This window comes from Nocardioides sp. NPDC092400, from assembly GCF_040684155.1.
Lineage (GTDB): Bacteria > Actinomycetota > Actinomycetes > Propionibacteriales > Nocardioidaceae > Nocardioides.
Genome location: NZ_JBFBFJ010000001.1, coordinates 248,569 through 305,920 on the forward strand (window position 1 = coordinate 248,569; position 57,352 = coordinate 305,920).

51 protein-coding genes (1 of these 51 cut by a window edge) are annotated in these 57,352 nt (G+C 73.7%); 34 read left to right on the forward strand and 17 right to left on the reverse strand.

All coding sequences use genetic code 11. The features are described from left to right. Positions 1–83 precede the first annotated feature (83 nt). Complete coding sequence (locus AB0N29_RS01220) at positions 84–1,703, reverse strand: hypothetical protein (RefSeq protein WP_364863445.1); 1,620 nt, start codon at positions 1,701–1,703, stop codon at positions 84–86. A gap of 236 nt (positions 1,704–1,939) precedes the next feature. Between AB0N29_RS01220 and AB0N29_RS01225 the strand changes: the two genes are divergently transcribed. Beyond that, on the forward strand, positions 1,940–4,528 hold the full coding sequence (locus AB0N29_RS01225) for an Ig-like domain-containing protein (RefSeq protein ID WP_364863447.1): 2,589 nt from the start codon (positions 1,940–1,942) through the stop codon (positions 4,526–4,528). Between the two features lie 418 nt (positions 4,529–4,946). Next, the gene (locus AB0N29_RS01230) at positions 4,947–8,147 is read left to right on the forward strand and encodes a hypothetical protein (protein WP_364863449.1); all 3,201 of its coding nucleotides are present in this window, start codon (positions 4,947–4,949) and stop codon (positions 8,145–8,147) included. A gap of 59 nt (positions 8,148–8,206) precedes the next feature. On the opposite strand, the gene AB0N29_RS01235 is transcribed toward AB0N29_RS01230, so the two are convergent. Beyond that, positions 8,207–9,256, reverse strand: a complete 1,050-nt coding sequence (locus tag AB0N29_RS01235; protein ID WP_364863451.1) for a hypothetical protein — start codon at positions 9,254–9,256, stop codon at positions 8,207–8,209. A 23-nt stretch (positions 9,257–9,279) separates the two neighbouring features. On the opposite strand from AB0N29_RS01235, the gene AB0N29_RS01240 reads away from it, so the two are divergent. From AB0N29_RS01240 to AB0N29_RS01260, 5 genes are read left to right on the forward strand one after another with little or no spacing between them, the layout of a single operon-like run. After that, a complete protein-coding gene (locus tag AB0N29_RS01240; protein WP_364863453.1) occupies positions 9,280–9,972 on the forward strand; it encodes an NUDIX domain-containing protein in 693 nt (230 codons plus the stop codon). A 23-nt stretch (positions 9,973–9,995) separates the two neighbouring features. Further along, complete coding sequence (gene mshB / locus AB0N29_RS01245; RefSeq protein WP_302270050.1) at positions 9,996–10,931, forward strand: N-acetyl-1-D-myo-inositol-2-amino-2-deoxy-alpha-D-glucopyranoside deacetylase; 936 nt, start codon at positions 9,996–9,998, stop codon at positions 10,929–10,931. A gap of 7 nt (positions 10,932–10,938) precedes the next feature. Further along, on the forward strand, positions 10,939–11,301 hold the full coding sequence (locus AB0N29_RS01250) for a hypothetical protein (RefSeq protein WP_302270051.1): 363 nt from the start codon (positions 10,939–10,941) through the stop codon (positions 11,299–11,301). Positions 11,302–11,310: 9 nt separating this feature from the next. Then, positions 11,311–13,035 carry a VanW family protein gene (locus AB0N29_RS01255; protein ID WP_364863456.1) on the forward strand — a complete coding sequence of 575 codons (1,725 nt, stop codon included), beginning with the start codon at positions 11,311–11,313 and terminating at the stop codon, positions 13,033–13,035. A gap of 30 nt (positions 13,036–13,065) precedes the next feature. Next, a complete protein-coding gene (locus tag AB0N29_RS01260) occupies positions 13,066–13,926 on the forward strand; it encodes an alpha/beta fold hydrolase (RefSeq protein ID WP_364863458.1) in 861 nt (286 codons plus the stop codon). On the opposite strand, the gene AB0N29_RS01265 is transcribed toward AB0N29_RS01260, so the two are convergent. Beyond that, on the reverse strand, positions 13,910–14,857 hold the full coding sequence (locus AB0N29_RS01265) for a GNAT family N-acetyltransferase (RefSeq protein WP_364863460.1): 948 nt from the start codon (positions 14,855–14,857) through the stop codon (positions 13,910–13,912). The genes AB0N29_RS01260 and AB0N29_RS01265 overlap by 17 nt on opposite strands. An 89-nt stretch (positions 14,858–14,946) precedes the next feature. Between AB0N29_RS01265 and fdxA the strand changes: the two genes are divergently transcribed. The 3 genes from fdxA (at position 14,947) to AB0N29_RS01280 (ending at position 17,360) form a co-directional block, all read left to right on the forward strand. Then, positions 14,947–15,273 (forward strand): ferredoxin, encoded by a 327-nt coding sequence (fdxA, locus tag AB0N29_RS01270; RefSeq protein WP_187811229.1) that lies wholly within the window; start codon positions 14,947–14,949, stop codon positions 15,271–15,273. A 14-nt stretch (positions 15,274–15,287) separates the two neighbouring features. After that, the gene (gene dapC, locus AB0N29_RS01275) at positions 15,288–16,367 is read left to right on the forward strand and encodes a succinyldiaminopimelate transaminase (RefSeq protein ID WP_364865415.1); all 1,080 of its coding nucleotides are present in this window, start codon (positions 15,288–15,290) and stop codon (positions 16,365–16,367) included. Between the two features lie 222 nt (positions 16,368–16,589). Next, positions 16,590–17,360 (forward strand): hypothetical protein, encoded by a 771-nt coding sequence (locus tag AB0N29_RS01280; protein ID WP_364863461.1) that lies wholly within the window; start codon positions 16,590–16,592, stop codon positions 17,358–17,360. A 137-nt stretch (positions 17,361–17,497) separates the two neighbouring features. Here the strand turns inward: AB0N29_RS01280 and AB0N29_RS01285 are convergent, their stop codons facing one another. The 4 genes from AB0N29_RS01285 to dapD form a co-directional block, all read right to left on the reverse strand. Beyond that, positions 17,498–18,709: an AI-2E family transporter gene (locus AB0N29_RS01285; protein WP_364863462.1), complete on the reverse strand. Its 1,212-nt coding sequence runs from the start codon at positions 18,707–18,709 to the stop codon at positions 17,498–17,500. A 46-nt stretch (positions 18,710–18,755) separates the two neighbouring features. Beyond that, a complete protein-coding gene (locus tag AB0N29_RS01290) occupies positions 18,756–18,935 on the reverse strand; it encodes a DUF5999 family protein (RefSeq protein WP_302270063.1) in 180 nt (59 codons plus the stop codon). Between the two features lie 165 nt (positions 18,936–19,100). Beyond that, positions 19,101–20,063 (reverse strand): hypothetical protein, encoded by a 963-nt coding sequence (locus AB0N29_RS01295; protein WP_364863464.1) that lies wholly within the window; start codon positions 20,061–20,063, stop codon positions 19,101–19,103. 85 nt (positions 20,064–20,148) lie between these two features. Beyond that, complete coding sequence (gene dapD, locus AB0N29_RS01300) at positions 20,149–21,111, reverse strand: 2,3,4,5-tetrahydropyridine-2,6-dicarboxylate N-succinyltransferase (protein WP_302270068.1); 963 nt, start codon at positions 21,109–21,111, stop codon at positions 20,149–20,151. Between the two features lie 58 nt (positions 21,112–21,169). On the opposite strand from dapD, the gene AB0N29_RS01305 reads away from it, so the two are divergent. From AB0N29_RS01305 to ileS, 4 genes are all read left to right on the forward strand, one after another. After that, complete coding sequence (locus AB0N29_RS01305) at positions 21,170–22,126, forward strand: patatin-like phospholipase family protein (protein WP_364863467.1); 957 nt, start codon at positions 21,170–21,172, stop codon at positions 22,124–22,126. Between the two features lie 85 nt (positions 22,127–22,211). Continuing rightward, positions 22,212–24,326, forward strand: a complete 2,115-nt coding sequence (locus AB0N29_RS01310) for an FAD-dependent oxidoreductase (RefSeq protein ID WP_364863469.1) — start codon at positions 22,212–22,214, stop codon at positions 24,324–24,326. A 51-nt stretch (positions 24,327–24,377) separates the two neighbouring features. Then, positions 24,378–25,256, forward strand: coding sequence for a DUF559 domain-containing protein (locus AB0N29_RS01315; RefSeq protein ID WP_364863471.1), 879 nt, complete (start codon positions 24,378–24,380; stop codon positions 25,254–25,256). Positions 25,257–25,547: 291 nt separating this feature from the next. After that, on the forward strand, positions 25,548–28,802 hold the full coding sequence (gene ileS, locus AB0N29_RS01320; protein WP_364863473.1) for an isoleucine--tRNA ligase: 3,255 nt from the start codon (positions 25,548–25,550) through the stop codon (positions 28,800–28,802). Here the strand turns inward: ileS and AB0N29_RS01325 are convergent, their stop codons facing one another. Then, positions 28,803–29,654 carry an LLM class F420-dependent oxidoreductase gene (locus AB0N29_RS01325; RefSeq protein ID WP_302270074.1) on the reverse strand — a complete coding sequence of 284 codons (852 nt, stop codon included), beginning with the start codon at positions 29,652–29,654 and terminating at the stop codon, positions 28,803–28,805. A 95-nt stretch (positions 29,655–29,749) separates the two neighbouring features. Here AB0N29_RS01325 and dapE point away from each other — a divergent pair, with 95 nt between their 5' ends. From dapE to AB0N29_RS01350, 5 genes are read left to right on the forward strand one after another with little or no spacing between them, the layout of a single operon-like run. Next, positions 29,750–30,862, forward strand: a complete 1,113-nt coding sequence (dapE, locus tag AB0N29_RS01330; protein ID WP_364863476.1) for a succinyl-diaminopimelate desuccinylase — start codon at positions 29,750–29,752, stop codon at positions 30,860–30,862. Beyond that, positions 30,859–31,590 (forward strand): TIGR00730 family Rossman fold protein, encoded by a 732-nt coding sequence (locus AB0N29_RS01335; RefSeq protein WP_302270079.1) that lies wholly within the window; start codon positions 30,859–30,861, stop codon positions 31,588–31,590. The genes dapE and AB0N29_RS01335 overlap by 4 nt, the downstream gene beginning before the upstream one ends. Then, positions 31,587–31,883, forward strand: a complete 297-nt coding sequence (locus AB0N29_RS01340) for a DivIVA domain-containing protein (protein WP_364863478.1) — start codon at positions 31,587–31,589, stop codon at positions 31,881–31,883. Before AB0N29_RS01335 ends, AB0N29_RS01340 begins: the two co-directional genes overlap by 4 nt. Before the next feature lie 15 nt (positions 31,884–31,898). Next, positions 31,899–32,324 carry a hypothetical protein gene (locus AB0N29_RS01345; RefSeq protein WP_364863480.1) on the forward strand — a complete coding sequence of 142 codons (426 nt, stop codon included), beginning with the start codon at positions 31,899–31,901 and terminating at the stop codon, positions 32,322–32,324. Between the two features lie 43 nt (positions 32,325–32,367). Continuing rightward, on the forward strand, positions 32,368–33,162 hold the full coding sequence (locus tag AB0N29_RS01350) for a M14 family zinc carboxypeptidase (RefSeq protein WP_364863482.1): 795 nt from the start codon (positions 32,368–32,370) through the stop codon (positions 33,160–33,162). A gap of 9 nt (positions 33,163–33,171) precedes the next feature. On the opposite strand, the gene AB0N29_RS01355 is transcribed toward AB0N29_RS01350, so the two are convergent. Together AB0N29_RS01355 and AB0N29_RS01360 are read right to left on the reverse strand one after the other, a co-directional pair. Further along, the gene (locus tag AB0N29_RS01355; RefSeq protein WP_364863484.1) at positions 33,172–33,993 is read right to left on the reverse strand and encodes an enoyl-CoA hydratase-related protein; all 822 of its coding nucleotides are present in this window, start codon (positions 33,991–33,993) and stop codon (positions 33,172–33,174) included. Positions 33,994–34,010: 17 nt separating this feature from the next. Beyond that, complete coding sequence (locus AB0N29_RS01360) at positions 34,011–34,784, reverse strand: PaaX family transcriptional regulator C-terminal domain-containing protein (RefSeq protein WP_364863486.1); 774 nt, start codon at positions 34,782–34,784, stop codon at positions 34,011–34,013. 183 nt (positions 34,785–34,967) lie between these two features. Between AB0N29_RS01360 and AB0N29_RS01365 the strand changes: the two genes are divergently transcribed. The 3 genes from AB0N29_RS01365 to AB0N29_RS01375 are packed head-to-tail and all read left to right on the forward strand — an operon-like array spanning position 34,968 to position 37,089. Then, a complete protein-coding gene (locus AB0N29_RS01365) occupies positions 34,968–35,135 on the forward strand; it encodes a DUF3117 domain-containing protein (RefSeq protein WP_302270092.1) in 168 nt (55 codons plus the stop codon). Between the two features lie 28 nt (positions 35,136–35,163). Further along, a complete protein-coding gene (locus tag AB0N29_RS01370) occupies positions 35,164–36,741 on the forward strand; it encodes a leucyl aminopeptidase family protein (protein ID WP_364863489.1) in 1,578 nt (525 codons plus the stop codon). 9 nt (positions 36,742–36,750) lie between these two features. Next, positions 36,751–37,089: a hypothetical protein gene (locus tag AB0N29_RS01375; protein ID WP_302270094.1), complete on the forward strand. Its 339-nt coding sequence runs from the start codon at positions 36,751–36,753 to the stop codon at positions 37,087–37,089. Here AB0N29_RS01375 and AB0N29_RS01380 read toward each other — a convergent pair. Then, positions 37,019–37,507, reverse strand: coding sequence for a MarR family transcriptional regulator (locus AB0N29_RS01380; protein ID WP_302270095.1), 489 nt, complete (start codon positions 37,505–37,507; stop codon positions 37,019–37,021). The two genes, AB0N29_RS01375 and AB0N29_RS01380, sit on opposite strands and share 71 nt — an antisense overlap. A 64-nt stretch (positions 37,508–37,571) precedes the next feature. Between AB0N29_RS01380 and AB0N29_RS01385 the strand changes: the two genes are divergently transcribed. Further along, on the forward strand, positions 37,572–39,626 hold the full coding sequence (locus AB0N29_RS01385; RefSeq protein WP_364863491.1) for an MMPL family transporter: 2,055 nt from the start codon (positions 37,572–37,574) through the stop codon (positions 39,624–39,626). A 266-nt stretch (positions 39,627–39,892) separates the two neighbouring features. Here AB0N29_RS01385 and AB0N29_RS01390 read toward each other — a convergent pair whose 3' ends face one another. Continuing rightward, entirely contained in the window at positions 39,893–40,549 is a 657-nt protein-coding gene (locus AB0N29_RS01390) for an O-methyltransferase (protein WP_302270097.1), read from the reverse strand. A 157-nt stretch (positions 40,550–40,706) separates the two neighbouring features. On the opposite strand from AB0N29_RS01390, the gene sigE reads away from it, so the two are divergent. From sigE to AB0N29_RS01405, 3 genes are read left to right on the forward strand one after another with little or no spacing between them, the layout of a single operon-like run. Beyond that, positions 40,707–41,324 (forward strand): RNA polymerase sigma factor SigE, encoded by a 618-nt coding sequence (sigE, locus tag AB0N29_RS01395; protein ID WP_302270099.1) that lies wholly within the window; start codon positions 40,707–40,709, stop codon positions 41,322–41,324. A gap of 20 nt (positions 41,325–41,344) precedes the next feature. Further along, positions 41,345–41,806, forward strand: coding sequence for a hypothetical protein (locus AB0N29_RS01400; protein WP_302270100.1), 462 nt, complete (start codon positions 41,345–41,347; stop codon positions 41,804–41,806). Positions 41,807–41,849: 43 nt separating this feature from the next. Continuing rightward, complete coding sequence (locus AB0N29_RS01405; protein WP_302270102.1) at positions 41,850–43,238, forward strand: trypsin-like peptidase domain-containing protein; 1,389 nt, start codon at positions 41,850–41,852, stop codon at positions 43,236–43,238. 39 nt (positions 43,239–43,277) lie between these two features. Here the strand turns inward: AB0N29_RS01405 and AB0N29_RS01410 are convergent, their stop codons facing one another. Then, a complete protein-coding gene (locus AB0N29_RS01410; RefSeq protein WP_302270103.1) occupies positions 43,278–43,517 on the reverse strand; it encodes a helix-turn-helix domain-containing protein in 240 nt (79 codons plus the stop codon). A 99-nt stretch (positions 43,518–43,616) separates the two neighbouring features. On the opposite strand from AB0N29_RS01410, the gene AB0N29_RS01415 reads away from it, so the two are divergent. Continuing rightward, positions 43,617–44,264: a hypothetical protein gene (locus AB0N29_RS01415; protein ID WP_364863495.1), complete on the forward strand. Its 648-nt coding sequence runs from the start codon at positions 43,617–43,619 to the stop codon at positions 44,262–44,264. Then, positions 44,261–45,589, forward strand: coding sequence for a hypothetical protein (locus AB0N29_RS01420; protein WP_364863497.1), 1,329 nt, complete (start codon positions 44,261–44,263; stop codon positions 45,587–45,589). The genes AB0N29_RS01415 and AB0N29_RS01420 overlap by 4 nt, the downstream gene beginning before the upstream one ends. Here the strand turns inward: AB0N29_RS01420 and AB0N29_RS01425 are convergent. Beyond that, the gene (locus AB0N29_RS01425; protein ID WP_364863499.1) at positions 45,552–46,877 is read right to left on the reverse strand and encodes a hypothetical protein; all 1,326 of its coding nucleotides are present in this window, start codon (positions 46,875–46,877) and stop codon (positions 45,552–45,554) included. The genes AB0N29_RS01420 and AB0N29_RS01425 overlap by 38 nt on opposite strands. After that, on the reverse strand, positions 46,874–47,233 hold the full coding sequence (locus tag AB0N29_RS01430; RefSeq protein ID WP_364863501.1) for a hypothetical protein: 360 nt from the start codon (positions 47,231–47,233) through the stop codon (positions 46,874–46,876). The genes AB0N29_RS01425 and AB0N29_RS01430 overlap by 4 nt, the downstream gene beginning before the upstream one ends. Positions 47,234–47,390: 157 nt before the next feature. On the opposite strand from AB0N29_RS01430, the gene AB0N29_RS01435 reads away from it, so the two are divergent. From AB0N29_RS01435 to AB0N29_RS01450, 4 genes are read left to right on the forward strand one after another with little or no spacing between them, the layout of a single operon-like run. Next, entirely contained in the window at positions 47,391–48,884 is a 1,494-nt protein-coding gene (locus AB0N29_RS01435) for a wax ester/triacylglycerol synthase family O-acyltransferase (protein WP_364863503.1), read from the forward strand. Continuing rightward, entirely contained in the window at positions 48,881–49,228 is a 348-nt protein-coding gene (locus tag AB0N29_RS01440; protein ID WP_364863505.1) for a hypothetical protein, read from the forward strand. Before AB0N29_RS01435 ends, AB0N29_RS01440 begins: the two co-directional genes overlap by 4 nt. A 19-nt stretch (positions 49,229–49,247) precedes the next feature. Continuing rightward, positions 49,248–50,876: an L-glutamate gamma-semialdehyde dehydrogenase gene (gene pruA / locus AB0N29_RS01445; protein ID WP_364863507.1), complete on the forward strand. Its 1,629-nt coding sequence runs from the start codon at positions 49,248–49,250 to the stop codon at positions 50,874–50,876. A gap of 2 nt (positions 50,877–50,878) precedes the next feature. Next, on the forward strand, positions 50,879–51,010 hold the full coding sequence (locus AB0N29_RS01450; protein WP_302270114.1) for a hypothetical protein: 132 nt from the start codon (positions 50,879–50,881) through the stop codon (positions 51,008–51,010). A gap of 74 nt (positions 51,011–51,084) precedes the next feature. On the opposite strand, the gene AB0N29_RS01455 is transcribed toward AB0N29_RS01450, so the two are convergent. Together AB0N29_RS01455 and AB0N29_RS01460 are read right to left on the reverse strand one after the other, a co-directional pair. Further along, positions 51,085–51,579: a DUF2505 domain-containing protein gene (locus AB0N29_RS01455; RefSeq protein WP_302270115.1), complete on the reverse strand. Its 495-nt coding sequence runs from the start codon at positions 51,577–51,579 to the stop codon at positions 51,085–51,087. Then, on the reverse strand, positions 51,579–52,058 hold the full coding sequence (locus tag AB0N29_RS01460; protein ID WP_302270116.1) for a DUF2505 domain-containing protein: 480 nt from the start codon (positions 52,056–52,058) through the stop codon (positions 51,579–51,581). Before AB0N29_RS01460 ends, AB0N29_RS01455 begins: the two co-directional genes overlap by 1 nt. A 72-nt stretch (positions 52,059–52,130) precedes the next feature. Between AB0N29_RS01460 and AB0N29_RS01465 the strand changes: the two genes are divergently transcribed. Then, positions 52,131–57,029 (forward strand): NAD-glutamate dehydrogenase, encoded by a 4,899-nt coding sequence (locus AB0N29_RS01465; RefSeq protein ID WP_364865417.1) that lies wholly within the window; start codon positions 52,131–52,133, stop codon positions 57,027–57,029. Between the two features lie 125 nt (positions 57,030–57,154). After that, positions 57,155–57,352: the 5' portion of a SigE family RNA polymerase sigma factor gene (locus tag AB0N29_RS01470; RefSeq protein ID WP_364863510.1), read on the forward strand. Its footprint extends 321 nt past the window's final position; 198 of the gene's 519 nt are visible here — the first part of the coding sequence; its start codon is at positions 57,155–57,157; the stop codon falls past the right edge of the window.

Here is a 57,352-nt window from a genome sequence, read left to right on the forward strand (position 1 = left end):
ACCAGCGAGCGCCAGCGAGCGTCGTCGAGACCCCGTGACGGACGCAGGGCCTCGGGCACAGGGCAGGGCGCAGGGCCGAGGAGCTACCCGACCCGCTCGACGTCGGAGTCGTGGATCGCGGGCCCGCGCTCGAGCCACCACGCGGCGGCGCGGCGCACGTCGTCGGCGTCGTGGTCGGCGAGCTCCTTGACCTCCGGCGCGCCCTGCATGCCGAGCGCGAAGAGCATCGCGTGCCGCTCGGCCGGCCGCTGCTGGCCGGCGACGGAGTCGGCGAGGGTCGCGGCGTCCGCGGGGTCCAGCGCGGAGCGCGCCATCCCCATGTTCAGCAGCGCACGGGTGCGGATGGTCGGCCGCTCCTCGGAGTGGATCCGCCGCACCACCTTGTCGTGCCGGTCGCCGTGCCCCACGCGCATCAGCACCGTCCACGCCCGCGCGGAGAGCAGGTCGTTGGGGTGCGCGGTCAGCCGCAGGCACTGCTCGGCGACGGCCGGCGCGTACGGGCTGGCGGCGATCACCAGCGCCGCGTGGTGCCGCCGCGCCTTGTGCACGTGCAGCAGCGCCTCGCGCAGCAGCCGCCGCAGCATGGGGTCCGGCTCGCGCGAGTGCTGGGTGGGCGTCTGGGCCTGGGCGGTCGCAGCCAGCTCGGCGACGATCGCGACGGTCTGGGTGTGGGGGACCAGCTCGGACGTCGTGCGCGCCTGGGTCACCATGCCGAACGCCCGCCTCGTCCGCAGCCCGCCGCTCACCCGCTCCCAGGAGCTGTCCGGCAGGTGCACCGCGAGGTCGAAGAAGTCGAGCCGCCCGTCGAGCGGGTCGTGCCGCCGCAGCGCACCGACCACGGCGCTCTCGAGCTGAGCGAGCGCATCGGCCTTGAGGTGCCCGCGCGCGATCTTGTACGCCGCCACCGACGCGGCGGCGCGCCGCAGGTTGCCGTCGTCGCTGCCGAGCAGGCGCAGGACCAGGTCACCGGCGGGCGCGTCGGGCAGCTCGGTCAGCAGGTTCAGGACCGGCGCGACGACCTGTGCGTCCGGGTGCACCACGAACCCGCCGATCGCCCGCAGCATCGGCCGCTGCGCCGCGTTGTGGCGCAGCATCGTCGCCGCCGCCTCGTACCGGCGCACGTACGCCGGCCCCACCGCCACGCCGAGCTCCTCGACCAGCCGGCCGCACAGCCGCGTCCACTCCTCCTTGCGCAGGAAGACCCGGTCGAACCGGTGCAGCTGCTCGGCCAGCCGCAGCCACAGCGCGCCCCCGGCGTCGCCCCGCTCGGCCGCGTCCAGCATCCCCTCGAACGACCCGGGCGTCACCGTCTCGTCCTCGCGCAGCGCCGTCTCGCGCGGCGGGGGACCGCTGCCGAAGGCGCGACGCAGGCCGCTGGCCACCGACACCAAGGCACCCTCGGGCAGCCCGAGGACCTGCTCGTACGTCGCCACGACCCGCCCCGGCACCGGCTGCAGCCCGGACTCCCACCGCGACACGCGCGTGTTGTCGACCTGGACCCCGCGCTCCTTGAGGACTTTCAGGAAGCCGTCGCGCCGGGCCAGCTCGGGGTCCGGTCCCAGCAGCCGGTTGGTGCTGAGCAGCCACGCGACCCGCTGGTCGACGCCCACACCGAGCTCGGTGATCGGGGTGCTGTCGACCGGGAGCTTCTGCGGGCGACCGCGTCGGCGGGCGGCGCCCGAGCCCTCGCCCGTGCCTGTCATGCGGTCCTCTCCGGGCGGATGGGTCGAAGTGACTCCATGACCCGGTTCACGTCGTCGGGACCCATTTATTGCAGAAGTAAAGAGCGACTGCAACAAGTACGAGGTGGTCCAAGCCACCTCCCTAATGTTCACCTCGGCTCAGGGATCCGTGTCCAGAGCCACGGGGGCCTAATCGGTGGCCCCTATCGGCGTGCTCTTGCTCGCCACACTTAATCATTCCGGAAGGAAACACACGCATGAACAGCAGCGGCATCAAGCGGGGTCTCGCGGTTTCCGCGATCTCCGCTCTCGCGGTGGCCGGTATCCCGGCCCTCGCCACCTCGGCTTCGGCCGCCCCCGGTGACGTCATCACCGTCGGCTCCACCGGCCCGGCTCGTAACGCCGGCGCCGAGGGTGCGGTCGTCGTCCTCAACACCCGCGGCATTGACCCCGCCGACCTCGACGTCATCGGTGCGAACCTGACCGACTCCGAGGACAACGCGAACCAGGACGTCGCGATCGTCGGTACGCCGACCATCGTCACGACCGGCGCGCCGGGCGACACCACCCCGAATGACGGTCTCGACCAGATCACCGTTCGCGTCGCCGTCACCACGCCGGCCGCGGGCGCCACCGCGAACTTCGCGATCTTCGAGGACGAGGACGGCGCCGGTGCCGTCGACGCCACCGAGGCTCGCGCCCAGGTCTCGATCCAGACCGCCGGTGCCCCGACCTCTCTTGAGGTCACCCCGGGCAGCCAGACCGCCCCCGCCGGCACCCCGAGCGCCCCCTACTCGGTGACCGTCCGCGACGCCGCGGGCCGCGCCACCCAGCTGGCCACGGGCGAGACGATCGACCTCACCTCCACCCCGGGTGGCGTGACCTTCTACCGCCCGGTCGCCGGTGGCGCCCCGGTCGTGGACGCGTCCATCACCGCCGAGGAGGCCCGCACCGGCACCGCGTCGTTCCTGGCGAGCGCCGCTTCTGGTCAGTTCCTGATCAACCTCAACGGCCCCGGTTCGGCTGACAGCACCGCGACCCTCGACGTCGTGACCGCTGCCGCTGGCATCACCCCGGCCGAGTTCGACGTCGTCTCCGAGGCCGACAGCTACGCCGGCTTCGGCGACCGCGGCGACGCGGTGTCGACCCCGAACGCTGTCGACGTGCGCGTCGACCAGACCTCGGTCCGGATCGACATCCGCTCGGCCGTGCCGGTCTCGGACGCCCGCAAGGGTGCGACCGTCCTGCTGAACCTCACCGGCACCGGTGTCACCTTCGGTGGCCGCCCCGCGGGCACGGTCAGCACCGTCCTCGACCAGAACGGTGTGGGCTCGCTCACCATCACCCCCGACGCCGGCACCATCCAGGTCGGCGACACCATCCGCGTGCAGGGTTCGGGCATCGACACCACCCTGACCTTCGCTCGTGCCGCCCTGACGTCGGCTGCCCCCGAGGCGCAGACCTACGTCGCCAAGGCCGGCGGCTCGGTGGACATCACGGTCACCGCCCGCGACCAGTTCAACCTGCCGATCGCCGGCGCCGCGATCAGCGCGCAGCGTGCGGGTGCGAACAACGACGCGCAGCCGACCCCGCGCAAGGTGACCGACGCCAACGGCAAGGCCACCTTCACGTTCACCGACGCCCGCACCACGCCGGTCGCGAACACGCAGGACACGGTCACCTTCCGTGCCTACGCCGACGCGTTCGTCCCGGAGACCGCGCCGTCGATCAACAGCACCGCCACCATCCGCTACACCGCTGAGGGCCTGGGTCAGGACTTCACGCTCAGCCTCGACGGCGTCTCGGCGAACGGCACGGCCTACAACCCGGCCAACACCGTCATCGTCCCGCTGACCGACGGTGTCGTGGACACGGGTGACGGCGGTGCCAGCCCGGCTGGCGACGAGGTCCTCGCGCTCGGCGTGCTCGGCGGCGACGCGGGCGCTCCGGCGACCGTGACCGTCGACAACGGCGGCATCCTGCTGCGCCAGGGTGAGACCACCCTGCCGCAGGGCTCGGCCTCCGAGTCGATCGTCCTTCCGGCCAGCGCCCTCAACTCGATCCGCGTCGCGGGCACGAAGTCGGGTCTCACCACGGTCACCGTCACCTCGGGTGGCCGCACCAAGACGGCTCAGTTCACCGTCGCTGCGCAGAACAACCCCAACGCGGCGCGCAACGTCTCGGTGAGCGGCCCCGCCGAGGTTCCGGCCGGGACCCAGCAGATCACCTACACCGCGGTCGTCACTGACGCCTTCGGCAACGGTGTCGCCGGTGTCCCGATCGAGGGCCTCAACGTCCAGGTCTCCGGCCCGGGCGAGCTGCAGGACAGCGAGGCCGTCACCGACGCTCAGGGTCAGATCAACCTGAACGTCCGGACCGACGACAACGCGCAGGGTGCCATCACCATCGACGTTCAGGGTCGCCCGGGTGCGGCGCAGTTCGGCGCGGCGGCCAACCAGCTGACCTCGACGAGCACCGCCGGCGGCGCGCAGGGTCTCCCCGCCTCGTCCGACCGAGCCTCCGCCACCACCACGGTGCTTGCTCCGACCGACACCGGCACCGGGGGCGGCGTCAAGATCAACCCGGGCATCGATGGTGAGAGCAAGGGCAAGTACGACTTCGTCACCATCACGGTCGCCCGCGCCGGCGCCGACGCCACCGTCAAGCTCTTCCGCGTGAAGAACGGCGTGGCCAAGCGCGTCAAGCAGAAGGTGCTGGGCGCTGACGGTGTGGCTCGCTTCAAGCGCGCCGACCTCAACGGCTCGAAGGCGACCCGCTACTACGCGGTGGTCGGCAAGACCGTTGCCAACCAGAAGGGCAAGACGCGCACCATCGGCGTCAAGTGACTTCTTGATCCACCACGGGTGACTCCCCGGGCCTTCGGGCCCGGGGAGGAGCTCCCACCGGGGGCCTAGCTCCCGCAGCCCCCGGGGCTGCAGTACCACCGATAGTCGGGACACACAGACGCGGTCCGGGCCATTCTCTGTTTGCCGCTGCGCGAGAATGGTCCGGACCGCCTGTCTCACCCTAGGGCACGCGATGTGCGAGACCCTGACAAGGACGCCGTGCGACGCACGGCGTCCTTTGCATTTCACCGAGTGGACCAGACCGGACGACACGCATGTCCTCCATCCGAATGGTCACGGGCAACGTCGGTGCGCGCTGCCAGCATCGGCGTGCAACCACATGGGGAACCAGCAGCGGAGCCCTGTGAACGTCGCCGAGAGCCTCTCGGCGAACCGCTCACTCGGAGGTGCACACAGCATGCGCAGAACCATCACGCGCGGTCTCGCGACCGCTTCCGTCACCGCCCTCGCCGTCACCGGCGTACCGGTGGCCGCCTGGGCGACCACCGTCGCCGAGCAGGTCGGCGCCGGCGAGGTCGTCCTGTACAGCCAGTTCGGCTCCGGCAACGAGGCGAGCTCGCGTGCCGACGGCACGGACTCCACGATCCGGCTCGCCGCGGGCGCCGGGAACGACGTGTCGGCGGTGACCTTCTCCTACTCGGTCGGCGGCGGCTACGAGACCATCACGACGGTCAGCCAGCGCAACGACGACGGCCTGTTCACCTTCGAGTGGACGCCGCCCGCCTCGGTGCAGGGCACGACCGTGACCCTGCGCGCCAGCGCGAGCGTCGGCGGCACCACGGTGAACGCCGACCGCGCCGGCGTGGAGGTCTCCGCGCCGGGCGGCACCGCGAACACCGTCAACCTCGCCCAGGGCACGCGGCTCGGCGTGTTCCAGCAGCCGTACGGCCTCACCCAGGACAGCCAGCTCGTCCGGGTCAGTGGCACCACGTCCGCCACCTCCGGGAACGTCGCCGTCTCCCGCCTCGACGGGGAGGGCGCCGCCGAGGGCACGACGAACGCACCGGTGACCGCCGCGCAGGGCGCGACGACCGGGACCTTCGAGGGCTCCCTCGACATCACCGGCTACCCGTACGGCGAGGGCGCCGGCGCGGTCGACCAGCTCGTGCTCGGCGCCGACCGCGACACCGACGACGTCGAGGGCTACACCCTCTACCGGCAGACCATCACCACCGTCACCGCCGCGGCCGACCGCACCCAGGTGCCGGCCGGCCAGGACGCCGCCGTCACCGTCACCGTCAAGGACCAGGACGGGCAGCCGATCGTCGGCGCCGAGGTCCGCTCCTCCGAGAGCGGGCTGCTCGCCCAGCCGGAGTACACCGACGCCGACGGCCAGGCGACCTTCCAGCAGGGCTCGGGCACCGCGTACTACTACGCCAACGCGACCGGCGGCAACGCCTACGAGGAGTCGCTCGGCGACAAGCGGTCCGCCGACGTCACCGTCACCCAGTACAACGCGAGCCCGGCGAAGCTGGCCGGCAGCTCGGCCGACGGCCCGGCGTTCGACGTCGACGAGTCCGCCACCGGTGACATCGCGGTCCAGGTGCAGGACCAGAACGGCAACGACCAGGCGGTGCCGCTGCGCACGGTCCGCTACTACTGGCAGATCACCCCGTTCGACGGCTCGCCGGCCACCGTCCGGTCGCCCGCGACCGGGACCTCGACCGCCACCACGAACCAGGACGGCCGCGCGAGCATCCCGTTGCCGACCGGCCAGGAGTCCGGCACCTACGAGCTCTTCGCCGAGCTCGCCCCCGCGCCCCTGACCGGTACGGGCGCCATCCCGAGCAGCAAGGTGCTGACGGTCAAGGCCGGCGAGGCGTCGGTCGAGTACGACGCCGCGAGCCCCGAGCAGGCGGTCGCCGGCGGGTCCGAGGTCGTCGACGGCTCCCTCGAGCTCGAGGACGGCACCGGCCTGGGCGGCCGGAGCATCGCGCTGACCTACCAGCGCGGCACCGAGTCCGGCACGGGCGCCGGTCAGGCCGGGGACGCCGGCTTCACCGACGCCTCCGGCGCGATCGCGACCAGCCGGACGGTCACCACGGCCGCCGACGGGGGCTTCTCGGTCACGGTCAAGGACCCGACGGAGAACCCGCAGCCGGAGGAGAAGGGCGGCAACATCGACGCCGCCCCGGCCGGGAACGCCGACGCCGCGACCAACGACCACGGCGTGGACTTCCTCAAGTCCGTCACCGCCGGCAAGGTGGAGATCGCCCCGGAGACCGCGCTCAGCAGCGGCGGCAAGACGCCCGGCCGACCGGTCAGCTCCCGGGTGACGGTCACCAGCGCCGAGGGCACCGCGCTGGCCAACCAGACGGTCACCCTCACCACCGACAAGGGCTTCTTCACGCCGTACGCCGCGACCTCGGCGGCGCTGACGCCCGACCCGGCCCCCGCCGCGGGTGCCGACGCCGGCGAGGTCAAGGACAGCGGCAAGTCGATCACCGTCCGCACCAACGAGCAGGGCGTCGCGACGTTCACGCTCGCCATCGAGCGCGACGCCGGCTTCGACGACGACGGCAAGGTCGACGCGACCGTGACCGCGACCGTCGGCGGGTCGAGCGACACCGAGGTCGTCGACTGGACCTCGGCCAACCCGGTCAACGGCGGCAAGGTCCGCGTCGAGTTCGCGCCCGACGCCGTCCAGGAGTCGGGCGTGCTCCCGAAGGCGCCGACCAGCGACGAGGTCTTCTTCGACCTCTTCACCGAGGACCAGTTCGGCAACCTCGTCGGCGGGGAGACGGTCAACCTGTCCGAGGACGCCCCGGGCGCGCAGCTCTCGGCGACGACGGCGCAGTCGGACTTCGCCAAGGACGGCGACTTCTCGGCGACGGCCCGGTCGGCCGGCGACGCGGTCGTCACGGCCAGCTGGCAGACCGAGTCCAACCGGTACAGCTCGGCCACCCCGCCGGTCGCCACGGCCGGCACCGAGACGGTCACCGGCTCGCGGACGGTCGGCTTCTACGCGGTCGACCCCGCGGCCTCGACCTTCCGTCTCGACCACTCCGGCGCCGACAGCCAGCGGGTCGGCTCCACGGTGACCTCGACGTACACCGCGGTGGACCAGAACGGCGAGCCGATCTCGGACCTGTTCGTCCAGTTCTTCCGCAGCGGGCCGGACCGCAACGGCAACGGCGAGGGCAGCCAGACCAGCGGCCTGCTCGGCCAGGACGGCAAGCTGGAGTACGTCTTCCAGGGCGGCCGGGCCGGCACCGCCACCATCACCGTGGTCGCCCGCGAAGGCTCCGCGACCGCCGACACGGTCCCGGCCGCGCAGCGCACCGACCGGATCACCTTCACCGGCGGCAGCACCCTGCAGGCGGTCGTCGCCAAGCTCACCGGCGGCAACGCCGCCGGCGGCAAGGACCGGCTGACGGTCAAGGCGCCGGCGAAGGCCAAGGGCGCGAAGGTCACGCTCTACAAGGTCAAGGCCAACGGCAAGCGGGTCGTCGTGACGACCGGCAGGCTCAGCGCCAAGGGCGCCACGACCTTCACGGTCAAGGACACCAACGGCGGCGCGCGGACGACGTACGTCGCCAAGGTCGCCAAGACCGCCCGCACCAAGGCCGACACCACGGGCAAGACCTCCGTGAAGTGACGACCGGCTAGCAGCACCGCGACGCCCCCGGACCGGACGGTCCGGGGGCGTCGTGCGTCTCAGGCCGGGACCGAGGACCGGGGCACCGCGACCACCCACCGACGGCGCGGGTGCTCGGTGACGGTCCACAGCAGGTCGTCCTGGGGCCACCAGCAGATGTCCTCGGGCCCCATCGGCAGCGCCCGCCGGTGGCGGCGGAACGAGCCGGGGGCGCCGACGTGCAGCGAGCCGGACGTCCAGGGGCCGTGCGAGGCGGTCACGTGGTAGCCGCCGCCGGCCGTCACCGCGCCCTGCATGCCGGCGAGCCCGGTGTCGTCGAGCGCGGCCGGGCGGGCGTACCCGGACTCGTCGAGCACCGGCAGCCCGGTGTCGGCGTCCAGCGGGTAGTGGGCGAACCGACGGGTCTGCTTCCGGCGGGCGTACTCACCGGCGAGCAGGCCGGGCGGGGTGGTGGACCGGTCCAGGGAGAGGAAGGAGTACCGCAGCCGCTCGACCCCCTCGTCGGCGGCGGCCCGGTGGGTGAAGCGCACGGGCAGGACGTAGCGGTAGCCGAACAGCGAGTCGCCCTCGACCGGCGCCCACATCAGGTCCTCCAGGCGCACCGACACGAAGCCGCGGGCCGTGGCGGCCACGTGGACGTACGGCCCGCGCCACACGATCCCCCCGGCGTGGACGCGCAGCGGCTCGAGGTGCACCGCGCCGTCGGCGACCTTCGGCACGACCAGCAGCACGTGCCGGTAGCGCAGCGTGTCGAGGTCGACGAACGTCAGCCGCGAGCCCTGGTCGGCCTTGGCGTACCAGGAGACCACCAGCACCCGGCGGCCCTCGACCAGGTCGGTGGAGTCCGAGGCGTCCGCGGAGGAGGAGATGCCCTGCGGCCACCACAGCGGGTCGCGCCGGTCGGCGGCGTCCCAGGTGAAGGCCCGCCGCACCTTCCGCCCCAGCAGCCGGCCCAGCGGCGCCCGGCGGCCGCGGCGGCCGGAGGCGCGGAGGTCCTCGAGGAACCGGCCGACGGGCACCCGCCCGCCGCCGGAGGGTTCCAGGCGGGCGGCGAGCGCCTCGATCTCGTCGACGTTCTCCGTGGTCCGGGTCAGGTGCACTCCGTGCATGCCCCGACCCTAGAGTTCGGCAGGTGAGGCAACAGGTCGTCGCCGCCGCGGTCCTCCGCGGCGGCCGGGTGCTGGCGGCGCGCCGTACCCGTCCTCCGGAGGCAGCCGGACGGTGGGAGCTGCCCGGCGGCAAGGTCGAGCCGGGGGAGCGGCCCGAGAGCGCCCTCGAGCGCGAGCTGGCCGAGGAGCTCGGCGTCGAGGTGGACGTCGTCCGCTGGCTCGCCGGCGTCGTGCCCATCAGCGACACCCACGAGCTCACCGCCGCCCTGGTCCGGATCGGCGGCGACGTCGAGGAGCCCGAGCCGCGCGACGACACCCACGACCGGCTCCGCTGGCTCGGGCCCGACGAGCTCAACGAGGTGGACTGGCTCGAGCCGGACCGCGCGTTCCTCGCCGAGGTCGCCCACGAGCTGCGGTCGACGGGGCCGAGCCTGCGGGCGGTGTTCTTCGAGGAGGACGACGCCGTGCAGGTCGCCCGCAGGCTCCGCCACGACGGGTACGACGCCCACGTCGAGCGCGAGCGGCTCGCCGGCGAGGACGACGACGAGGACCACCCCTGGGCGGTGCTCGCCGACGCCCCGGTCGTCGCGCTGGAGCTCCTGGTCGACGAGCACGACGGCTGGCTGGACCACGAGGACGGCGCGGAACAGACCAGGCCGGCGGCGGGTTCCCCCCTCGACCTGCCGACCGCACCTCGTCGGATCAAGCGCCCCTGATCACCGGACCTAGGATCATCCTCATGCCCGAACGCCCCGAGCACCGCCTCCTCCTCGTCCACGCCCACCCCGACGACGAGACGATCGGCCAGGGCGCGACCATGGCGAAGTACGTCGCCGAGGGCCGCGGCGTCACGCTCGTGACCTGCACGGCCGGCGAGATGGGCGAGATCCTGGTGCCCGAGCTGGAGCACCTCGCGGCCGACAAGGAGGACCGCCTCGGCGAGCACCGCCGTGGCGAGATCGCCGACGCGATGAGCGAGCTGGGCGTCACCGACCACCGGTGGCTCGGCGGCTTCGGCACCTACCGCGACTCCGGCATGGCCTGGCACCCCGACGGCCACGCGATCGGCGACCCCGAGGTGATCGCCAAGCACCCCAACGCCTTCTGGAACGCCGACCTCACCGAGGCCGCCGACCACCTCGTCACGATCATCCGCGAGGTCCGGCCGCAGGTCCTGGTCACCTACGACCAGTTCGGCGGCTACGGCCACCCCGACCACATCCAGGCCCACCGGGTCGCGATGTACGCCGCGCAGCTCGCCGCCGTGCCGTCGTACAAGGCCGAGCTCGGCGAGCCGTGGGAGGTCGCCAAGATCTACTGGGGCGCGATGTCGGAGAGCCGGATGCGCCAGGGCCTGCGGATGCTCCGCGAGGCCGGCGACACCACGTCGTTCGAGGGGATGGACCCCGACGGCCCGCTCCCGCACTTCGTCACCCCCGACGAGAACCTCGCCGCGGGCATCGACGCGACCGACTTCGTGGACCGCAAGATGGCCGCGCTCAAGGCCTACCCGACCCAGGTCACCACCGACGGGCCGTTCTTCGCGCTCAGCAACAACGTCGGCGCGACGGCCTGGGGCCTGGAGTTCTACCGGATCGCCAAGGGGCAGCAGGGCCCGGTCGGCGAGGACGGCCTCGAGAGCGACCTCTTCGCCGGGCTCCCTGCCGGCAGCTGACGCGCCGGTGAGGGTGCTGGCCGCGATCGGCCTGCTCGTCGCCTGCGCGGTGACCGGCGTGGCCGTGGCGGTGGCGACGGTCGCCCTCCACCAGCTGTGGTGGGGGCTGCTCCTCGGCGCGCTCGCGGGCGTCGCCGCCCTGGTCGCGCTGCCCGCGCGCTGGTGCACGCGCCCGCCGTACGCCGGGGGATGGGCCGCCGTGCTGGCCGCCGCGCTGCAGGAGCGTCCCGAGGGCGACTACCTGGTGCCGGCGGGCGGGGGCGGCTACCTGCTCCTCGGCCTGGCGCTCGTGCTGCTCGTGGCGGCGTTCGCCACGCTCCCGCGCCCCGCCCGGGCCGCCGACCGGCCCGGCCAGGCACCCCCTTCCTAGGATGGCGGCGTGAACGAGCAGCAGGCGGCCCCGTCCCGCGACAAGGCCGGCGGCCGCGCCGTCCTGTTCGTCCTGCTGGGACTGGTGGCGCTCGTCGGCGTCGGGTGGGTCGTCGCCTACGCGATGGCCGGTGACCGCGTGCCCCGTGGGACGACCGTGTCCGGCGTGGCGATCGGCGGGAAGCAGCCCGACGCGGCGGTCCGCGCGCTGCGCGACGGGCTCGCCGAGCGCGCCGACGTGCCGTTCACCCTGACCGCCGGTGGCCGGACGTGGGACGTCGACCCCGCGGCCGCCGGCGTCGCCGTCGACCACCGGGCCTCGGTCGCCGAGGCCGGCGGCGGACGGTCCTGGGACCCGCGGCGGCTGTGGGCCTACTACACCGACGGCGAGGACCTCGACGCCGTGGTCGTCGTCGACGAGGAGGCCCTCGCCGAGGCGCTGGCGCCGGTCGAGGAGGACGTCGTCCGGCCCGCCCGCGACGGCGCGATCCGGTTCGAGGGCAGCCGGGTCGTCACGACCGACCCGCGCCCGGGCGAGGAGGTCGACCGGGACGCGCTGCGCGACGAGCTCGCGGCGGCGTACCTCTCCGAGGAGCCGGCGATCGAGGTGCCCCTGGTCGAGACCGAGCCCGAGATCGACGAGGCCGACCTGCGCGAGGCCGTCGAGGGCTTCGCCAACCCGGCGGTCTCGGCCCCGGTCACCCTCGTCTTCGACGACTCGCCGGTGCGGCTGTCCCCGCGTCAGTTCGCGCCGCTCGTCACCATGACCGCCGAGGGCGGCGAGCTGGTGCCGGAGGTCGACGAGCCGGCGCTGGAGGACCTCGTCGGCGACGTGGTCGGCGACGACGGCGCCCCGGTCGACGCGACCGTGGCCCTCGTGGGCGGCAAGCCGAAGGTCGTGCCGGCCAAGCCCGGGGTGACCTACGACCCCGAGCAGGTCACCGAGACCTTCCTCGACCTGGTCACCCGCACCGGGGAGGACCGCAGGCTGGAGGTCCGGGCGAAGGTCGCCGAGCCGGAGTTCACCACCGCCGACGCCCGCAAGCTCCAGATCACCGAGCAGGTCTCGACGTTCACGACGTACTACCCCCACGCCGACTACCGCAACACCAACATCGGCCGGGCCGCCGAGCTCGTCGACGGCACCGTGCTCAAGCCGGGGGAGACCTTCTCGCTCAACGGCACGGTCGGGGAGCGCACCGAGGAGAACGGCTTCACCGACGGCTTCGTCATCAACGACGGCATCCTGGTCGAGGACCTCGGCGGCGGCGTCTCGCAGATGGCCACGACGCTGTTCAACGCGATGTTCTTCGCCGGCCTCGAAGACGTCGAGCACAAGCCGCACTCCTTCTACATCGACCGCTACCCGGTCGGTCGCGAGGCCACCGTCGCCTGGGGAGCGGTCGACCTGCGGTTCCGCAACGACACGCCGTACGGCGTGCTGATCGACGCGAAGGTCACCCCGAGCAGCAGCAGCGGTGGCCAGGGCGTGGTCACGGTCTCGATGTGGTCGACCAAGGTCTGGGACATCACCACCACCACCTCGGACCGGTACGCCTACACGCCGCCGAAGACGCGGACGCTCGACACCCCGGACTGCTACCCCAACACCGGGTACTCCGGCTTCCAGGTCGACGTGGTGCGCTACTTCCGCAAGGCCGGCCAGGACGAGCTGGACCACCGCGAGACCTTCCACACGACGTACACCCCCAGCGACACGGTCGTCTGCAAGTAACCGCCGGCGGTCCCCGTCGTTGGTCCGGACGTGCGCGCACCCCTCGCGGCCGTCGTCTCGGCCCTCCTGCTCCTGCTCGCCCCGCTCGCGATCGTCGGATCGGCAGGCCCGGCCGGTGCAGCGCCGTCGGGGTTCCCCCTGCCGCTGCCGGGCGGGCCCGGCGACCCGGTCGGCGCCAACGACTGGGACTGCCGCCCGACCGCGGAGCGACCCACCCCGGTGGTCCTCGTCCACGGCACGATCGGCGACCGCCGGAGCCTGCTCGACCCGCTGTCGGCCGCGGTCAAGGCGAAGGGGTTCTGCGTCTACTCCCTCGACTACGGCAACCGCGGCACCGGCGACATCGCCACCTCCGCCCAGCAGCTGAAGCGGTTCACGAAGCGCGTGCTGGCCGCGACCGGCGCCGCGAAGGTCTCGATGGTCGGCCACTCCCAGGGCGGGATGATGCCCCGCCACTACATCAAGTTCCTCGGCGGGGCGAAGGTCGTCGACGACCTCGTCGGCCTCGCGCCGTCCAACCACGGCACCGTCCTCAGCGGCGGGACCGCGCTCGCCCTGCTCACCAACCCCGTCCTCGACCTGGTCTGCCGGTCGTGCAACCAGCAGGCGGTCGGCTCGCCGTTCCTCACCCGCCTCAACGCCGGCGACGAGACGCCCGGGCGGGTCAGCTACACGCAGGTGACCACGGCGTACGACGAGGTCGTCGTGCCGCACCTGTCCGGGTACCTCGAGCCCGGTCCGCGCACGACCAACACCACGATCCAGGACTCCTGCCCCGGCGACCTCGCCGAGCACCTGCTGATCCCGACCAGCCGCACCGCGATCGCCTGGACCCTCGAGGCGCTGACCCGGCCGGGCCCGGCGCGCAAGGGATTCAGGCCGGCGTGCTGAGCTCCAGCGCCAGGTAGCGGTACCGGTGGTGCTCGACGAACCCGAGCCGGTCGTAGAGCGCCACCGCCGGCTCGTTGTCGGCGAGCACCTGCAGGTACGCCGTCGTCGCCCCCTGCTCCGCGCCCCAGCCCAGCAGCGCGGCCATCACCCGCAGCCCGAGGCCCTGCCGCCGTCGCTCGGGGTCGACCTCGATGCCGCGGAACCCCACCCAGTCCCGGTCGTACGCCGCCACGCCGGTCGCCCCGGGCAGCTGTGCCCGCACCACCCCGGGAGTCTGCTCGACCAGCTCGACCTCGTCGTCGGTGGTGCCGGCTCCCCGCAGCGCGCGGCGGGCGGCGGCGGCGACCCCGGCCACGGAGAACACCGTGTCGGCGTCGCCGCTCTCGGCGACCCACCCGCGCGCGCGGAAGGACGCCTCCTCGGCGCCGTCGGCCAGCACCGCGGCGACCGGCCGCCCGGTCGTGGCGGCGTAGAAGCCCACCACCTGCTCGTGGGCCCGGTCGACCGGGTCGACCCCGGCGGGGCCGAAGGCCAGCACGGAGTTGGCGCGCCGGGCCGTCGAGGTGGGGGAGCGGCGCAGCAGCCAGTCGCCCACCGGCTCGGTCACCAGGTCCGGCCACAGCGCGAGCGCCCGCAGCTGCGCCTCGCGGGGGTCCACGCGGAGCCGGTGGCTGGGGCGGGGCGGCACCGGCTTGCCCGAGACGATGTCGGCCAGGGCGATCCGGACGGGCGCGGCCGCGGGGTCGTCGGGCTGCAGCAGGCAGCTGCCGCCAGGACCGCCGGTCCAGGCCAGGCAGGTGCCGAGCTGGTCGGTGAGCGCCGGTCCGCCGCTCGGACCGGTCCCGCCGCGCAGCACGCGGCGCACCACCACGCGGCGGCCCACGACGTGCGGTCCGAGCAGGTGCTGTCCCACCGCTGCCGGAGTGCCCACGCCCACATCCTGGGGTTCTGACGGAACGACCACGACCGGATACTAGGGTTGAGCCCGTACGTGCATCCCTTTGCGCCCAGGAGGAACCGGTGACCTACGTCATCTCCCAGCCGTGTGTCGACCTGAAGGACCGCGCGTGCGTCGACGAGTGCCCGGTCGACTGCATCTACGAGGGCAAGCGGATGCTGTACATCCACCCCGACGAGTGCGTCGACTGCGGTGCCTGCGAGCCGGTCTGCCCGGTCGAGGCCATCTTCTACGAGGACGACGTGCCGGAGCAGTGGAAGGACTACTACACCGCGAACGTCGGCTTCTTCGACGACCTCGGCTCGCCCGGTGGCGCGGCCAAGATGGGTGAGATCGACAAGGACCACCCGTTCATCGCCGGGCTCGAGCCGCAGAACCAGGACCACTGAGCGTCTCCTCGCGGCTGCCTGACTTCCCCTGGGACCACCTGGTCAGGTACGCCGAGCAGGCCCGTCGGCACCCCGACGGGATCGTCGACCTCTCGGTCGGCACGCCGGTCGACCCCACTCCCGAGGTCGTCCAGCAGGCGCTGCGCGCTGCCGCGGACTCGCCGGGCTACCCACTCACGATCGGCCGCGCCGAGACCCGCCAGGCCTGCCTGGACTGGATGGAGCGCAAGCACGGCGTGACCGGGCTGGGGCTCGACCAGGTGCTGCCGGTGATCGGCTCCAAGGAGCTGATCGGATCGATGGCGGTCCACCTCGGGATCGGTGCGGGTGACCTGATCGGCTACCCCGAGCTGGCCTACCCGACCTACGAGGTCGGCGCCGCCCTCGCCGGTGCCCGCGCCCTCGCGACGGACTCGCTGACGGCGTTCGGGCCGGAGGTGCCGCGGCTGCTCTGGCTCAACTCGCCCTCCAACCCCACCGGCCGGGTGCTGCCCGTCGAGCACCTCCGCAAGGTCGTCGAGTGGTGCCGCGAGCGGGGCACGATCCTCGTCTCCGACGAGTGCTACGTCGAGTGCGCCTGGGAGGCCGAGCCGGTCTCGGTGCTGCACCCCGACGTCTGCGGCGGGTCGGCCGAGGGCATCCTCGCCGTCCACTCCCTCTCCAAGCGCTCCAACCTCGCGGGCTACCGCTGCGCGTTCGTCGCCGGCGACGCCGCCCTGGTCGGCGAGCTGCTCGCGGTGCGCAAGAACCTCGGCCTGCAGATGCCCGGCCCGCAGCAGCGGGCGATGGCCGCCGCGCTCGACGACGACGTCCACGCCACCGAGCAGCACGCCCGGTACGCCGCGCGCCGCCGCGTGCTGCGTGACGCCCTGGAGGGCGCGGGGTTCCGCGTCGACCACTCCGAGGCCTCGCTCTACCTCTGGTCCACCCGCGGAGAAAGCTGCTGGGACACGGTCGCGGCGCTCGCCGAGCGCGGCATCCTCGTCGCTCCCGGCTCCTTCTACGGGAAGGCCGGCGACCAGCACGTCCGGGTGGCCTTCACCGCCACCGACGAGCGCATCGACGCCGCCGCGGAGCGTCTTTCCGCCTCCTGAGGGATCGGGTAGCCCGAAATCCGGGATCCGAGGTGTGATCGGGCTCACCGCGGGTTACGGTGCACACGGGTTCACCGGCGACGCCGGCGAGGGGTAACAGCGCAGTCGCGCGCCTCGGGACATCGGGGCAACGGCTGTGCACTCCCTCGTCCGGATGCCGGTGCGCCACAGGCAACGCGTGACGACCGCACGCTGACCTCACCCCCCTTAGGAGACACCCAGATGATCCGATCCCTCCTCCGGCCCGTGGCGGTGGCCTTCGTGGCCGTCGCGCTCGTGCTGGGGTTCACCAGTGGCGCCGGTGCCGGCGTCACTCGCGCGCCGAGCGCCACCACCGCCTCCTCGTCGGCCGCCGCGGCTGCCGACTGCTCCGCGGAGCGGGCGGACGTCAACCGGGCCAACAAGCAGGTCAAGAAGAAGCAGACCAAGCTGAAGGCCGCCAAGAAGCAGCTCCGCAAGGCCAAGAGCTCGGGCAACCAGACCAAGGTCAAGAAGGCAAAGGTCAAGAAGAAGAAGTTCGCCAAGCAGGTCCGCAAGGCCAAGCAGCGCAAGTCGCGCGCCCAGCGCAACCTGCGTGCCTGCCAGAACAGCGGCACGCCCACGACGCCGGGCGCCAGCCCGATCCAGGCGCTGTGCGACGCCGGTCTGCCCCAGGCGATCTGCGACGCGTTCGCCAGCATCCCGATCCCGACCCCGGGTGGCGGCGGTGGCGCGAGCCCGCTGCAGCCGCTCTGCGACGCTGCTGCGCCCCTGCAGCCGCTCTGTGACGCCACGGCCGGCGGTCTTCCGGCGCCGGGTGCGGACAGCCCGATCCAGCCGCTGTGCGACGCCGGTCTCCCGCAGGCCATCTGCGACGCGGCTGCCGGTGGTCTCGGCGGCGGCAACCCGCTCGACCTGCTGCTCGGCCCGCTCTGCGAGGCCCTGCCGATCGACCTGCCGCTGGTCTGCGACCTGCCGGGGCTGCCCCTGCCGTTCCCGCGCCAGGCCGCCTGACCCAGCAGTACAGCACCACGGCAGTACAGCACCACAGCAGCACCGCACCACACGCGACAGCGCCACCGCCCGGGCCGGGCGGTGGCGCTGTCGTCGTACGTGGAGGGGTGCGGTGCGGGTCAGGTCCCGCACCCCGGTCAGGCCGGCTGCGCCCCGGCGTCCTCGTCGGGCGCCGGCGGGGTGAGCGGCGGGGCCGGGTCCGCGAGCGTCGAGAGGTAGCGCAGGACGACGGCGACCATGGCCGCGACGGGTACGGCGAGGAACGCCCCGGCGATGCCGAACAGGGTCGAGCCCACGGTCACCGCGAGGATCACCACGCCGGCGTGGAGCTGCATCGCACGCGACTGCAGCCACGGCTGGAGGACGTTGCCCTCGAGCTGCTGGACCACGATGATCGCCGCGAGCACGACCAGCGCGCCCTCGATGCCGACCGACACCAGCGCCACCAGGACCGCGAGGCCGCCGACGACGAAGGCGCCGAGGATCGGGACGAACCCGCCGAAGAACGTCAGCACCGCCAGCGGCACGGCGAGCGGGACGCCGACCACGGCGAGGGCGATGCCGATGAGCACCGCGTCGACGAGGCTCACGATCGCCTGGGTCCGGACGAAGCCGCCGAGCGTGGTCCACACCTGGTCGAGCACCTGGTCGAGGTGTCGGCCCACCCGGGGACCGGTCACCCCCGCGGCCCACGGCCGGAACCGGTGGCCGTCCTTGAGGTAGAGGAACGTCAGCACGAGGGTGAGGGCCAGCGTCACCAGGCCGGAGGACACGGCGTTCACGCCGACGAGGACGCCGCTGGCGATCGACCCGGCGCTGTCGCCGAGCCGGTCGCGGGCGTCGGTCACGGCGGTGTCGACCTGGTCCTGGGAGATCAGCTCCTTCTCGACCGCCCAGTCACGCAGCTGGTCGATGCCCTCGGAGGCGTCGGAGACGATCTCGTCGCCCTGACCGGTGACCGACGGCGCGATGGCCGCCACGCCGCCGGCGATGACGGCCAGCGCCGCGATCATCACGAGGCCGGCGGCCAGTCCCCGCGGCACCCGGGTGCGCCGGGTCAGCAGCTCGCTGGCGGGCTGCAGGACCGACGCCAGGATGAGGGCGAGGAAGGCGGGCAGGAGGGCGACCCACAGCACCCCGACCAGCCAGCCGAGGACGACGGCTGCGAGGGCGACGCCCACCCAGCGCCAGGACCAGGTGGCGAGCCAGGTCAGGCCGGTGGCCAGGCCGGCCTGGCGGGCGGTCTCGCTCGCCGCTGCCAGCGGGGCGGACGTGGGTGCGGGAGCGGGATCGGGCGCGGAGCGCTGGCTCGCGTCGGGGCTCGGGGAGTCAGGGGAGGTCGGGGGCACACAGGACGGGTACCCCCTTCGACCGGCTCCGCCCGGTGCGCACCCCTCAGGAGGCCGGCTGCAGCAGGTGGTCGGAGCCGTCAGGGGTCAGGTAGTGGCCGTCGTCGAAGAGCACGACGCCGTTGCAGAGCCGGCACCAGCCCTGCTCGCTGTGGTCGGCGGTGACGTGCGCCGACCAGCAGGCGGCGTCGGTGGGCTCGGGGCAGGCGGGGGAGTGGTCGCACATCGTCGTGGTCGCTCTCGGTCTCGATCGGGTGGAAGCGTGGAAGGGCTTCCATGGAACGACACGATCGGCCGTCGTGCAGCCGATCTGCGCGAATCTGTGGACAAGCCTGCGGCGACCTGGAGGCTGTGCGCGCGGGCCGGCCCCACCGCCGGCGCAGCGGCTGCCTCAGTCGAAGACGTCGACGTGGACGTGGTCGCGGTGCTCGAGGATCGCCTGGTCGCCCGAGCGCGACGGCGGGTCGTAGTCGCGCCAGCCGGACCCGGAACGCCAGCCGTTCTTCCAGATCCGGTCGTCGAAGATCACCGTCTGCACGTCCAGCCGGTCGGCCATCGCCACGAGGTAGTGGGCGACCGCCCAGCCCCGGGTCTTGTTGGTCTCGTTGACCGGGCGGAAGAAGACGTCGACCGCCCGCCCGTCGTAGTGCGTCGAGCCCTCCATGTGGCCGTCGCGCACGCCGCCGGGTGCGAACCCGCCGAGCGACTGGTCGCCGAACACGTTCTCGACCTCCCGGCGCACCTTCTCGGCCCGGCGGACCAGCCCGGAGGCGGTGAGGTCGTCGGAGGCCTCCTCGGCGTCGCCGTCCACCTCGCAGGTGAAGGCCGCACGGGAGTTGCCGGTGAGGGCGGAGGCGAGGACGCGGGCGTCGGCCTCGTGGTCGGCGTAGGCGTCGGGGAAGCCCGAGCGCTGGACGAGCTGGGCGGCCTCGGTCACCTCCATCGACTCGTACCCGCCGACCTCGGCCAGCTCGTCGTAGAACTTCCCGGCGGCGTACGCCGGGTCGAGCACCTGCGCGGGCGTGCCCCAGCCCTGCGAGGGCCGCTGCTGGAACAGCCCGAGGGAGTCCCGGTCGCCGTAGTCGATGTTGTAGAGCTCCGACTCCTGGTACGCCGTGGCGAGCGCGATCGTGGCCGCGCGCGCGGGCAGGCCGCGGCCGACGGCGATGCCGGTGACCAGGGCGGCGTTCTCGGCCTGCTCCACGTCGAGCTCGACCGTGCGGCCGTCGACCGTCGCGGTGCACTGCTCGCTGCCCAGGAACGGGGTGGAGTCCCGCAGGACGTCCCACCCCACGTACGCGCTCACGCCCAGAGCGGCCGCGCCCAGCAGCGCGACGCCCGTCCCCACCCTCATGGAGCCAGTGTCCGGACCGGCCGAAATCAGCCTGTGCCAGCGTGCCGGACCAGCGGCCCGGCCAGTGGACCGGCCAGGGGCCCGGTCAGTTGGCGTGCAGCGCCGCGTTGAGCTCGACGCCCTCGCTGCGCCACGGCACCGCCTCGATGGCGCCGGTCACCGAGTTCCGGCGGAACAGCACGTTGCTGGTGCCGGACAGCTCGACCGCCTTCACCACGCGCGGCTTGCCGTCCATGTCGCTGACGGTGACCTTGGTGCCGGCCGTGACGTAGCAGCCGGCCTCGACCACGCAGTCGTCGCCGAGGGAGATGCCCAGGCCGGCGTTGGCGCCGAGCAGGCAGCGCTTGCCGATCGAGATGACCTGCTTGCCGCCGCCCGAGAGAGTGCCCATGATCGAGGCGCCGCCGCCCACGTCCGAGCCGTCGTCGACGAGCACGCCGGCGGAGATCCGGCCCTCGACCATCGAGGCGCCGAGGGTGCCGGCGTTGAAGTTCACGAAGCCCTCGTGCATGACCGTCGTGCCCTCGGCCAGGTGCGCCCCGAGCCGCACGCGGTCGGCGTCGGCGATCCGGACGCCCGAGGGGACGACGTAGTCGACGAGCCGCGGGAACTTGTCCACGCCGAGGACGGTCACGTGCTGGCCGGCCGCCCGCAGCCGGGCGCGGGTCGACTCGAACCCCTCGACGGCGCAGGGACCGGCCGAGGTCCACACGACATTGGTCAGCAGCCCGAAGACGCCGTCCATCGAGATGGTGTGCGGGACCACCAGGCGGCTGCTGAGCAGGTGCAGCCGCAGCCAGACGTCCTCGGTGGAGGACGGCGCGGCCTGCAGGTCGGCGATCTCGACGGTGCGCACCTCGCGCACCACGCGGCGCACGTCGTCGCGCCCCTCGAGGGCGGTCAGCTCCTCGGGCACCTCGGCGCCGTCGCGGGTCCCGAGCGCGGGTGCGGGGAACCACACGTCGAGCACGGTCCCGTCGTCGGTCACGGTGGCGAGGCCGTGGCCCCACGCGGTGGTCGGCTGGGCGGTGGCGGCTGCGTCGGTCACGGCGCCCGATCCTACCGTCGTGCCCGGCCGCCGCCCGCCCGTGCTCTAGCGTCGGGGCATGGTCACCCGTGTGGCGCTCGCGCTGGGCTCGGGCGGGGCCCGGGGCTACGCGCACGTGGGCGCCGTCCGGGCGCTGCAGGAGCGCGGCTGCGAGCCGGTGGCCGTCGCCGGCACCTCGATGGGCGCCCTCGTCGGCGGCCTCACGGCCGCCGGGCGCGTGGAGGACTTCGCGCGCTGGGCGACCGCGCTCACCCGCCGCGACGTCCTCGGGCTGCTCGACCCCTCGATCACCTCGCCCGGCGTCATCGCCGCGGACCGGCTGCTCGACGCGTTGCAGGACGTCTTCACCGACGTGGCGATCGAGGACCTGCCGATCCCGTTCACGGCGGTCGCGACGGACCTGGCCGCCCGCCGCGAGGTGTGGTTCCAGCGCGGCCCGCTGCGCGCCGCGGTGCGCGCCTCCATCGCGATCCCGGGGGTCTTCACCCCCGTCATGCTCAACGGTCGGCTCCTCGTCGACGGCGGGCTGACCAACCCGGTGCCGATCGACCCGACGGCCGCGGTCCCCTCCGACCTGACCGTCGCCGTGTCGCTGACCGGCCCGCGGCGGGTGCGGGAGCCGGCCGCGCCCCGGCAGGAGTCGGCGGCACCCCAGCGGTTCGAGGAGTGGCGGGGTCGGTGGCGCCGTACCGTCGCCACGCTGACCGGGCGCGAGGAGCGGGCCGTGGCCGACGCCGAGGTGGAGCGGCTGGCGAGCCTGCACGCGCCGACCGGCCGGACCGGCTGGGGGACCGAGCGGCTGCCCGCCGACCTCGGGCTCCTGGACGTGACGGCGCAGTCCTTCGAGGCGATGCAGGCCGTGGTGGCCCGCTACCGGATGGCGGCCCTCCCCGCGGACGTCCTCGTGACGGTGCCGGTCGACGCCTGCCGGTCGATGGACTTCCACCGGGCCGCCGACATGATCGAGCTCGGCCACCGGCTGACCGTCCAGGCCCTCGACGCGGCCGGGGTCTGAGCCCTGGGGCGCGCCCGCGCGGTCGCGTCCCGGTGGGTGGGGCACGGCAGGGCGGTCCGGTCCGCCGCTGGCTAGCGTCCGCCGCATGCGCGGCCGGCAGTCCTACACCCACCTGATGTCACCCGGCCGGATCGGCCCCATGGAGCTGCGCAACCGGGTGGTGCTGCCGGCGATGGACATGAACGTCTCCGAGGACGGCGAGATCGAGCAGCGCGAGATCGAGCACTACGCCGCCCGCGCCGCGGGCGGGGCGGGGCTGGTCGTCACCGGCGCCTGCGCGGTCGCCTTCCCGCACGGCGCGGCGTCGCTGAAGGAGCCCGGTCTCTCCGAGGACCGGTTCATCCCCGGCCTGCGCGCGCTGGCGGACGCTGTCCACGCGGCCGGGAGCAAGCTGTGCGTGCAGTCGACCCACCACGGCAAGGTCGCCCGGGTCGACACCGCCAACGACCGGCCGGTGCTCGCCCCGAACGAGCCGGACTACACCTACGACATGTCGGCCCTCGCCGACAGCACCCCCAGCGAGCTGCGCCGGATGGCCGCCGCGACGGGCGGCAAGCACACGACGTACCGCGAGATGACCACCGACGACATCGCCTGGCTGGTCGCGACCTGGGCCGACGCGGCCGACCGCGTCGCCCGGGCCGGCGCCGACGCGATCGAGGTCCACGTCGCCCACGGCTACATCCTCGGCGTCTTCCTCAACCGCCGCGACAACAGGCGCACCGACGAGTACGGCGGGCCGCTGGCCAACCGGGCGCGGCTGGCGTGCGAGGTCATCGCGGCGGTGAAGGAGCGGGTCGGGGACCGGCTCGCCGTCCTGGTCCGGGTCGCGGGGGAGGAGTACGGCCAGGAGGGCGGGCTCACCCTGGCCGAGGCGGCCGAGGCGTCGGTCATGTTCGAGCGCGCCGGCGCCGACGCGATCCACGTGACCGGCTGGGGCCGCAACCCCTTCGACAACTTCACCGACGGCCCGCTGCCGAACAAGGTCGGCGCGTACCTGCCGAACGCCGCCGCGATCAAGCAGCGCGTCTCCGTCCCGGTCATCGCGGTGGGCCGGATGCTGCCCGAGGTCGCCGAGGAGGCGCTCGCCGCCGGGAAGATCGACTTCGCCGCGATGGGCCGCCAGCTGCTGGCCGACCCCGAGCTGCCGAACAAGATCGCCGCGGGCACGCCCGAGCAGGTCCGGCCGTGCATCAACTGCTACCTGTGCGTCGCGGAGAACTTCTTCGACGACACCCCGTTCTGCGCCGTCAACCCGGCCCTCGGCCACGAGTCGCTGCTGCCGCTGCGCCCGGCCTCCGCCACCCAGCACGTCGTGGTCGTCGGTGCGGGCCCCGCGGGCCTGGAGTCGGCGCGGGTCCTCACCGAGCGCGGGCACCGGGTCACCGTCGTCGACAGGTCCGACCGCCTGGGCGGGACGATGTGGTTCTCCTCGCTCACCACCCCCGACAACGAGCGGCTGCTGCGCTGGTACCGGGCGGAGGTCGAGCGCCTGGGCATCGCCGTCCGGCTGGGGACGACCGCCACGGTCGAGTCGGTCCGCGCGCTGCGTCCTGACCGGGTCGTCGTGGCCACCGGCGCGGTCCGCCCCCGGCCCGACGTCCCCGGAGGCGGCCTCCCGATCGTCCAGACCGGCGACACCCTGCGGGCGCTGATGCTGGGCACCGCGCACGCCGGCGAGGCCGGAGCCGTGCTCCGCACTCTCGGCCGGCTCGGCCGCGCCTCCAGGATCACCCGGAGCCCCGAGGCCGTGCGCCGGCTGACCCGCCGGTTCCTGCCGATGGGCAAGGACGTCGTGGTCGTCGGCGGGTCGCTGGTGGGCCTGGAACTGGCGGAGTTCCTCGCCGAGCGCGGGCGCCGCGTGACGCTCCTGCACGAGGGACGCCAGCTCGGCCTGCCGCTCGCCATGCCCCGGCGCTGGACCGCGGTCAAGGACGCCACCGAGCACGGCGTCGACATCCACCGCGGCGTCACCCTCACCCGGATCACCGACTCCGGCGTCGAGTGGACCGAGGGCGACCAGGCGCACTCCGCCCCCGCCGACATGGTCGTGTACGCCGAGGGCACCACCGCCGCCGCGCCCCTCGCTGACGAGCTGCGCGCCGCCGGCCTCGACGTCGACGTCGTCGGCGACGCCGCCGAGGTCGGCTACATCCACGGCGCCGTCCACTCCGCCTGGGGCGTGGCCACCGCGATCTGAGCCTGTGGAGAGCAGGATGCGCGGAGGACCGGCCTGGGCCAGCGTGGACGCATGTCCGTGGTCGAGGTGCTCGAGCGCCTGGGTGGCACCGCCACCCGGGCCCAGCTCGTGTACCTCACCTCGCGCGCCGAGGTCGAGCGGGCGATCGCCGGCGGGGACGTCGTGCGGCTGGCCCGGGGGCGCTGGGCGCACCCGCAGGTGGACGAGGCAGTGGCCGCGGCGCACCGGGTGACCGGTGTCGTCTCGCACACCAGCGCCGCGCTGCTGCACGGCTGGTCGGTCCAGCACCGTCCCGAGCGGCCGCACGTCACCGTGGCCAGGGGACGCCGCGGTGCGCCGCACTCGGGGGTGCAGCTGCACCGGGTCGACCTGCCGGCGACCGACGTCGCAGGTCCGGTGACGACGCCGGCGAGGACCCTGGTCGACTGCGCGAGGTCCCTGCCGTTCCCCGAGGCGCTGGCGGTCGCCGACTCCGCGCTCCGCGACGGCTTCGGGGCCGCGAACCTACGCCTCCTCGCCGACTCGGTCCGGGGCGCGGGCGCGGGACGGGTCCGCCGGGTCGCGGGGGAGGCGACCGCGGCCGCCGCCAACCCGTTCGAGTCCGTCCTGCGCGCGATCGCCCTCGAGGTCGAGGGGCTGTCGGTCGAGCCGCAGGTCGAGGTCTGGGAGCCGGAGTTCCTCGGCCGCGTCGACCTGGCCGACCGTCGTCGGCGGATCGTCCTGGAGGCGGACTCCTTCGAGTGGCACGGCCGGCGCGACCGGCTCGCCAGTGACTGCCGGCGCTACAACGGGCTGGTCGTCCACGGGTGGCTGGTGCTGCGGTTCTCCTGGGAGGACGTGATGTTCCACCCCGAGGACGTGCGACGGGTGCTGGAGGCGGCGGTCGACCGACGACCAGAAGTCGGCTGCCGGGCGTGCGGCGCCGCTTGAGGTCCGTGGCGGGGAGGACTTCTGGTAGTCGGCCGGCGGAGCAACCGATTGGCGGCGCGGTCCGGGCGGGCCGTACCCTGGAGGCACAGGCGTCCGAGCCGTCATCAGCGGCGAGCCTCCGGAAGAACGGGACGGAAGTCCTCAGTAGAACCGGACGGGTAGGCCCGTCACAGCCGTGAACGAGCGGCCGGTCCAGCAGCATGGGTCCGGCAAGCAGGGTGGTACCGCGGTCCCGACGATCGTCCCTGTGGTTTCGAGAAGGATCCATCCCGAAGCTGCAGGAGCTGTCCGATGACGTACCCCCAGGTCTCCACCTCCGAGAGCGGCGTGCCCTCGAACCCCCGGTTCCCCGCGATCGAGGACCGGGTGCTGGCCTACTGGCACGCCGACGGCACCTTCCAGGCGAGCATCGACCAGCGCGACCCGGGCGAGGACTCCGGCAACGAGTTCGTCTTCTACGACGGGCCGCCGTTCGCCAACGGGCTGCCGCACTACGGCCACCTGCTCACCGGCTACGTCAAGGACATCGTCCCGCGCTACCAGACCATGCGCGGCAAGCGCGTCGAGCGGCGGTTCGGCTGGGACACCCACGGCCTCCCTGCCGAGCTCGAGGCGATGCGGCTGGGCGGCATCAAGACGACCGACGAGATCGTCGAGATGGGCATCGACAAGTTCAACGAGGCCTGCCGCGACTCGGTGATGAAGTACACCGGCGAGTGGCGCGAGTACGTCACCCGCCAGGCGCGCTGGGTCGACTTCGACCGCGACTACCGGACCATGAACCCCGAGTACATGGAGTCGGTCATCTGGGCGTTCAAGCGCCTCTACGACAAGGGCCTGGTCTACGAGGGCTTCCGTGTCCTGCCCTACTGCTGGAACGACGAGACGCCGCTCTCGAACCACGAGTTGCGCATGGACGACGACGTCTACCAGAACCGCCAGGACCCGGCGGTCACCGTCGGCTACGACATCACCACCGAGGGCGAGCTGAAGGGCGCGAAGCTCCTCGTCTGGACGACCACGCCGTGGACCCTGCCCAGCAACCTCGCGGTGATGGTCGGATCGGACATCGACTACGTCGCCGTCGCCGCCGAGGGCATCCGCTACGTGCTCGCCGAGGCCCGGCTCGGCGCCTACGCCCGCGAGCTCGGGGAGAGCCCGGAGGTCGTGTGGCGCGGCAAGGGCACCGACCTCCTCGGGCTGGCCTACACCCCGCCGTTCTCCTACTACCTCGGCCACGAGCGAGCCTTCCGCGTCGTCCCGGCCGACGACGCGGTCACCACCACCGACGGCACCGGTCTGGTCCACACCGCCGGCGCGTTCGGTGAGGTCGACAAGGAGGTCACCGACCGCGAGGGCATCGAGCCGGTGATGCCGGTCGGCAAGGACGGGCGGTTCACCCACCCCGTCGAGGAGTACGCCGGCATGCAGGTCTTCGACGCCAACCCCCACGTCATCGACCACCTCAAGGCCGCGACCAGGGCGCTCGACGGCGAGGAGGCCGGGGACCAGGGTGCGGTCACCACGGGCACGGTGCTGCTGCGCCGCGAGACCTACGACCACTCCTACCCGCACTGCTGGCGCTGCCGCGAGCCGCTGATCTACAAGGGCGTCTCGTCGTGGTTCGTCGAGGTCACCGCGATCAAGGAGCGGATGCTCGAGCTGAACCAGCAGATCCGCTGGGTGCCCGAGCACATCAAGGACGGCCAGTTCGGCAAGTGGCTCGCCAACGCCCGTGACTGGTCGATCACCCGCAACCGGTTCTGGGGCTCGCCGGTCCCGGTCTGGAAGAGCGACGACCCGACGTACCCCCGCATCGACGTCTACGGCTCCTTCGAGGAGATCGAGCGCGACTTCGGCACGCTTCCGCGCAACCAGCACGGCGAGCCCGACCTGCACCGTCCCTACGTCGACGACCTGGTGCGCCCGAACCCCGACGACCCGCGCTCGCCCGAGGAGGGGCAGTCGATGATGCGCCGGGTCACCGACGTGCTCGACGTGTGGTTCGACTCGGGCTCGATGAGCTTCGCCCAGAACCACTACCCCTTCGAGAACGCCGAGTGGTTCGACGGCACCGCGGAGAAGAAGGGCCACTTCCCGGGCGACTTCATCGTCGAGTACATCGGCCAGACGCGCGGCTGGTTCTACACGCTGCACGTCCTGGCGACGGCGCTGTTCGACAAGCCGGCGTTCCAGTCGTGCATCAGCCACGGCATCGTGCTGGGCAGCGACGGCAACAAGATGAGCAAGTCGCTGCGCAACTACCCCGACGTCCGCGAGGTCTTCGACCGCGACGGCGCCGACGCGATGCGCTGGTTCCTCATGTCCAGCCCGATCCTGCGCGGCGGGAACCTGGTCGTCACCGAGCAGGGCATCCGCGACTCGGTGCGGCAGGTGATGATCCCGCTGTGGAACAGCTGGTACTTCTTCCAGCTCTACGCCAACGCCGCCAACGACGGCCAGGGCCACGAGGCCCAGTGGTCCACCGACTCCAAGGACCCGCTGGACCGCTACCTGCTCGCGAAGCTGCGGCAGTACGTCGCGACGATGACCACCCAGCTCGACGAGTACGCCGTGGCCGACGCCTGCGAGACGACGCGGTCCTTCCTCGACGTGCTCACCAACTGGTACATCCGGCGCTCCCGCGAGCGGTTCTGGGGTGAGTCGACCGAGGCGTTCGACACCCTCTACACGGTGCTCGAGGTGGTCTGCCGGACCGTCGCGCCGCTGCTGCCGCTGACCACCGAGGAGATCTGGCGCGGCCTCACCGGTGGCCGCTCGGTCCACCTCACCGACTGGCCCGACGTCGAGGCGCTGCCGGCCGGGCCGGACGACACGGCGCTGGTGGCCGCGATGGACCAGGTGCGCGAGGTGTGCTCAGCGACGTCCGCGCTGCGGAAGGCGGGCAACCTGCGCAACCGGCTGCCGCTGTCGACGCTGACCGTGGTCGTCGACGCGCCCGACGCGCTGGCCGGCTTCGAGGGGATCCTCAGCGACGAGGTCAACGTCAAGACGGTCCGGCTGCTCGCGGCCGACTCCGACGAGGCCGCGTCGTACGGCGTGGAGCAGAAGCTGACCGTCAACGCCCGCGCCGCGGGCCCGCGGCTGGGCAAGGACGTCCAGCGCGCGATCAAGGGCTCCAAGAGCGGTGACTGGTCGGTCGCCGAGGACGGCACCGTCACCTCCGGCGGGCTGGCCCTGCAGGAGGGGGAGTACACCCTCGAGACCGTCGCGGGCTCGGCCGACGACGCCACGGCCACCGGCGTCCTGCGCAGCGGTGGCTTCGTCGTGCTCGACACCGAGGTGACCCCCGAGCTGGCCGCGGAGGGCCTGGCCCGCGACCTGGTCCGCCAGGTGCAGCAGGCCCGCCGCGACGCCGGCCTCGAGGTGTCCGACCGGATCGCGCTGACGGTCAGCGGCCCGGCCGACGTCCTGGCCGCGGCGGAGACGCACCGCGACCTGCTGACCACCGAGACGCTCGCGGCATCGCTCGACCTCGTCGCCGGCCAGGCGGGCGAGCCCGAGGTGAGCGTCGCGAAGGCCTGATCAGCCGCTGAGGCCGAGGCGGCCCGCCATCCGGTCGAGACTGGCGAGCACCTCGGCCTCGGCCCGGTCCGGGACGCCCCAGATCAGCTCGGTGCAGCCGGCCTCGGCCCAGGCGTCGAGGTCGGCGGGGTCGGGCCTGGCGGCGATCAGCACCCGGATGTCGGGCCGGCCGTCGCGGCCGGCGTCGGCCCAGGCCTTGGTCAGCGCCTCGATGTTCGCGAGGACGTCGCGCTGGGTCGGGGTGGTCATCCAGCCGTCGGCGTTCTCTGCGATCCAGCGGAAGGTCTTCGGTCCGCCGCCGGCGCCGATGATCAGCGGCACGTGCGCCTGCACCGGCTTGGGGTAGGCCCACGAGGGCCCGAACGACACGAACTCCCCGTCGTACGACGCCTCCTCCTGGGTCCACAGCGCCCGCATCGCCTCGACGTACTCGCGCAGCACCGTGCGGCGCCTGCCCGGTGGGACGGAGTGGTCCTCGAGCTCGTCGGTGTTCCAGCCGAAGCCGGCGCCGATGGTGACGCGGCCGCCGGAGAGGTGGTCGAGCGTGGCGATCTGCTTGGCCAGCGTGATCGGGTCGGACTCCACGGGCAGCGCGACCGCGGTCGACAGGCGGATGCGCGTGGTGACCGCGGCCGCGGTGGCCAGCGAGATCCACGGGTCCAGGGTCCGCAGGTAGCGGTCGTCGGGCAGCGTCTCGTCGCCGGTGCCGGGGTGGGCCGCCGTGCGCTTGACGGGGATGTGGGTGTGCTCGGGGACGTAGATCGTGTCGAAGCCCCGGTCCTCCCCGGCCTTCGCGAGGGCCGCGGGCGTGATCCCGCGGTCGGAGGTGAAGAGGACGAGTCCGTTGCGCATGCGGGCGAGACTAGAACGTGTTCCATTCCGGCGGAAGGGTCTGCTGGACAGGTGTCCAGCCGGCAGGCGCGGAGCCGGCTGGTTGGATGGCCCCCATGGCCACGCTCGACCTCTCGCTGGACGCCGTCTCGCTCACCGCCGCGCTGGTGGACATCGAGTCGGTGAGCCGCGACGAGGCCGAGATCGCGGACGCGGTCGAGGCGGCCCTGCGCCCCCTGCCGCACCTCGAGGTCGTCCGGCACGGTCACACGATCGTCGCCCGGACCGACCTGGGTCGCGGCGAGCGGGTGGTCATCGCCGGGCACCTCGACACGGTCCCGGTCAACGACAACCTGCCCAGCCGGCTCGAGGACGGCGTCCTGCACGGCCTCGGCACGTGCGACATGAAGGGCGGCGACGCGGTCATCCTGCGGCTGGCGGCGACGGTCCCCGAGCCGGTGCGCGACGTGACCTACATCCTCTACGAGGCCGAGGAGATCGAGGCGACCCACAACGGCCTGCGGCTGCTGGCCGAGGCCCGGCCCGACCTGATGGCCGCCGACTTCGCGATCCTGATGGAGCCCTCGAACGCGTCGGTCGAGGCGGGCTGCCAGGGCACGCTCCGGGTCGAGGTCCGCACCACCGGGGAGCGCGCGCACTCGGCCCGCTCCTGGCGCGGCGTCAACGCCATCCACCGGGCGGCCGACGTGCTCGACCGGATCACCGCCGTCGAGCCGCGGCGCCCGGTGATCGACGGCCTGGAGTACCGCGAGGGCCTCAACGCCGTCGCGATCTCCGGCGGCGTCGCCGGCAACGTCGTCCCCGACGAGTGCGTCGTCACCGTCAACTACCGGTTCGCGCCGGACCGCTCCGAGACGGAGGCCGAGGCTTTCGTCCGCGAGCTGTTCACGGGGTACGACGTCCGGCTGACCGACACCTCGCCCGGCGCGCTGCCGGGTCTCGAGCTGCCGGCCGCGAAGGCCTTCGTCGAGGCGGTCGGCGGCCAGGTCGCCCCGAAGTTCGGCTGGACCGACGTCGCGCGCTTCACCGCGCTCGGCGTGCCGGCGGTGAACTTCGGCCCCGGCGACCCGCTCTACGCCCACAAGCAGGACGAGCACGTGCCGGTCGAGCACATCGAGCGGTGCGAGCGCCAGCTGCGCGCCTGGCTGACCGGACGGCCGGCAGCAGGACCGGAGTCAGGACACGAGTCAGGGGAGAGGAACGCGTGAGGTCGAAGTTCAAGGGCCCGATCGTCCAGCGCCGGGACCAGGTGGACGGTTCGACCACCGACCAGCACCTGCTCGACTCGCGCGGGGACAGCGGCTGGGTGCACACCGATCCGTGGCGCGTCATGCGGATCCAGGCCGAGTTCGTCGAGGGCTTCGGTGCGCTGGCCGAGCTCGGGCCGGCGATCGCGGTGTTCGGGTCCGCCCGCACACCGGTCGACCACCCGGCGTACGCCGCGGGCGAGGAGCTGGGTCGCCGCCTGGCGGAGGCCGGCTTCGCGGTGATCACCGGCGGCGGACCGGGCGCGATGGAGGCGGCCAACAAGGGCGCCAGCGAGGCCGGTGGCGTCAGCGTCGGCCTGGGCATCGAGCTGCCCTTCGAGACCGGGCTGAACGAGTGGGCCGACGTCGGGATCAACTTCCGCTACTTCTTCGCCCGCAAGACGATGTTCGTGAAGTACTCGCAGGGCTTCGCCGTGCTGCCCGGCGGGGTGGGCACCCTCGACGAGCTGTTCGAGGCGATGACGCTCGTGCAGACCCGCAAGGTGACCAGCTTCCCGATCGTGCTCATCGGCACCGACTACTGGCGCGGCCTGCTCGACTGGCTGCGCGGCACGGTCGCCGCCGAGGGCAAGATCGCGGTCGAGGACCTCGACATGCTAACCCTCACCGACGACCTCGACGAGGTCGTCGAGCTGATGCGGGCCGCGCGCGAGGGGCGCCCCCGATGATGTGGTTCTTCGCGGTGCTGGTGGTGCTGGTCATGGGCGGCATCGCCGCCGTCGCGGCCGGGCGCGGGGCGCCGATGGCCGAGGTCGAGCACGACCGGCTGCGCGTCGACGTGCCCGAGGACCGGCCGCTGTCGGCCGCGGACATGCGTCGCGTGCGGTTCCCGCTGGCGCTGCGCGGCTACCGGATGCAGGACGTCGACGCACTCCTCGACCGGCTCGCGCGGGAGCAGGACGCCCGCGAGGCCGCGACCCCCTCGGCCCCGGAGGTCCGTGGCGAGGGCCCGATCGCGTAGGGCAGACTGCGCCGCGTGTCCAGCGAGGAGGTCGTCGTCTACGTCCTGACCGCCCTCGGGGTGGTCGTGGTCGCGCTCACCCGGCTGCGCCTGCGGGGTGACGGCGGTGGCGGGCGGCTGCAGGTCGGCCGCCGGCTGCTGGACCTGCACACCGGCGCCGGCGTCGCGGCGCTGGTGGTGTGGACGATGTTCCTGGTCGCCCCCACGGACTCCGTGCTCGGCGGCGACACCGCCGGCATCATCGGACTGGCGCTGTGGTGGCTGCTCGCCGTCGCGGGGATCCTCATCCTCGTCCGGTGGCTGCCCAGCCGCGGCCGGCACGCCTCGGCCGGGGCCGAGGACTCCTGGTCCTCCGGGCCGGGACTCTCGTTGCTGGCCCACCTCGGGACGGTCGTGGGCGTCTGCGTGTTCACCTGGGCCTACCTCAACTCGACCGTCTGACCCGTTCGGCTCCCCGGGTGGGAGCCCGCCGAAGGAGCCCCGCGTGCGACCGACCTCCCTGCTCGCCCCCGTCGTCTCCCTGGCCGCGGTCGCCGCGCTGGTGCCGGCCTCGCCGGCAGCCACCGCGCCCGCCGGTGCGGCGGCGGACCGGCCGGCGGTGGTCGGCAAGCGGGTCATCGGCACCTCGGTCCAGGACCGCGACATCGTCGCCTGGCACCTCGGTGAGCCCGACCGCCCGGACGTCCCGACGGTCGTGCTGGTCTCGACCATGCACGGCGACGAGCCGGCCACCCGGCACGTCCTGGCCTCGCTGCGCGACGGCGCGCCCGTGGTCGGCGTCGACCTGTGGGTGGTGCCGACGTACAACCCCGACGGCCTCGCGGCCGGCACCCGCCGCAACGCCCGCGGCGTCGACCTCAACCGCAACTACCCCTACGAGTGGGCCGACCTCGACGGGCGCTACGAGTCCGGGCCGGAGCCCGCCTCCGAGCCGGAGACCAAGGCGATGATGGCCTTCCTCGCCGACGTGCGCCCCGACCACGTCATCGGCTTCCACCAGCCGCTGCACGGCGTGGACACCGACACCAAGCGGCCGCGCTTCGCCCGCCGCGTCGCGCGCCACCTCGACCTGCCCCGCAAGAGCTTCGACTGCGGCGGCGTGTGCCACGGCACGATGACCGGCTGGTTCAACCACCGGTTCCGCGGCGCCGCGCTGACGGTGGAGTACGGCGCGCGGCCGCGGCTCGCGCGGCTGCGCGACGTCGTCCCGGGCCAGGTGCTCGCGGTGTTCGACGCCTACCGTGCGCACCTGGACTGGGAGCAGCCCCGCGAGGACTGACAGCGGGGCTCAGCGGCCCTGGAAGGCCGGCTTCTGCTTGGCCACGAACGCGTCCACGGCCGCGCGGTGGTCCTCGGTGGCACCGGTCAGCTGCATCATCGAGGACTCGAACGCCACCGCCTCCTCGAACGTGTGGCCGGCGGCGTACCCCACGGAGCGGCGGATCGACCCGAGGGCGACCGTCGGACCGGCGGCGAGCCGCACCGCGAGGGCACGGGCGGCACCGGCGAGCTCGTCGGCGGGGTGCACCGACGTGGCCATGCCCAGCTCGAGCGCCTCGGCGGCGGGGACGGTGCGGGGCAGGTAGAGCAGCTCCAGCGCCTTGGCCCGCCCGACCAGCAGCGGCAGGTGGTAGCTCGCGCCGGTGTCGCAGGAGAGGCCCACGTTGGCGAAGGCGAGGTTGAAGCCCGCGGTGTCGGCCACCAGGCGCAGGTCGCAGGCGAAGGCCAGGCTGGCGCCGGCACCCGCGGCGACGCCGTTGACGGCCGCGACGACCGGCTTGGCCATGCCGGCCAGGGCCGTGACGATCGGGTTGTAGTGCTCGTCGACGGTGGAGAACAGCGCCTCGCTGCCGCCGTTGTGGAGGAGCTGGACGTGCTCCTTGAGGTCCTGGCCGGTGCAGAAGGCACGGCCGGTGCCGGTGAGCAGCACGCAGCGCACCGCCGGGTCCTCCGCCACCTGCTGCACGACCTCGCGGAGCAGCACCTTCGTCGCGACGTCGAGGCTGTTCATCGCGTCGGGCCGGTTCAGCGTGATGGTGGCGACGCCCTCGGAGACGTCGAGGAGCACGGGTGCGTTCTGCGCGTCGGGCGTGCGGTTCGTGGCGGTCATGGGGCGCAGTCTGCCGGTCAGGGCAGGCAGCGGGCCACGAACCTGTCCGCCGCGGGCTGGAGCCGCTGCGCCTCGGCGTCGAACCTCCCGGCTGCGGTCCGCCGGGGCCAGTCGGCCGGCAGCACCTCGGCCGGCAGCCCCGGGTCGGCGAAGAGGAACTTGCGCCACTCGTGGACGAGGTGGAAGCGCGCCGCGAAGGCGGCCTCGTCGGGGTCGGCGTGGGCGCCGAGGTGCTCGGCGACGATCCGCTCGGCGAGCGCCGGCCAGCCGTCGTAGGACGCCCGCAGCGCCGCCAGGTCCCAGGCCGCGACGGGGGAGGGGTCGACGTCGCGGGCGCGGGCGGTCCGGGCGGTGGCCCCGGCCCGGGCCAGCGCGCCGGGGAGCTCGGCGTTGGCGGCCGGGCCCACCCAGACGTGGTCGGCCAGCTCGGCGTACCCGAGGTAGGCGAGGTCGGCACGCAGCCGGGCGCGCGAGCTCCGGTCGCCGGGAGGGGAGATCAGCACGAGGTGCCAGTGGCCGTCCCACGGCTCGTCGCGGCGGTCGTAGATGCGGGCGTGGGCCTCGTCGAGCCGGCGGGCCGCCTGGTCGGTGGCCCGGTAGCCGCGCCCGTCGGGCAGCGCGACCGGCTCGAGCCAGCCCTGGAGCACCATCCGGGAGACCGCGGTGCGCACGGCCGGCGCCGCGATGCCGACCGGTGCCAGCAGCCGGACGAGAGCGGCGACCGGCGCCTGCGACGCGCGGGTCCGCAGGTGGTCGCCGTAGAGGTCGAAGAGGGCCGACCGCGCGTGCATGGGCGGAGTCTGCCACCGCCCGGAGCGCGGGCTCCCCGCCGTCTCCCGGCGCCCTCGGCGGTGTCGAGGTGTGGGGACCGGTCACGCGCCGCCCGGTCATGGGGGATAATGGGCCGCACACGGCTGGCGGGGCGCCTGGACCTCGTCAGCGTCGAGCACTGCTGAACGAGAAGAGGTGCCGGGATGGCGGCAATGAAGCCGCGGACGGGTGACGGTCCGCTCGAGGTCACCAAGGAAGGTCGCGGCATCGTGATGCGCGTCCCGCTCGAGGGTGGTGGCCGTCTCGTCGTGGAGCTGAACGCCGAGGAGGCCGCCTCGCTGGGCGACGCCCTCAAGGCCGTCGTCGGCTGACGCCGGCGACGATCACCAGCGCAGCGTCGTGCCCCCCACCTCGACCGACCGCACCGGCAGCACCGACCTCCCGATCCAGGTCTCGCCCCCGCAGCTCACGTTGAGCGGGGCGAGGCCGCTCGTCGTCGACGGCGTCGACGGGCTCGAGGTGGTCGCGCTGCCCGTGGTCCCGGGTGAGGGGGACGGCGCCGCACTGGTCCTCGGCCCCGGCGCGGACGAGGTGGGCGAACAGCTCGGCCTCGACCTGCTCGGGCTGCTGGACTCCGAGCGGGCGACCGGCAAGGCCGGCGAGGTCGTCACGCTGCCGGTCCCGCAGGGCGCGCCCGGCCGGTCCGCGCTGCGCCGCGTCCTGCTCGTCGGCGTGGGCGAGCAGCGTCCGGCAGACTTCCGCAAGGCCGGCGCCGCGCTGGGCCGCGCGGTCAAGGACGTCACCACGGTCGCCACCACGGTGCCGGCCCTGGACCCGGACACCGCCCTCGAGCCCTTCGTCGTCGGCCTGGTGCTGGGCTCCTTCGGCTTCTCCTGGCGGGCCGCGCCCCCGGAGCACGTGCCGGCCGGGCGCGTGGTGCTCGCGGCGCTCGACCCTGGCGCGTACGACGCCGCGCTCCGCCGCGCGGTGGCCCTCGCCGGCGCCGGCTGGCGCGCGCGCACGCTGGCCACGGTCCCCTCGAACCTGAAGAACCCCGCCTGGCTCGCCGAGCAGGCCCGCGCGATCGCCGACGACGCCGGTCTCGGCTTCCGCGTCTGGGACGAGCAGCAGCTGGCCGCCGAGGGCTTCGGCGGCATCCTGGGCGTCGGCCAGGCCTCGGCCACGCCGCCGCGGTTGGTGCAGCTCGAGTACGCGCCGCGCCGGGCGGGGCGGCGTACGCCCACCGTGGTGCTGGTCGGCAAGGGCATCACCTTCGACACCGGCGGCCTCTCGATCAAGCCCGCCGAGGCGATGTCGAACATGAAGCGCGACATGACCGGCGGCGCGGTCGTCCTCGCCACCATGGCGGCGCTCGCCGAGGTCGGCTGCCCGGTCCGTGTGGTCGGGCTGGTCCCGATGGCGGAGAACGCCGTGTCCGGCAACAGCCTCCGTCCCGGCGACGTCGTGCGCCACTGGGGCGGGCGCACCAGCGAGATCACCAACACCGACGCCGAGGGCCGGGTCGTCATGGCCGACGCGCTGGCGTACGCGGTCTCCGAGCTCGAGCCCGCGGTCGTCGTCGACGTCGCCACCCTGACCGGCGCCATGAAGGTCGCGCTGGGACAGCAGGTGGGCGGCTTCTTCGCCAACCGCGAGACCCTGTCCGCCGCGATCGCCGCCGCGGGCGAGGCCTCCGGCGAGCCGCTGTGGCGGATGCCGCTGCACGCGGCGTACGAGGAGAAGATCGCCTCCAAGGTCGCGGACGCCGACAACGGCGCGGGCGGCCCCGGGGCGATCACCGCGGCGCTGTTCCTCCAGCACTTCGTCGGCGACGTCCCCTGGGCCCACCTCGACGTGGCCTCGGTCGGCGACGCGCCTGCGGACCGCGACGAGTGGACGGCCGGACCGACCGGCTTCGGTGCCCGGGCGCTGCTGACCTGGCTCGGCGGCGACGCCCCTCTCGACGGCATCGGCTGAGGCGGCGACGTGCTGGGACTGAGCATCCGGTGGTCGCTCGTCGACGCGCCGGCCGGCGTCGAGGAGCAGCTCGCGACGTTCGTCGCGGAGACCTCGCACGCGCGCTTCACCGGGATGTCCGGGCTGCGGTTCAAGGCCTGGCGGGTCCGGCAGGGGGAGTGGTTCGAGGGCCTCTACGTCTTCGCCACCGACGAGGCGCGCGCGGCGTTCCAGGCGGAGTTCGAGGCCGAGGCCGCCGACGTGCCGGGGTCGCAGATGGTCGGCAGCCCGCCGGTGCTCATCGAGCCGTGGGACCTCGTGGCGGTCGCGGAGGGCTGGGAGGGCTTCCAGGCGACGCCTCGCGGCTGACGTCCCGGAGCGCCTCGGTCGCGCCGGCGAGGTAGCGCTCGATCACGGCCTTCTCGTCGTCGTCGAACTGCTCGTCGAGCGCGCGGAGCCCGCGCAGCATGGGGGAGAGGTGCGCGAGCACCTCGGCGCGGCCGGAGTCGGTCAGGTGCACCTCGGTACGCCGGCGGTCGCCGGCGTGGGCACGGCGCTCGACGTGGCCCCGGGCGGCGAGCCGGTCGACGATGCCGGTCGACGCGGCCGTGGAGACGCCCAGGATGCGCGCGAGCTCGGCCGGCCCGATCTCGCGGCGGCTCAGGTGGTTGAGCGCCACCATCTCGTGCTCGCCGAGCCCGGCGGCGCGGGCGACGGTGTGGCGCATCTGCACGGCCGCCTCGACGAGGTCGCGCAGCGCCTGCATCAGGCTCCGGGGGTCACCCAACTTGTCTCACCTGCTTAGCATCTTAGGTACCTAGTGAATCCTACGTCGTGCAGGAGCAACCCCCGTGCCACACCAACGGTCCGACCAGGCCACCCATCCCGTGACGTCCGTGGTGGCGGGTCGGCGTACCGCCTGGCTCTTCGCGTTCCTGCCGCTCGTCGCCGCCGTGCTGGGCATGGTGCTGCTCGGCGAGGGCGAGCGCGCCCAGCAGCCCACCGACCAGACCCCCCGCGGGCTGGACTCCACGCTGGCGACCGAGCTCGAGCAGCGGCTGCCCGACGAGGGTTCCGACACCGCGGTGGTCGTCTGGACGGCCGACGAGGGGACGATCGACCGCGGCGCCGTCGGGGAGCTCCGCTCGGTGGCCGAGGACCTCGACGCCCTCGGCGGCGGACCCGAGGGGCCGGTCTCGGTCGCGGAGGACGGCACCGCGGCGATCGCGATCGTCCAGGTGGGCTCCGGGTCGGCCAGCGACGTCGCCGCGGAGGTCGAGGACCTGCGGGACCGGCTCGACGAGGCGGCCCCCGACGGCACCACGGCCCAGGTGACCGGTCCGGCGGCGGTCCAGGCCGACCTCGCGGCCGTCTTCGACGGGGCGAACTTCCGGCTGCTCGCCGTCACCGCGGCGGTCGTGGCGCTGCTGCTCGTCATCACCTACCGCAGTCCCGTCCTCTGGATCGTCCCGCTGCTCGTGGTCGGCATCGCGGACCGCTTCTCCGCGGTCGCCTCGACCCAGGTCATGGCCGCCCTCGACGTCGCGTGGGACGAGTCGACCGTCGGCATCCTGTCAGTGCTGGTCTTCGGCGCCGGCACCAACTACGCCCTGCTGCTGATCTCGCGCTACCGCGACGAGCTGCGGCACGTCGAGGACCGGTACGACGCCATGGCCAAGGCCCTCGCCCGGACGGCGGAGGCGGTGCTCGCCAGCGCGACGACGGTGGTGCTCGGCCTGCTCACCCTGCTGCTCTCCGTCGTGCCGACGACCCGCGGGCTCGGGCTGGCCTGCGCCATCGGCATCGTGGTCGCGGCGTTCTTCGCCCTCGTGGTGCTCCCGGCGGTGCTCGTGCTCTGCGGTCGCTGGATCTTCTGGCCCCAGGTGCCCCGCACCGGCCAGGCCGCGCTCGTCGACACCAACACGTTCTGGCACCGGATCGGCTCGCGGGTCGCGCGGCGCCCGGCCGCCTTCGCCACCGGCACGGTCGCGGTCCTGGCGGTCCTCACCGTCGGGCTGTTCGGGATCAGCACCGGTCTCGACCAGGACGAGCAGTTCCTCGACGAGCCCGAGGCGATCTCGGCCTCGACCCGTCTCGCCGAGTCCTTTCCCGCCGGCCTCACCGATCCCACCCGGGTGATCACGACGGCCGACCCGCGGGAGGTCGCCCAGGCGGTCGAGGGTGCCTCCGGCGTCGCCTCCGTGCGGCCGGGTCCCGAGGGCGACGGCGTCGCCCAGCTCGACGTCGTGCTCGAGGGGGCGCCCGGGTCGGCGGAGGCCGAGGACGCCATCGCCTCGATCCGCGAGGAGGTCGACGGCCTCGGCGACACCCACGTCGGCGGCACGGAGGCCTCCGCGATCGACGCCCGCGAGGGTGCCGCGCGCGACCGGCTCGTGATCCTGCCGCTCATCCTGGGCCTCGTGCTCGGGGCGTTGCTGTTGCTCCTGCGCTCGGTCGTGGCGCCGCTGGTCCTCGTCGCCACCGTCCTCGCGACGTACGCCGCGTCGATGGGCGCCGCCTGGTGGTTGTTCACCGGTCCGCTCGGGTTCTCCGCGCTCGACGAGTCGGTGCCGCTCCTGGCGTTCCTGTTCCTGGTGGCGCTCGGCGTGGACTACAACATCTTCCTCGTCACCCGCGCCCGCGAGGAGGCCCGCGAGCACGGCTCGCGCGACGGCATGCTCCGCGCCCTGACCGCCACCGGCGGCGTGATCACCAGCGCCGGCATCCTGCTCGCGGCGGTGTTCGCCGTGCTCGGCGTCCTGCCGCTCGTGGTGCTCGCCCAGCTCGGCACGATCATCTGCATCGGCGTGCTGCTGGACACCCTGATCGTGCGCACCGTGCTCGTCCCCGCCGCCGCCCTGCTCCTCGGCGACCGGTTCTGGTGGCCGCGGAAGGTGTCCGCCTGAGGCCGGGTGCGGTTGTCGGGATCCCCGGGGCCCCGGGGATTCCGGCGCTCCTCAGGGGTTGCAACCCCTGAGAAGTGCCGGTTTCGCCTGAGGAGTCGGGGGCGCGGGGGCGCGGGCGCCTGCAGGAGTCCCCGGTTCACCGGGGACTCCCGCGCTTACCGGGGTAGATCTGCCCCGGTAAGCAACGGGCTACCCCGGTATGCCGGCGCGTCCGGCCCCGTCGACAGGCGCCGCGACAGGCCCGTCGGCAGGCCCCGCGGCACGGCTCAGTCGGACTCGGGGTTCCAGGTCTTCTTGGCGACGAGCAGGCCGTCGCCGACCGGCAGCAGGACGCTGACCAGGTCGGGGTGCTCGGCGACGGTGCGGCCGAGGTCGCGAACGGCGACGGTCTCCTCGTCGCGCTGGGCGGGGTCGGCCACCCGGTCGTGCCACAGCGCGTTGTCGAAGGCCACCACGCCGCCGGGCCGCAGCAGCCGCAGCGCCTCGTCGAGGTACGCGGCGTACTCTCGCTTGTCGCCGTCGCAGAAGACCAGGTCGTAGTGGCCGTCGGTGAGGCGGGGGAGCACGTCGAGCGCGGCACCCGAGATCGTGCGGGCGCGCTGGCTGGCGATGCCGGCCTCGTTGAAGGACTGGCGGGCGAGCCGCTGGTGCTCGGTCTCGATGTCGACGGTGGTCAGGACGCCGTCGCCACGCATGCCGCGCAGCAGCCAGAGGCCGGAGACCCCGGTGCCCGTGCCGATCTCGACCACCGCCCGGGCGTCCAGCACCGAGGCGAGGAAGCGCAGCGCGGCGCCGCCCCCGGGGCCGATCGAGACCACGCCCACCTCCTGGGCGCGGGCGCGCGCGGCGGCGAGGACCTCGTCCTCGGCCACGAACTCCTCGGCATAGCTCCAGCTGGCAGCACTCACCGGCGTCGTCGTCACCTGCTGAACCTATCGCGCCCTGGCCCCGGGCATCACCCGGGAACACCGGCGCGCCCCCGCCCGTTGGTGGGGACGTGGGCCACCGGGCTCACAGGGATCTCTCAGCGATCGCACCTACGGTGAGGGGAACGCAGTGGTCTGGTGGAGAGGGACCGTCATGGACGAGCGCGGCGCACAGCCCGAGGCAGCACCGGGGGCGACCCCCGGGGTGCCGACCTGGGACGAGGTCGTCGAGCAGCACTCCGACCGCGTCTACCGCCTGGCCTACCGCCTGACGGGCAACCGCCACGACGCCGAGGACCTCACCCAGGAGGTCTTCGTCCGGGTCTTCCGCTCGCTGTCGGGCTACACCCCCGGGACGTTCGAGGGCTGGCTGCACCGGATCACCACGAACCTCTTCCTCGACCAGGCGCGCCGCAAGCAGCGGATCCGCTTCGACGCCCTCTCCGACGAGCGGGCCGACCGGCTGACGAGCCCGGCGCCGGCGCCGGAGGCGGCGTACGCCGACCAGCGCTTCGACGACGACGTGGAGCGGGCGCTGGCCACGCTGCCGCCCGACTTCCGGGCGGCCGTGGTGCTCTGCGACGTCGAGGGGCTCTCCTACGAGGAGATCGCCGAGATCCTCGGCGCCAAGCTCGGCACCGTCCGCTCCCGCATCCACCGCGGTCGCGCCATGCTCCGCAAGGCGCTGGCCCACCGCGCGCCGACCGACGGGCGCGAGCGCTACTCCGGCCCGGTCGGCCACGACACGCTCGTCCCGGGCGGTGAGCGGTGATGGGTCACCTCGGGGCGAAGGTGAGCGCGCTGCTCGACGGCCAGCTGGACGCGGCCGAGACCGAGCGCGCCTGGGCGCACGTCCACAGCTGCCACACCTGCCGCGACCTCGTCGAGCGTGAGGGCTGGGTGAAGACCCGGCTCCTCGGACTCTCGATGGGCGACTGCGGCGGCGCGCCGGACCACCTCAAGGGCGCGCTGCGCTGCGGGCCCGCCGGCCCGCCGGCGCTGCCGCCCGGCGACGTCTACCTGGCCCTGGCGGTCGACCGCGAGCAGCACCGTGGCCGGCGTACGGCGGGTCTCGTGGCGATCGGCGGCGGTGCCGTCGGCGCGGCGGTGATGGGCGTCATCGCGCTCGGGGCGGCCCCGGCCGACGCGCCCCCGGTCGACCGGCGCACCCCGGTCACCCAGATCAGCTACCCGAGCTCTCCCACCCCCACGCCGACCCCCACGCCGGGGCCCTCGTCCCTGCGCCGCCCCTGAGGCCGCGGCCCGCCGCCGACCAGCCGCCCGTCATGATGTGGACGTGAACGACGAGCAGTCCGGCCCCGACGGCACCGAGGAGACCCAGCCGCTGGGTCCCGCGCCGTCGGCGGCCTCCCAGCCGGCCTCCCAGTCGGCTCCGCAGGCCGGTCCGCAGGCCGGAGCCGGGGACTCGTGGGTCCCGCCGACCAGCCAGCCGCGGCCGATGCAGTGGGGCGGGACCCAGCCCTCCCCCCAGCAGCAGCCCCAGCCCTACCCGCAGGCGTACGGCCAGCCCTTCCCCCAGCCGTACCCGCAGGGGCAGCGCCCCGCGCCGCCCCGCGGGCGCGTGCCGGGATGGATCTGGCCCGTCGTCGCGGCCGTGGCCCTGGTCGTGGGACTCATCGGCGGCGTCGCCGGCGGTGCGGCGTACCAGGAGCTGCAGGACCGCTCCGGATCCGACCTCGTGGGCGCCGGGCTGAGCGAGGACGACGTGCGCACCGAGGCGCCGATCGAGGTCGAGGAGGGCTCGGTCGCCGCGGTGGCCCAGGAGCTGCTGCCGAGCACCGTGCAGATCTCCGCGGAGTTCGAGGGAGAGGCGAACGGCGCGACGGGATCGGGCTTCGTGCTGGACGCCCGCGGGCACGTCGTCACCAACAACCACGTCGTCGCCGACGCGGCCGGGTCCGGTGGCGCGATCGAGATCGTCGACCAGGACGGCAACCGGTACGAGGCCGAGGTCGTCGGGCGCAGCCCGGTCTACGACCTCGCGGTGCTCTACGCCGCGGAGATCGAGGAGAAGAAGCCCGCTGCGCTCGGAGCGTCCACCGCCCTGCGGGTCGGCGAGGGCGTCGTGGCGATCGGGTCCCCGCTCGGGCTCAGCTCGACGGTCACCGCCGGCATCGTGAGCGCGCTCAAGCGGCCGGTCACCACCGGGGACTCCGCCAACGACTCCTCGTACATCAACGCGGTCCAGACCGACGCGGCGATCAACCCGGGCAACTCCGGGGGACCGCTGGTCAACCTCCGCGGCCAGGTCGTCGGGGTCAACTCCGCGATCGCCACCACCGGCGGCGGCATGCTCGGCGGCGGGGAGTCGGGCAACATCGGCGTCGGCTTCGCGATCCCGATCGAGCAGGTGCGGATCACCGCCGACCAGATCCTGCGCACCGGCAAGGCCAGCTACCCCGTCATCGGCGCGCAGGTCCAGACCGGTCAGCGCGACGGCACCGGCGCGGAGATCGACGAGGTCATCGAGGGGACGCCGGCCGCCGAGGCAGGCCTCGAGGCGGGCGACGTGATCGTCGCCGTGGACGGCGAGCGGGTCACCGACGGCATCGCGCTGATCGTCTCGATCCGCACCCACCAGCCCGGCGAGACGATCGAGTTCACGATCCGGCGCGACGGCGACGAGCGCGACGTCGAGATCACGCTCGGCTCCGAGACCGGCTGAGCGCCGGCCCGCGCGCACGCCGCGGGCCCGCTGCGGCGGTCACTCCGGGCGGGGCTCCGCCTCCACGTAGGGGTGCTCGTCGACGAAGGTGCGGGTCTGGTCGTACATCCGCTGGATGAAGTCCTCCAGCTGGCTGGACTCCACCCGCCACTGGCCGCGCCCGCCGATCTTGATGGCCGGGAGCTCGCCGCGTCGCACCAGGGCGTACACCTGCGCGCTCGAGGTGTTGAGCACCTCGGCGACGTCGGCGAGCGTGAGGAAGCGAGGCGTACCGGCCATGGGGCCATGGTGGCACCTCGCGCCACCGCGCCCCGCCGGCGCCCCGCCGCCTGTGGATGACGGGGTGACGAGGAGCGCCCGGATCTGCAGACTGTGCCCGTGGCCAGCGATCAGGGGAACTCCGCCGCGCCGCCCGCAGCGACCCGCACAGGGTCGCCGGGCTGGCGCGACCCCCGGTTGTGGATCGGCGTCCTCATCGTGGCCGGGTCGGTCGTCCTGGGCGCCCGGCTGCTCGAGAGCGCCGACGACACCGTCCAGGTCTGGGCGGTCGGGGCGGACCTGGGCGCCGGCGACGTGGTCTCGGAGTCCGACCTGGTGGCCGAGCGGGTGCGCTTCGCCGACCCTTCCGCCGTCGGGCGCTACTTCACCGTCGACGAGCAGCTCCCGGCCGACCTGGCGCTGCTGCGCGGTGTCGGGTCGGGCGAGCTGCTGCCGCGGGCCGCGGTCGGCTCGGTCGAGGACACCGGCACCGTGTCGGTCCCGCTCGCGGTGGACGCCGAGCTGGTGCCGCCCGCGGTCGACGACGGCTCGGTCGTCGACGTCTACCTCGGGGGCACCGCGGGCACGCCCGACGGGCCCGCGCTCGACGACGTCGTGGTCGTCGACGCCCCCGGCCTCGACGACGGCTTCGGGACGACCGGGAAGCGGCAGCTGGTGGTCGCGGTGCCCGAGGACCTCGCCGAGGACTTCTTCGCCCGGCTGTCCCGGGTGGAGAACGCGGTCACGACCGTCGCGCAGGTCTCGTGAACCCCGTCGTCGTCCTGCTGGTCGCGGCCGGCGCCGCGTGGGAGTCCGAGGCGCTGACCCGCATCGACGGTCGGCGTGACGTGGTCGTGCTCAAGCGGTGCGTGGACGTCGACGACCTGCTCGCCGCCGCGTCGGCGGGCCAGGCGGACGTCGCGGTCGTCGGTATCGACGCGCCCGGCCTCGACGCCGCCGCGGTGGACCACCTGCGGCACCACGGGGTGCAACCGGTCGCGGTCGTGCCGTCGGACGCGGTGGACGCCGGCCGCCTGCGGGCCTCCCGGATCGGCATCCCGGGCGTGGTCGGCGAGGCCGCCCTGCACCTGCTGCCCGACGCCGTCGTCGCGGCGGTCTCGACGCCCGACGCCCCGCCGACCGTCCCCCGTGGGGCGGCGGGCGCGCCGCTGGGCGAGCCGGTCGTCCCCGGGGCGGGGAAGCCCTCCGGCCCCCGGGGCCGGACGGTGGTGGTGTGGGGACCGGCCGGGGCACCGGGCCGGACCACGCTGGCCGCGGCCGTCGCCGCCGAGCTGGCCGCCCGGCGGCGCCGTACGGTCCTGGTCGACGCCGACCCGTACGGCGGGACCGTCGCCCAGCAGCTCGGCATCCTCGACGAGGTCTCGGGGCTGCTGTCGGCGGCGCGGCTGGCGACCGCGGGCACCCTCGCCGAGGGCTTCACCGCGGTCCAGCGCGCCCTGGACCAGCACCTCAGCGTGGTCACGGGCCTCCCGCGGGCCGACCGGTGGGCGGAGGTGCGCGCCGGCGCGCTCGACCACCTGCTCGAGGTGGCCCGCGACCAGGGCGACACGGTGGTCGACACCGGGCCCAGCCTCGAGGAGGACGGGCTCGACCCGGGGCGCCCGGGACGCAACCGGCTCACCCTCGAGGCGGTCGGCGCGGCCGACGAGCTGCTCGTGGTCGGGACGGCCGACCCCGTCGGTCTCTCGCGCCTCGCGCGCGGGCTCGTCGAGCTGGCGGAGGTGACCGGCGGGATGCCGGTGCGGGTGGTGGTCAACCGGATGCGTCCGACGCTCGGGTGGTCGGAGAAGGACGTCGCGGGGATGGTGGCCGGCTTCGGGCGGGTGGCCTCGTTGCACTTCGTCCCCGACGACCGCGCCGGCGTGGACCGGGCGGTGGTGGCCGGCCGGACGCTGCTGGAGTCGGGCGGGTCCCCGGTCACCCGTGCGGTGGCGGCCGTCGTGGACAGCCTGCACCCGCCGGCGCTGCCGGCTCCGGGGACCGGGGCGCCGCCGGCGCGCTCCACGCCGGCCGGGCGGCGGCCCGGCCAGGGGCTCAGGCGGCGAACAGCAGGTAGAGACCACCGACGGTGAAGGCCACCATCGCCAGCAGCAGCGGCAGCTGGCCGGTGAGCTGGTGCCGCTTGGGCAGCAGCCGGATCGCGCGGTCGTGCGCGGCCACCACACCCACGACGTGGCCGATCACGACGGCGAGCACCTTGGTGTTCGCCAGCAGCGTCGGGTGGTAGGAGAGCCAGTAGTTGACCCCCCAGTCGCCGGTACCGAGCAGGTCCTGGCCCTTGCTCAGCGGGTCGCTGGCCTGGATGAGCGTCTGCTGACCGACCTGGACCAGGTAGGTGAGGTAGTGGGCCACGATGTAGCCCACGATGATCGGCACCACCGAGTGCGCGAACTGGTTGGGCAGGGTGCGGCGGTCCGTGCCGGGGCCGACCCCGGTCGCCATCGTGCCGACCGCGAAGATCAGCCCCACCCCCACGACGAAGGACAGCATCGCCAGGTTGTTGAGCAGCTGCACCGAGACGTCGCTGGACTGGATGAACTTCACCCAGGGCGTGGACTCCTTGAAGGAGTCGAACGCCGTGCTGCCGAAGAGCACCGCCACCACCGCGACCAGGCCGGGACGCACCGTCACCGAGTCGAGGTTGGCGAGAGGGCTCCGCACGAGGAGCCGGCCGTCGCGCCGGCCCCAGGGGGACAGCTTGGCCACGAGCGAGGAGTAGACCTCGAACGGGTCGGCCCGCTCGTAGAAGGTGTTGCCGAACAGCGCGCCGCCGAGCAGCATCACCGCGACGTACGTCGCGACCCAGAGCCGGACCGGACCCAGCTCGGTGGAGAACGGGTAGACTAGCTCGATCCACACGAAGGCGTAGAGGCCGATCGCGGCCGGCCACACCCCGAGCCGCTCGGGGTAGGTGAAGACGCCCTGGTCCGGGTCGCCGCCGGAGACCCGGGCGAACAGCAGGTTGATGGTGCGGACCGGGCTGACCGCCTTCCACACCGGCCCCAGGAGCAGCGACAGCGGCACCAGGCCGACCCACCACCACACGTAGAACATGCCGAAGACCGGGTTGGTCAGCAGGTCCTGGCCCAGGACGGCGGCGTACGCGCCGTACAGGAAGACCGCCATGCCCAGGACGCGCAGGACGACGCGGAACGCCGTGGCGTCGACGACCCGCTCGAGGAACGCCGGCGCCGGACGGCCCGAGGTGGCGGCGTCGTACCGCGGCTTGCGCCACGCCAGCGCCAGCACGGTGAAGGACACCGTCAGGGCGGCCACCGCGCCGGCGATCGCCAGCTCGGGGGAGATCGGCAGGTCCTTGGCGCCGCCGATCCCGTGGGCGAGGTACTGCCCGTCGCTCACCGGACCTCGAGCTGCACGATCACCTGGTCGAGGTCGTGGGACTCGACCTCGACGACACCCGGCTGGTCCAGCGTGATCGGCAGCGTGGTGGTCCCGGCGCCGTACTCGAGCGTCTGCTCGGGCGAGGAGTGCACGTGGATCTCGCCGCCCTCGTCGGCCTGCACGACCAGCTCGACGTCCTGACCGGCACTGACCTCGACGCGCTCGCCGTTCGGCGTGACCGTGCCGCCCTCGAAAATGACCTCGATCGTCTCGGTGTCGCCGGAGGACTGGGGCGCGGGCTCGTCGTCGCCGCAGGCAGTGCCCGTGGCGAGGGTCAGGGCCAGGACCGCGGCGGTGGCCGCGAGTCGTCGCATCGAGTGCATGCTGGTGACTTTCCTCATGGGATCGGGTAGGTGACGTCTGCCAGAATCGCACGTTGAGCAAGCGCGAACGGGCACGGGTCCCGTGACGCCGGACCCCGCCGGGGACCGGGGACGAGCACCGACGGGCAGTCGGGGGAGGGTGGTCGGGATGAGCGAGCGGCTGCGGCCCCGCGACCTCGCCATCCTGGCCGAGGAGACGACGTCCGCGCCCGCCCACAACGCGACGGTCGAGATCTTCGAGTGCGCGGAGTCCGGCTTCGACCACGAGCGGTTGATGTGCCTGATCCGCGACCGGATCTCCTTCGTGCCCCGCTACCGCCAGCGGCTGCAGCAGGTGCCGGGCCGCCTCGCGAACCCCGTGTGGGTCGACGACGAGCACTTCGACCTCGCCTACCACGTACGCCGCTCGGCGCTCCCGCGCCCGGGCACCCACGACCAGCTGCGCGAGCTCGTCGGGCGGATCGTCTCCCGGCCGCTGGACCGCAGCCGGCCGCTGTGGGAGATGTACCTCGTCGAGGGTCTCGCCGGTGGCCGGGTCGCCCTGCTCTCCAAGGCCCACCAGGTGCTGGTCGACGGGGTCGACACCGTCGACCTCGGCCAGCTGCTCCTCGACGTCAACCCCGAGCCGAAGATCCTCGGCGGCGACGACTGGCGGCCGCAGCGGCGACCGTCCTCGGCCGCGATGCTCGCCGAGGCCGCGCGCGACTCGGTGGCCCACCCGCGCACCGTCCTCGACACCGCTCGGGGCACCGGAGGCGCGCTGCTGCGCACCGCTGAGTCCACCGCCGGCACGGCCGGGCGGGTGCTCGGCGGCCTCGCCGGTCGCCGCCCCCAGGGCTCCGGCGGCCTCGAGGGCCCGCTCTCCCAGCAGCGCCGCGTGGTGACGGTCGAGACCCGCCTGGAGGACTACCGCCGGGTCCGCGACGTCCACGGCGGCACCGTCAACGACGTCATCCTGGCCACGGTCACCGGCGGGCTGCGGGCCTGGCTGATGACGCGCGACGAGTCGCTGCGCGGCTTCCGCCGGATGCGGGCCGTCGTGCCGGTCTCGGTCATCGACACCGAACTCGAGGCCACGTCGCTCGGCAGCCAGATCGCCGCGCACTACGTGGACCTCCCGGTCGGCGAGGCGAGCCCGGTGGTGCGCCTGCACCAGGTCAGCTACTCCTTCCAGGTCCACCAGGACACCGGCCGCGGGGTCGCCGCGAACCGGCTCGCGGGGATCGCGGGCTTCGCCCCGACGACCTTCCACGCGATCGGCTCCCGGCTGGCCGCCGCGGAGGTCCGGCGCGGCTACCAGGTGAGCGTCACCAACGTCCCCGGTCCGCAGTCGGCGCTGTACGCCGCCGGCGCGCGGATGGTCGCCAGCTACCCCGTGCACCCGCTGGTCCAGGGGCACCCGCTGGCGGTCGGCGCCACGTCGTACGACGGCGGCGTGTTCTACGGCATCACCGCCGACCGCGACCGGCTGCCTGACGCCGACCTCCTCGGCACCTGCCTCACCGAGGCGCTCGACGAGCTGCTCGACACCGTCAACGGCGGCCGGACGCGGGCTCCGCGGGGACGCCGGTCCGCGCCGCGCCCGACCTCGCCGGGAGCGACCCCGCCCCGGTCCGTCCCACCTCGAGGGAGCCGCCCGTGAGGGTCTATCTGCCCACGACCCTGACCGGGCTCGCCGCGTGGCACGCGGCGGGCGAGGTCCCTGCCGGGACCGACCGCGTCGTGGCGCCGGACGAGACCGAGGAGGGCGAGTACGCCGCGCTGCTGGGCGCCGCGGACGCCTCGACGGCGCTGCTCGCGGGTCCGGGCCGGCGGGTCGTCGTCGTGGCGGAGCTCGCCGACGGTGCCCCCTCCGACGGGCCGGTGCCGCTGAAGCGGGTGGTGGCCGTGCACGCGGACACCGAGGACCGTCCGGTCGACGCCGACCCCGACGAGGACCTGGCCTGGTTCGCGACGCAGGAGATCGAGTTCCTGATCTCGGGCTGAGGCTCGTACCGTGGCGCCCATGGACGCGATCACGACCCCGCCGGCCCCGGTCAACGAGCCGAACCTGACCTACGCACCGGGAACCCCGGAGCGGGAGGCCCTGCTGGCCGAGGTGGCGGTGCTGGAGAAGGACCGCGCCGAGCTGCCGGCGTACGTCGGCGGCGAGTGGCGCCCGGGCGGCGGCGCCGAGATCGAGGTCGTCCAGCCCCACGACCACCAGCACGTGCTCGGGGTGACCCGGAACAGCACGGTCGCGGACGCCGAGGCGGCGGTCGCAGCGGCGAAGGAGGCGGCGCCGGGCTGGCGCGACCTGCCGTTCGACGAGCGCGCGGCGGTGCTGCTGCGCGCCGCGGACCTGCTGGCCGGGCCCTGGCGGCAGCGGCTGAACGCCGCGACGATGCTGGGGCAGTCCAAGACGGCGTTCCAGGCCGAGATCGACGCGGCGTGCGAGCTGATCGACTTCTGGCGCTTCAACGTCCACTACGCCGCCCAAATCCTGCGCGAGCAGCCGATCGCCAACAGCCCCGGGGTCTGGAACCGCACCGACCACCGGCCGCTCGAGGGGTTCGTCTACGCGATCACCCCGTTCAACTTCACCGCCATCGCCGGCAACCTGCCCACCGCGCCGGCGCTGATGGGCAACACGGTCGTCTGGAAGCCCTCGCCCACCCAGCAGCTGGCCGCGTCGCTGACCATGCAGCTGCTCGAGGAGGCCGGCCTGCCGCCGGGCGTGATCAACATGCTCCCCGGCGACGGCCTCGACGTCTCGCAGGTCGCGCTGGGCCACCCGGACCTCGCCGGCATCCACTTCACCGGCTCGACCCCGACCTTCCAGCACCTGTGGCGCACGGTCGGTGAGAACGTCGCCTCCTACCGCGCCTACCCGCGCCTGGTCGGCGAGACCGGCGGCAAGGACTTCGTGCTGGCCCACCCCTCCGCCGACCCCGACGTGGTCCGCACCGCGCTGGTCCGCGGCGCCTTCGAGTTCCAGGGCCAGAAGTGCTCGGCCGCCTCGCGCGCGTACGTCGCGCGGTCGGTGTGGAACGCGATGAAGGACGACCTCGTGGCCGAGGTCGAGGCGATCGCGATGGGCGACGTCCGCGACCTGTCGAACTTCATGGGCGCGGTCATCGACGCCCGCGCGTTCGCCAAGCACTCCGCCGCGATCGAGCGGGCCCGCGCCACCGACGGGCTGGACGTGCTGGTGGGCGGGGAGTGCGACGACTCGACCGGCTGGTTCGTCCGCCCGACGATCGTCGAGGGCGGGGACCCGACCGACGAGATGTTCTCCACCGAGTACTTCGGGCCGATCCTGGCCGTCCACGTCTACGAGGACGGCGACTTCGAGAAGGTCGCCCGCGCGATGGAGGCGGCCGCGCCGTACGCCCTCACCGGCGCGGTCATCGCCCGCGACCGCCGCGCGATCGCGTGGGCCAGCCAGGAGCTGCGGTTCGCGGCCGGCAACTTCTACGTCAACGACAAGCCGACCGGCGCGGTCGTCGGCCAGCAGCCCTTCGGCGGCGGGCGCGCGTCCGGGACGAACGACAAGGCCGGCGCCGCGGTGAACCTGCTGCGCTGGACCTCGCCGCGCTCGATCAAGGAGACGTTCGTGCCGCCGACCGACTACCGCTACCCCTACATGGGCTGACCGTGGTCCCGCTGCACCTCGGCGCCCTCCACCCGATGGAGCAGGTGCTGACCCTCGTGCTCGCCTTCGGGCCGTTCCTCGTGCTCGGCGTGGTCATCGTGCTGCGCCGGCGCCAGGAGGACGACGAGGACTGACCCCCGGCGGGCTGCTTCCCGGGGCAGTCCTGCAGCCGACCGGCCACGCCGGCGCCGGGCCCGGCCACGCCGGCTCAGCGCGCGAGGTACTCCCGGCCGACGGTGTTCTCCACCTTCAGCGACTTCAGCAGCATGTCGGCGACGAGCGACTCGATCTTGCCCGCGACGAGCGGGATGCGGACGGTGATCGTGAGCTCGACGTGCTCGGTGGTGTGGCCGGCCTCGTCGAGCAGGCGGATGCTGCCGGACATCTCGCCGGGCTTGCCGGGGATGGTGACCTTGACGTCGCAGTCGGTGGGGGAGGTCCAGGTCTCCTCCTGGATGATCTCGATCTCGTCGCCGACCAGCTTCTTGGCGAACGACGGGATGCCGTCGGCGCTCTGCCACTGCTGGATGCGGACGGTCGCACCGGTGGTGAGGTCGCCCGCGGCCGGCTCGACGGTCACGTGCTGGCGCAGCACGCCGGACCGGACGCAGACCTCCTCGCGGAACGACGCGTCGGTGAGCATGGCGTAGACAGCGCTCGCGGGCGCGTCGTACGTCAGGTCGTGGGTGATCTGCTTGGCCATCAGGCCCCCTTCAGGTACGCGGTACCGACGACGTGCTCGGCGTCGAGCCCGGCGACGATCTTCTCCGACATCAGCTTCTCCAGCCTGCCGCCGACCAGCGGGACCTTGACCTTGACGTCGAGCTCCACCACCTCGCGGGTGGTCGAGCCCTCCGGGCGCAGGGTCACGGTCCCGGTGACGGTCGTCGGCTTGCCGGGTGCCTCGATGCGCACCGTGCCCCCGGTGGTGTCGGACCAATCCTCGTGCTGGACCGCGCGGGTCGTCTCCCCGGCGAAGGTCCGCGCGAAGGACGGCAGGTCGTCCGTGCGCTGCACCTGGTCGACGGTGAGGGTGAACCCGCCACCGGTCCGCTCCAGGGTCACCTCGGCGGAGACCACGCCCATGGCCGTGCACACCGCCTCGCGGAACGCCGGGTCCGCGAGCATCGCGAAGACCGCCTGCGGCGGCGCGTCGTACACCAGGTCGTGACGGAGCCTCATGGCGCTCATCATGCCGCCCCACCCGCGCGGTTGAGGGGGCGTCCACGACGGCCTAGGGTCACCGAGGTGTCAATGGCGACGCAGGACCGGGACAAGGCCGAGCTCATCGGCAGGGCGATCGAGCTGGCGCGGACGGGGCGCGGGAGCGGGGGACCACCCCACGACAGCGTCGAGGGACTGCTGCGGGCCTACTACCGCCACGTCGCGGCCGAGGACGTCCTGGACCGCACCGAGGTCGACGTGTACGGCGCGCTCGCGTCGCACCACCGGCTCGCCGCGGACCGGCCGCAGGGCCGGGCCGCGATCCGGGTCACCACGCCGACGGTGGCCGACCAGGGCTGGTCGGCGGCCGGTCACTCGGTGGTGGAGGTGGTCGTCGACGACATGCCGTTCCTCGTCGACTCCCTGACCATGGAGCTCTCCCGCCAGCTGCGCGACGTCCACGTCGTGATCCACCCGCTCTTCGACGTCGTCCGCGACGTCACCGGGGCCCTGCAGTCCGTCGTCCCCGTCGAGGACGGGGCCAAGGAGCCGGCGCCGGGGGCGGTGCGGGAGTCCTGGATGCACGTCGAGGTCGACCGCGTCGCCGACGACGAGGACACCGCCAGGATCGAGGAGGACCTCCGGCGGGTCCTGGAGGACGTCCGCGAGGCGGTCGAGGACTGGACCAAGATGCACGACCGGGTCCGCGAGATCGTCGCCGACCTCGAGGAGCAGCCCCCGCCGCTGGACCCCGAGGAGGTGCGCCAGGGCCGCGAGCTGCTGACCTGGCTGGCCGACGAGCACTTCACCTTCCTCGGCTACCGCGAGTACCACCTCGAGGAGCGCGACGGCCACGACCACCTGCGCGCCGACCCCGGCACCGGGCTCGGCATCCTGCGGTTCGACCCGCCGCAGTCCGAGGAGTCCGGACGGCTGCCCGAGCGGGTGCGCGCCAAGGCGCGCGAGGAGACGCTGCTGGTGCTGACCAAGGCCAACTCGCGCTCCACGGTCCACCGCCCGGCGTACCTCGACTACGTCGGCGTCAAGACGTTCGACGAGTCCGGCCGGGTGGTCGGCGAGCGCCGGTTCCTCGGGCTGTTCTCCAGCGCGGCGTACACCGAGTCGCTCATGCGGATCCCGCTGCTGCGCGAGAAGGCCGCCGAGGTGCTCGCCCGGTCCGGCTTCGACCCGCTCAGCCACGACGGCAAGGCGCTCCTCGACACCCTCGAGACCTATCCGCGCGACGAGCTCTTCCACACGCCGGTCGACGAGCTCGCCCCGATCGCGGAGGCCGCGATGCAGGCGCGCGAGCGGCGCGCGGTGCGGATGTTCGCGCGGCTCGACACCTACGGCCGCTACGTCTCGGTCCTCGTCTACCTCCCGCGCGACCGGTACAACACCGCGGTCCGTGAACGGTTCGCCGCGATCCTCGCCGAGCGGCTCGGCGGCGGGTCCACCGAGTTCACGGTCCGGATCGGGGAGTCGACCACCGCGCGGGTGCACTTCGTGGTCCACCTGCCCGCGGGCGCGGCGACCACCGAGATCGACGCCGCGGACCTCGAGAAGCGCCTCGCCGACGCGAGCCGCAGCTGGCGCGACGACTTCCTGACCGCGGTGCACGCGGAGTACGGCGAGGAGGCCGGCGCCGCGCTCGGGCGGAGGTACGTCGAGTCCTTCCCCGAGGCCTACAAGGAGGACTTCGCCCCGCGCACGGCAGCGATCGACCTCGGCCGGCTCGAGGCGATCCCGGGCGAGGAGGGCATCGACCTCTCCCTGCACGAGCAGGTCGACGCCGCGCCGGGGGAGGGGCGGCTCAAGGTGTTCCGGATCGGCGAGCCGCTCTCGCTCTCGAGCGTGCTGCCGATGCTGTCCTCGCTCGGTGTGGAGGTGGTCGACGAGCGGCCCTACGAGCTCACGGGGTTGGAGCGCCGCTCGTTCGTCTACGAGTTCGGCCTGCGCCACGGCCACGAGCTGCCGCCGCACGCGCGGGAGCTGGTGCAGGACACGTTGCGCGCGGTGTGGGACGGCTACAACGAGACCGACGGCTTCAACGCGCTCGTGCTGGCGGCGGGGCTGACCTGGCGCCAGGCGTCGGTGCTGCGCGCCTACGCCCGCTACATGCGCCAGGGCGGTTCGCCGTTCGCGCTCAGCTCCATCGCCGGGGCGCTGGTCGCCAACGTCGACATCACCCGGCTGCTGGTCCGGCTCTTCGAGACCCGGTTCGACCCCGCGCTCGAGCACACCGACGGGGGCGAGGACGTGAGCGAGGACGGGCGCGACCGCGACGCACGCCAGGCGGAGCTGCGCGAGGAGGTGCTGCGCGCGCTGGACGAGGTGGCCAGCCTCGACCACGACCGCATCCTGCGCTCGTACCTGACCCACGTCGGCGCGACGCTGAGGACCAACTACTTCCGGCCGGCCGACGACTTGCCCGGCGGCGCGCCGCGGCGCTACCTCTCCCTCAAGGTCGACCCCTCGCAGATCCCCGACCTCCCCGCACCGCGGCCCCGCTTCGAGATCTTCGTGCACTCGCCCCGGGTCGAGGGCGTGCACCTGCGGTTCGGGTCGGTCGCCCGCGGCGGGCTGCGCTGGTCCGACCGCCGCGACGACTTCCGCACCGAGGTGCTCGGCCTGGTCAAGGCGCAGATGGTCAAGAACACCGTCATCGTGCCGGTCGGTGCGAAGGGCGGGTTCTACTGCAAGCAGCTGCCCGACGCCCGCGACCGCGAGGCGTGGCTGGCCGAGGGCGTCGACTGCTACCGGACGTTCATCCGGGGCCTGCTCGACGTGACCGACAACCTCGTCGACGGGGAGACCGTGCCGGCGCCGCACGTCGTGCGCCACGACGGCGACGACACCTACCTGGTGGTGGCGGCGGACAAGGGCACGGCGACGTTCTCCGACATCGCCAACGGGGTCGCGCACGACTACGGGTTCTGGCTCGGCGACGCCTTCGCCAGCGGCGGGTCGGTCGGCTACGACCACAAGGCGATGGGCATCACCGCGCGCGGCGCGTGGGTCTCGGTGCAGCGGCACTTCCGCGAGCGCGGGATCGACAGCCAGGCCGAGGACTTCACCGCCGTCGGGATCGGCGACATGTCCGGCGACGTCTTCGGCAACGGGATGCTCTGCTCCCAGCACATCCGGCTGGTGGCGGCCTTCGACCACCGCGACATCTTCGTCGACCCCGACCCCGACGCGGCCACGTCGTACGCCGAGCGCAGGCGGATCTTCGAGCTGCCCCGCTCGAGCTGGCAGGACTACGACGCCTCGCTGATCTCCGAGGGCGGCGGCGTGTGGTCGCGGTCGGCGAAGTCGGTGCCGGTCTCCCCGCAGGTACGCCGCGCACTCGGCCTGCCCGACGACGTCGAGCGGCTCGCGCCCAACGACCTGATGCGGGCGATCCTCCGGGCGCCGGTCGACCTGCTGTGGAACGGCGGCATCGGCACCTACGTCAAGGCCTCCGACGAGCCGCACGCCGCGGCCGGCGACAAGGCCAACGACGCCATCCGGGTGGACGGCCGCGACCTGCGCGCGCAGTGCGTGGGGGAGGGCGGCAACCTGGGGCTGACCCAGGCCGGCCGGATCGAGTACGCCCGCTTCGGTCTCGGCGGCACGGGCGGCCGGATCAACACCGACTTCATCGACAACTCCGCCGGCGTCGACACCTCCGACCACGAGGTCAACATCAAGATCCTGCTCGACCGCGTCGTGCGGGACGGCGACCTGACGACCAAGCAGCGCAACGCGGTGCTGGCCGAGATGACCGACGAGGTCGCCGAGCTGGTCCTGCGCGACAACTACGAGCAGAACCTGGCGCTCGCCAACGCCGCCGCCCACGCCCCGTCGCTGCTGCACGTGCACGAGGAGTGGATGCGGCGGCTGGAGGGCGAGGGCGTCCTGCAGCGGGAGGTCGAGGGCCTGCCGTCCCGCGCGGAGGTGCGTCGCCGGCTCGACCGGCACGAGGGCCTGACCGCGCCCGAGCTGGCGGTGCTGCTGTCGTGGACGAAGATCGTCCTGGCCGACCAGCTCCTCGCCTCCGACCTGCCCGACGACCCCTACCTCGAGCTGGACCTGCGCTCCTACTTCCCCCAGCCGGTGCGGGAGGGGTTCGGCGAGCAGGTCGAGGCCCACCCGCTGCGCCGGGAGATCATCGTGACCCAGGTCGTCAACGACCTGGTCAACGGCGCCGGGATGACGTTCGTGCCGCGGCTGGCGGGGGAGACCGGTGCCGGCGCGGCCGACCTGACCCGGGCCAACTTCGTCGCGCGGGAGGTCTTCGCCTCGCTCCCGCTCCGGCTGGAGCTGCAGGGCTACGACAACCGGATCGACGCGGCCGTCCAGACCCGGATGCGGATCGAGATGCGCACCCTGGTCGAGCGGGCCACCCGGTGGCTGATCACGCACCGCCGGCCGCCGCTGGACAGCCAGGCGACGGTCGAGGAGTTCCGCGGCCCGGTGCAGGCGGTCGTCGCCCGGCTGCCGGAGCTGATGACCGGCCGGGAGCTCGCCGCGTGGGAGCAGCGCCGCGACCGGCTGGTGCGCGACGGCGTCCCCGAGGACCTCGCCGAGCGGGTGGCGGTGCTGTCGCCGGCGTACGCCGTGCTGGGGATCGTGGAGACCGCTGCCCGCGAGGGCCTGGACGCCACCGACGTCGCGCGGGTCCACTTCACCCTCGGCGAGCGGCTGGGCCTCTCGGCCGTGCTCGAGCGGATCGTCGCCCTGCCGCGGCAGGACCGCTGGCAGACGATGGCCCGCGCCGCGCTGCGCGAGGACCTCCACTCCGTCCACGCCCAGCTCACCGCGCAGGTGCTCCGCACGACCTCCGCCGAGGAGCCGGCACCCGCCCGGGTCGCGGCCTGGGAGGAGGCGGACGGCACCCTCGTCGGACGGGCCGCGGCCACCCTCGACGAGATCTGCGCCGACGAGGGCGCGGACCTGGCCCGGCTCTCGGTCGGGCTCCGGGTCGTCCGCGGCCTGGTGGGCTGACCTGGTGGGCTGACCGGAATCTCGCGGGACGGGGCAACCCCGACCCGTGCTCGGAGCATCTGCAGGGAGTGAGCAGCACGACGGGCGGGCCTGCCGCGGAGGTGGTGGCAGCCGAGGGAGGCCGGGTGGACGGCAGCGACGCGTCGTACGACGAGTTCTTCCGAGCCTCCTGGCCGCGCCTGTACCGCACGACGCTGTTCGTCGCCGGTGACGCCGCGGCCGCTGAGGACGCCCTGCAGTCGGCCTTCGCCAAGGCGTACGCGGGATGGCGGCGGGTCGCCGCGGCCGACGATCCCGAGGCGTACGTCCGGCGGATGGCGGTC

Excerpts from the sequence above, each read along its gene's own strand:
- AB0N29_RS01220 (WP_364863445.1), bottom strand. The coding sequence starts at position 1,703 with ATGACAGGCACGGGCGAGGGCTCGGGCGCCGCCCGCCGACGCGGTCGC.
- AB0N29_RS01225 (WP_364863447.1), top strand. The coding sequence starts at position 1,940 with ATGAACAGCAGCGGCATCAAGCGGGGTCTCGCGGTTTCCGCGATCTCC.
- AB0N29_RS01230 (WP_364863449.1), top strand. The coding sequence starts at position 4,947 with ATGCGCAGAACCATCACGCGCGGTCTCGCGACCGCTTCCGTCACCGCC.
- AB0N29_RS01235 (WP_364863451.1), bottom strand. The coding sequence starts at position 9,256 with ATGCACGGAGTGCACCTGACCCGGACCACGGAGAACGTCGACGAGATC.
- mshB (WP_302270050.1), top strand. The coding sequence starts at position 9,996 with ATGCCCGAACGCCCCGAGCACCGCCTCCTCCTCGTCCACGCCCACCCC.
- AB0N29_RS01280 (WP_364863461.1), top strand. The coding sequence starts at position 16,590 with ATGATCCGATCCCTCCTCCGGCCCGTGGCGGTGGCCTTCGTGGCCGTC.
- AB0N29_RS01290 (WP_302270063.1), bottom strand. The coding sequence starts at position 18,935 with ATGTGCGACCACTCCCCCGCCTGCCCCGAGCCCACCGACGCCGCCTGC.
- AB0N29_RS01295 (WP_364863464.1), bottom strand. The coding sequence starts at position 20,063 with ATGAGGGTGGGGACGGGCGTCGCGCTGCTGGGCGCGGCCGCTCTGGGC.
- AB0N29_RS01305 (WP_364863467.1), top strand. The coding sequence starts at position 21,170 with ATGGTCACCCGTGTGGCGCTCGCGCTGGGCTCGGGCGGGGCCCGGGGC.
- AB0N29_RS01310 (WP_364863469.1), top strand. The coding sequence starts at position 22,212 with ATGCGCGGCCGGCAGTCCTACACCCACCTGATGTCACCCGGCCGGATC.
- AB0N29_RS01315 (WP_364863471.1), top strand. The coding sequence starts at position 24,378 with ATGTCCGTGGTCGAGGTGCTCGAGCGCCTGGGTGGCACCGCCACCCGG.
- ileS (WP_364863473.1), top strand. The coding sequence starts at position 25,548 with ATGACGTACCCCCAGGTCTCCACCTCCGAGAGCGGCGTGCCCTCGAAC.
- AB0N29_RS01325 (WP_302270074.1), bottom strand. The coding sequence starts at position 29,654 with ATGCGCAACGGACTCGTCCTCTTCACCTCCGACCGCGGGATCACGCCC.
- dapE (WP_364863476.1), top strand. The coding sequence starts at position 29,750 with ATGGCCACGCTCGACCTCTCGCTGGACGCCGTCTCGCTCACCGCCGCG.
- AB0N29_RS01340 (WP_364863478.1), top strand. The coding sequence starts at position 31,587 with ATGATGTGGTTCTTCGCGGTGCTGGTGGTGCTGGTCATGGGCGGCATC.
- AB0N29_RS01355 (WP_364863484.1), bottom strand. The coding sequence starts at position 33,993 with ATGACCGCCACGAACCGCACGCCCGACGCGCAGAACGCACCCGTGCTC.
- AB0N29_RS01360 (WP_364863486.1), bottom strand. The coding sequence starts at position 34,784 with ATGCACGCGCGGTCGGCCCTCTTCGACCTCTACGGCGACCACCTGCGG.
- AB0N29_RS01365 (WP_302270092.1), top strand. The coding sequence starts at position 34,968 with ATGGCGGCAATGAAGCCGCGGACGGGTGACGGTCCGCTCGAGGTCACC.
- sigE (WP_302270099.1), top strand. The coding sequence starts at position 40,707 with ATGGACGAGCGCGGCGCACAGCCCGAGGCAGCACCGGGGGCGACCCCC.
- AB0N29_RS01410 (WP_302270103.1), bottom strand. The coding sequence starts at position 43,517 with ATGGCCGGTACGCCTCGCTTCCTCACGCTCGCCGACGTCGCCGAGGTG.
- AB0N29_RS01430 (WP_364863501.1), bottom strand. The coding sequence starts at position 47,233 with ATGCGACGACTCGCGGCCACCGCCGCGGTCCTGGCCCTGACCCTCGCC.
- AB0N29_RS01435 (WP_364863503.1), top strand. The coding sequence starts at position 47,391 with ATGAGCGAGCGGCTGCGGCCCCGCGACCTCGCCATCCTGGCCGAGGAG.
- pruA (WP_364863507.1), top strand. The coding sequence starts at position 49,248 with ATGGACGCGATCACGACCCCGCCGGCCCCGGTCAACGAGCCGAACCTG.
- AB0N29_RS01455 (WP_302270115.1), bottom strand. The coding sequence starts at position 51,579 with ATGGCCAAGCAGATCACCCACGACCTGACGTACGACGCGCCCGCGAGC.
- AB0N29_RS01460 (WP_302270116.1), bottom strand. The coding sequence starts at position 52,058 with ATGAGGCTCCGTCACGACCTGGTGTACGACGCGCCGCCGCAGGCGGTC.
- AB0N29_RS01465 (WP_364865417.1), top strand. The coding sequence starts at position 52,131 with ATGGCGACGCAGGACCGGGACAAGGCCGAGCTCATCGGCAGGGCGATC.